The following is a 56,501-nucleotide window of genomic DNA, read 5'->3' on the forward strand; positions in this document are numbered from 1 at the left end:
ATTCTCGGCTCGAGCGAGGTGATCGCCGGCGAGCCGACGCCGCGCACCGCCCTGTTCGGCGACGCGCAGCTGCTCGTGCACCGCCGCGAACTGGCCACCCTGGAGGACCTGCACCCCATGCAATGGGCCTGGTACGTCGAGGACGGACTCGACGGCGTCCACCGGGACAGGTTCGCCGTGTTCGACGGCGACATCGAGCTCGGCCCCGGCATCGCCCTGCTGTGGACGCCCGGCCACACGGACGGCAACCACTCGCTGGTCATCAACACCCCGGACGGCGTGTGGGTGTCCTCCGAGAACGGCATCTGCCTGGACAACTGGCAGCCGGAGCTGTCGAAGATCCCCGGCGTGCGCCGCTACCACCGCGAGTACGGCCGCGAGATCTGCCCCAACGCCAACACCCTCGAGGACGCGCTGGACCAGTACGACTCCATGCTCAAGGAGAAGACGCTCGCCGACCCGTGTTCGACCGACCCGCGCTGGTTGCAGATCCTGCCCTCCACCGAACTGGCGCCGTGGAAGCGTTTCTGGCCGGTGGTGCCGACGTACTGCCACGGTGGGATCTCCTACGGCGAGATCCGCGCCGGACTGAGGGACAGGAAGTGACGACGACGGCGAGGATCCGCAGCGCGCTCGTGACCGGGGCCGGTCGCGGCCTGGGCCGAGATATCGCGGGCCTGCTGGCCGACCGCGGGTATCGCGTCATGATCACCGATCTGGACGAGCAGTCGTCCCGGACGGCGGCCGCGGAGATCGGGCGGGGTGCGCTCTGGGCCGCTGTCGACGTCCGCGATCGCGGGCAGGTCGACGAGGCCCGGGACCGGCTGGTCGCGGAGACCGGGGGCGTGGACGTGTGGGTCAACAACGCCGGTGTCCTGCTCACCGGCCCGGCGTGGGAGCAGACCGACGAGCAGCGGCGGCTCATGCTGGACGTCAACGCGCTGGGGACGATCAACGGCACGGTCGCCGCGATCGAGGCCATGCGCGCCCGCAGCGCTGGTATCCCGGGCACCGGCGCGACCGGCAGTGGCGGGCACATCGTCAACATCGTCTCGCTGGCGGGGATCTCCGCGGTCCCGGGCGAGGCCGTCTACGCGGCGTCCAAACACGCGGTGATGGGCTTCAGTTCCAGCACGGCCGCCGACCTGCGGCTGGCCGGGGTGGACGATATCGACATCTCGTGCATCTGCCCGGACGGCATCTGGACCCCGATGCTCTTCGACAAACTCGAGGACCCGCAGGCGGCGCTGTCGTTCTCGGGTGTCCTCCTGCAGTCGGAGGACGTGGTGCGCGCGGTGGGCAGGGTGCTGGAGTCGCGGCGCCCGGTTACGGCCGTCCCGGCTAGGCGCGGGGCGCTGGCCAGGCTGGGTGCCGCGTTCCCCCGCCTGGCGTCCGCCCTCCTGCCGCTGATGGCCGCCAAGGGTCGCCGGAAGCAGCGCACTCTCCTACGAACGCAAGGATCGTCCCGCTCTTGACCACTCGGACAGACCCCTCCGTGATCATCCATCGTGAGGTCGACCTGCAGTACCGGTTGCTCTACTGGGCCGGGCGGGCGACGCTCCGTCAGGTGTACCGCTTCTGGCCCATGACCGGCGCCGGGATCCGGGGGCTGGCCGCAGTCGAGCGCGGGTTCTCGCGACTGGCGGGCCCCGCCGGGGTGCGTGTGGACCGGACCGTGCTCGGCGGCACCGCGGCCGAGACGTCGACCCCCGATTCCGTCGGCCCGGACGCATTGGCCGACGTGACCCTGCTCTACCTCCACGGCGGCGCGTTCGTCTTCTGCGGCCCCGGCACCCACCGTGGGCTCTGCGGCCGGCTGGCGATGGACCTTGGCGTGACCGTGCACTCGCTGGACTACCGGATGCTGCCGGAGGTCGACCTGGCGACCGTGGTCGCGGATGCCTACGCCGGGTATCGCGCTCTGTCCGAGCAACTGCCCGCGGATCACCGGATCGTGGTGGCCGGGGACTCGGCGGGCGGGTACCTGGCCGCCGCGATCTGCGAGTTGGCCGCCCGCGATGGCGTCCGCCAGCCCGCCGCGATGGTGGGTTACTCGCCCCTGCTCGACGTCGATGGCGAGGTGCGTGAGGGGCCGTGGGCCACGCGCGACTCCTACCAACCGGCCGTCACGGTGCAGCGGTTCCAGAGGCTGTGGCAGCACCACGCCGACGGGCTGGAGAGCAGCCGTTCGATGCTCACCTGCGATCCGGAGGTGTTCCCGCCGACGCTGATCACCCTGGCTGCGGGCGAACTCGTGGAACCGGCCGCGCTCCAGCTGACCGAACGCCTCCACGCGGCCGGGCGGCCCGTCGAGACCCATCGGTGGTACTCGGCAGTCCACGCGTTCCCGGTGCTCGCCGGCCTGACCCCGCACAGCCGCCACGCCGGCAGGATCACGGCCGAGTTCTTGCGCCGGACGATGACGGCGCCGGTCTCACAGCGCCCTCTCTCAAGACATGCACGAGATGGGTCTTGACCGTGCCTTCGGACAGGTGCAGCGACTCGGCGGGCTGCCGGTTGCTCGAGCCCCCTCGGTCACGGCGCGCAGGACCTCGGACTCCCGGTCCGTGAGCACCGGCCGAGGACCACGCATCCGGCTCAGTAGCCGGGCGGCGACCGCTTCGCCGCGACGATGCTCGTCCTGCCGCACGGCCTCTTCTACGGCCGCGTCGATCAGGCGGAGGACCCGGCCGACATCGTCACGGCCTACACCGAGGAGCGGGTCGACGAGCGGTACCTGCGTGGACGCAGTAGCCACTCGGCGGCCGTGCAGAGCGCCCAGCACCATGCCCGCGCGGTGGTGGGAGCTGATCGAGGTCAGGGGCGCGTAGGAAGCGTCAGTGCGTCAGACGGTCTCCACCACGGGCTCGGACAGGGAGTCGGCCGCGGCCTCGGCGGCGGTCTCCTCGAGCGGGATGGTGCAGGCCAGGGGCTCGCTGCCGGACCAGTCGTGGCCCCAGTAGCTGTCGGCGGTGATGTTCTGCGGCAGGTAGTGGTCCTCGTCCACCATCAGGCCGTCGTAGCCGTACTCGATGTCCCAGCCGCCGGGCGCGCGCAGCTAGTAGGACACCATCTTGTCGTTGGTGTGGCGGCCGAGGGTGGAGGAGATGCCGAACCCGTGCTCGGTGGTGCGCTCCATGGCCTGGGCGACCATGTCCATCTCGGCCACCTCGAGCATGATGTGGACGATCCCCGGGCCCATGTGCGGGGCGGGCATCACGGCGAAACTGTGGTGGCGGGGGTTGACGCCCATGAACTGGATGCGCAGCGGCGGCATGCCGGGCGCCGAGGGGAACGGGAAGGCGCCGCGGGTGTGGAAGCCCAGCACGTCGCGGTAGAAGCCGATGGTGGCGTCGTAGTCGGTGGTGGGGACCACGAGGTGGCCCAGGCCCAGCTCGTCGGTGACGAACTCGGTGCGGTACTTGGTGGAGACCTTGGAGTGGTCCAGCTCGGCGCCGTGGAAGATCTCCAGGCGCTGGCCGCAGGGGTCCTGCAGGGTGATGGCGCCGTCGACCTTGATGGCCTGCGTCTCGTCGTGGGTGAGGTCGCGGTAGGCGATGCCGTGCTCGGTGAGGGTGGCACGGACGCGGTCCAGGGCGATCTCGTCGCGCACCTCCCAGCCCACGGCGGCGAGGTTGTCCTTCTCTGCGCGGCGCAGCGTGATGCGGCGGGCGCGCTCGTCGAGGCGCAGGTGGAGGGTGTCGTCGTCGCCGCCGGCGCCCACGCCCAGGTCCAGCACGTCGTGAGCGAGCGTGCGCCAGCGGTCGAGGTCGGTGGTGTCGATGGTGAGGTAGCCGAGGGCACGGATGTCGCCCATGGGGGTGTCCTTTCGAGAGGCGGTCCCGGCGCGCCGGGGAGTCACCGCGGGGGAGCTTCGCACGCGCGCCCGGGTGGGGATGAGGACACTGTGGCGCGGGTGTGGTGTGCGTCACCAAATGATTCCGCTGGGTGGGAAAAGGGGTGTTGGGGGGTGGGTGTTATGGCGACGACGACGAGGTGCGCAGTCTCCCGAGCTCAGGACAGTCACCCGTTACCGCATTGCACATCCTCAAACGTGTCTGCAGATAAGTGGCTCTTCGCATCTGAGCGTGGGGTCAGGTCCGTAGCCCGCCGGCGATGAGGAGCATCCGCAGGCGATAGTTGTCGCGGTTGCGGTAGCCGCGGGCCAGGCGCCGGTGGAGTTCGATGAGGCCATTGATCGCTTCGGTTCCTCCGTTGTTGGAGCGGCCGGTGGTCCAGTACGCGAGGAAGGCGGCCTTCCACTTGCGGAGCGTTCGTCCTAGTCGGGCGATTTCCGGGATCGGGCAGGATGGCAAGGTCGCGAGTACCTTCTCCGCAGCGCTGCGCCCGGCAGGCAGGTCTTTGTGGTGGTAGGCCTGTCGGAGTTCGTGGGCGACTTGCCAGGCGATGAACAGTTCCTCGTGTCGGGGGTCGGCGGCCAGGGCCTCGTCGAACCGCCGCCACTGGCGCTCGGTGAGCCTGTCGGGGTCGCAGCGGATGATGGTGCGGATCCCGTAAAGCGGGTCGCCTTTACGTCCGCGGTGACCGCAGATCTGCTGCTGCAACCTCCGGCGGACCTCGTCCACGGCGCCAAGGGCGAGCTTGACCACGTGGAAAGCGTCGAGAACAGCGGTGGCATCCTCGAGTTCGTCATCGATCGCTCGCTTGTAGCCGTGGAACGGATCCAACGCGGCGATCTCGACGCCGCTGGTGAAACCCTTGCCCCGCGCGGTGAGCCAGTCTGCGAACACCACCCCGGAGCGGCCTGGCACGAGGTCGAGCAGCCTGGCCTGTACTTTGCCGTCCCCGTCGCGGGTGAGGTCGACCATCCCGGTCAGTTCCTTGGGGCCGCGCTTACGCCGGGAGACATGGTGCCAGATGTGTTCATCGACGCCGAGGGTGCGGACGCCGTCGAAGCGGGCCGGATCATCGGCCAACGCCTCCAATGCAGCCTTGACCGGCGTCCACACCGTGTGCCACGCGGTACCGAGCTGACGAGCCAGTCCGCTGACGGTGGCGTGCTCCCGGCGCAGCTGTCCCACTGCCCACTCCACGACGCGGGCCGTGGTGGCATGCCGCGGCGAGGCAAGCCCAGGCAGGTTCTCCACGAACGTCACACGTTCGCACGCCCCGCCTGGGCAGACGAAGCGGCGTTTGCGCCAGATGATCGTGACGGGGCGGCCGAACGCGGGGATGTCGACCAGACGCACCACCTGCCGTCCATGCCCCACCCCGGCGGCGCCGCAGTCCGGGCATCCGACCGGTCCCGGCTCGGATTCGACGGTCACCTCCAGGTGCTCGCCACGCAGACGCGCATCAAGGACGTACACGTCGTCGAGCCCGACGAGAAGATCGCAGCGGACACAACGGGGCGCAGGTGCGGTTCCGGTGGCAGACCGGCAGCACCCGATAGGCTCAGACATGGGTCGAGGCCCTTTCAGGATCGGATGTAGTGGTACTTCCAATCCTTCAGGGCCTCGACCCTCTCGTCTCCCTACCGCCTCACCGGCGTGTCGTCCTCACCCACGCTCAGATGCGAAGAGCCAGATAAGTCGGCGCCACCGACCTGATCATCGACGTGGTCCTGCAGCGCGCGGACCGCACCCGAGGAGGACGACCATGACCGCTGCGCATCACCGGCGAGACCCTCGCTGGCACCCCGGACCTGCCGCTGCTCGTGTGCGGGCCGGGCCCCGGCGTGCCGGCGCGGGAGCTGTGGGCGGGTGTCGCGGCGCGGCTGGGGGACCGGTTCCACGTGCTGACGTGGGAGTGTGACGACGACGAGCTGCCCGACCGCCCGGCCGGCCTCGTCGCCTCGGTGGTGCAGTACATCGACGGGGTGTGCGCCGAGCGCGGCGAGCCGGCAGGGGCCTTTCGGCGCACACCCCCCAGGTCCAGCACGTCGTGAGCGGGGGTGTGCCACGAGTTGGTAGAAGTGTTTTCGGCGCAGCGTAGAAATCGGTAGTCAGAGACGCGTCGCTATCCTTCCTTTTTCGTCGCTTCAACCTCTGACATTGCACCTGCTGGTGAGACGTAGACCCGAGCTGGCGTCCCTTCCAGCTCTCCGCTGAATGCCAGAACCGCCGTACCCTTTGCGCCAGGCCTAAGGTAAAACATGTTTTCGTTGCTGAGGTTGACGCCGATATTGTAGTTATCGCGTCCTTCTTCGGTATCGGTAGAAAAGGCGTTTCGCCATTCGTCAATTAGGTCTCCGATGTTTTCCGCTTCAAATTGCGCGCCTGTGTCAGTCGTAATCGCGGCATGGTACAGGTTAAGGTTCTCCGAACCATTCATATTGTCGACTTCGACAACGAAGTAGGTGGCAGGCGCCCCGTCAGCGAGTTTGCGATAGGACTCGAATTCTGCTAGTCGCGGGTCGGTGGTCGGTGTTGGGACCAGGATATTTCCGGTCGCACCTTCGTACTCGAAAGTATAAATGCCAGGACCGGCAATGGCGGGCGTTAAAGCCGATTCAGACGGTGCCGAATTGCTGCCAATCGGCGCATCGACTTGCAGCGATTCGGGCTGTGCTGAATAGCTTCCAGTTGTTGCGCCGATTGGTTCGTCTGCGCCATCGGACCCGCCACACGCTGCCAGTAGGAGAAGGGCTGACGTTGAAGCGAGACTCAGTGCAAGTCGTCCTGCGATAGCCTTGCTGGGTTCGAAGTGGGCATTCTTGGTGGCGCAAATAGGCATGCGCAGAAGTATATGTCAGTCAAATCTAGTGAGCAGTCGATTTCGAAACTGCATCGTGGGTAGAAGTGAGGAAATCAATGCGTTAGGAGACGTGTCCGCATTTCTCGAAGTGGCGTGTTTTGATCCTCTAAGTCTCGACTTTAGGGGAGTGGCCGGGCCGAGAAGTCAAAGACCAGCTAACGCACGAGCAGCCGTCGGAAGCCGGCAAGTGAGTGATTGCGCATCCTCAAACTCCTAAGGCGGAGGCTTGGGCCAGGATGTCGGTCGGCATCGGGCGCCGAAGTTCCCAGCGGATCTGAATCGGCCGCTCGCCGGAGTGGGACACGTAGTCCGCGTTGCCTAGAAGCACGAAAGGCGCGGTCGCAACGTCGTCCTTTGGCGAGTTGCGGACCGCGAGCAACACGTTAGTCCCTGTTTCGCGTTGGGCGAGGTAGCGTCGTCCGGCCTTGGACTCCTGGGAGGTGTTCGACTGCGACTCCCAGTCGAACAGAGTGGGCGAGACCGGGACGTCGCGGTACATCGTAGACGGGCTGAAGACTCTCTCGTCCTTGTGGAGGTTGATAAAGAAGATGTCCGTCTGATGAATCTCTGACCAGGCGACACCTTCGCGAGAACCCTGCGGCCTCCCGTCCTTTCCGCGCCAATCCAGCGCTGACAGCAACTCTTCGCGGCTATAGCTCGCGTGGGAGCGCAAGGGCAGATCTGCGAGGATGCCATCCAGCGGGAGGGGAACGTGGTGAATGTTCCTCGTAGACGCCTCCATCAGCTGAACAATCTCCTCGAACAAGCGGGGATACGTAGCGAGTTCCGCGATCGTGTGCTCGAAGTCGGGCGTCGATTGCGAGGGCAGGAGGTAGTCGATGAGCATCGACGCCCATACGTCATCCCGGGAGAAGGGCTGGCCGCTCAAGATGCCTTCGCTCACGCGGGTGTACTCCCGAATCCGATCGAGATCGTCGACCGTCCTCAACCGCTGAAGTCTCTTGAGGAGCTTCTTCTCCTGCCCGTCGGGCTCGGGTATTCCGGCCGCAATTGACACGATCGTCGTCCAGGAACGATCAGTGCGATAGATGTCGTCCAGTTGTCGGTTGGTCTCGTTAAGGAACTCGGTGAGCCTGGGGACTGCACCGAGAGACCGCAGGTCCTTCGCCAGAGCGTTTTTCGAGTTAGCCTTCACCGCCGCTTTAATAGACCGGAGCACTTCCTCTTGTGACACCTCGTCGAGGACAATGCGAGAGGCGCCGGGAAGAGATGGGAAACCCACGTCTAAGTCGGACTCAAGCCGTCGTCGTGAGAGGCCGGTCATGGCGTGGAACCGCCCAGCAAGATCGAAGTCAGCGCGATGCTGGCCGACAAAGTCCAGGACAATTAGCACGGCCTTGCCCGGTGACCGACGCAAGCCTCTGCCGAGTTGCTGAATGAACACCGTGGAACTCGCGGTTGGCCGAAGCATGAGGACAACATCAACCGAGGGGATGTCGACGCCCTCGTTAAAAACGTCAACGGTAAAGATGCACCGGAGTTCGCCGGACCGTAGGCGCTCGACTAGAGCCCGGCGTTCGTCCGCGTCGGTGGTACCGACAATGACGGCGGATGGAAGTCCGCGCGCGGTGAACGCTTCGGCCATGTACTTTGCGTGGTCCACCGTGACGCAGAACCCAAGCGCCCGCATCCGAGTCGGATCTAGCACCTTCTCTCGGAGCGCCTTAATGACGAGCAGGGTGCGAGCATCGTTTCCCGTGTATAGATCCGAAAGTGCGCCGGGACTGTATTGGCCGGCAGTCCACTCCACGTCACGCAGGTCGGTGTTGTCGGAGATGCCGTAGTAGTGAAACGGGCACAGCAAGTCCTGCTCAAGGGCGTCCCACAGTCTCAGTTCATACGCCGTGCGCCCGTCAAAAAGTTCTCGCACGTCGACGCCGTCTGCGCGCTCAGGAGTGGCAGTCAACCCGAGCACTTCCCGCGCTGTAATGCTGGAAAGTAACCGTCTGTAGCTGGCCGCCTCGGCGTGGTGGAACTCGTCAATGACGAGGACTTCCCACTCCTCAGATGCCTGCTTGTCCCGGTTAAGTGATTGCACGCTGGCGAAGACATGCTTCCAGTGGCGCGGCCGTTCGCCACCTACGAATAGCTCGCCGAACGAGCCGTCCCCAAGCACTGCGCGATAGGTCCGCAATGCTTGAACAAGGATCTCTTTGCGGTGGGCGACAAAGAGCAGCGTGGGCAACCTGCCGTCGGCTTGCTCGGAAAGCGCTCGGTAGTCGAGCGCTGCCACGACAGTCTTTCCGGTTCCCGTGGCCGCGATCAGAAGGTTGCGGTGGTGGTCAAACACTTCCCGTTCAGTCGCAAGTGCATCGAGCATCAACTGTTGATGGCCGAACGGCCGTACCTCCAAGCCGGAAAGCGTGACTAAGACCGAACTCGATTTCCTTCCACCCGCCTCCTCGAGCGCTCTATCGAGTTTCTCGGCGTCTGTGTCCGGGTTGTAGAGTTCGAAATCCGCCAGGTTCCAGTACGAATCGAAGACCGTCCGGAACTTGGCAATCTGAGCCGCGTGCGCGACCGAGGACAATCGCACGTTCCACTCGAGTCCATCCACGAGCGCAGCGCGGGAGAGGTTCGAACTCCCGACGTAGGCGGTATCGAATCCAGACTGACGTCGGAAGAGCCAGGCCTTAGCGTGCAAGCGAGTTGACGCTTTCTCGAACCGCACCTTGACCCGCGCGCCGTAGTCCTTGACCAGGACGTCGAGCGCTCGTCGGTCAGTCGCGCCCATGTACGTCGTCGTGAGCACCCGAGGGGTTATTCCGCGATCGGCGAGCAGTTCGAACTGCGGAGCCAAGACCGTTACGCCAGTGAACTTCACAAATGCGCACAGCAAGTCGACCTCATCAGCTGATTCCATCTCGAGTGCGAGTTCGTTGCCGAGGCCGGGCTCGTCTCGAGCGTTAGTGAGAAGGGCGCCTTCCGAGAGTGGGGTCGACGGGCGACGCGGTGCTGCCTTCCCTGTGGGGTATACCGCCTGAAGTAGCGACCCACCTGCGAGGTCGTCGCCCTCAGAGTCGAGAACGTCAAGAAGCCGCTTAGCGACTTCTAATCGCTCGGTCGGGTCCACGGACTCAAGGTGTCTGCGTACCGCGTCTCCAACGTGCCGACCAAGTACCTCGGGAGCGAGAGTCGGGTCCAATTCGGCGATAGCTCGGGACCCGGTAGTCGCGTCGAGACGCCGCTGAAGGCGGGGAGTTATGACCGATTCATAGAGCCCGTCGGGCAAAGGCAAACTCACGGCCGCTCCGCCCCTGGCATGTAGGAGGGAGAGGAAAGAATGGCTACCGCGGGAAGGTCCGGAGCCGCCCAATCAAGTGATGTCAGCGACGTCGCGGGTAGCCAGCGTAGGTCGTCGTGGTCGGAGCTGCGGGTGGGTGCTTCTGACGACGAGACGAGATAGCAGGCCAGGTCAATCTCGAGGTTGCCGACCGGGGTAACGGTCCTGTCGACGAGAGCGTTAACCGAGATCGAGATACCGAGTTCCTCCCGGATCTCGCGAACTAGTGCGAGTTCGGGAGTCTCGTCGTCGTCGATCTTTCCACCAGGAAACTCCCACTGGCCCTCCGCGGACTTCCCAGGAGCCCGTCGGCAGGCGAGCACTTTGCCATCCCGAATGAAAACTGCCGCCACCACTTCGATTCGCGGCACTTGCTCTCCCTTGTCATCGCGCGTCACATCCGGGAGTAGACATTATCTGCAGAAAGACGCTTAGCCATACCGAACTCTGCGCTGAACCCCGCCGAATTGTGCCGGGCGCAAGCCGGTGGAACGCCTCCAGGGTGGTGTTCAATCGGCGGTCAGCCGGGCGAGCATGGCGTGGTGGAGGACGTACTCGTCCGGGCTCGCGGGTGCCTCCTGCTCCCCGAAGTGGATACGACGGCGGGTGATCCGCGACAGGATGATCGCCTGCCTCAGCCCCGCGTAGACGTAGTAGAACGGCAGGTCCCGGAGCGTGGAGCCGGTGAGGTGCTCGTACTGCTCGACGACCTCGCCGTGGTCGAACAGGTCCGGGATGCCGGGGAAGTCGAAGGCGACCGCGAGCTCCTGGAACAGGTCGTGGAAGTACAGAAACCACCCGAGGTCGACCTCAGCCGGAGCGATGGCCGCCATCTCCCAGTCCAGCACGGCCGTCGGGGCGGTGCCCTCGTAAAGGATGTTGCCGATGCGGGCGTCGCCCCAGCTCAGTACATCGGGCCCGGTCTCGCCGGGCCAGTGGGACTCGATCCAGTCGAAGGCCCGCTCGATCACCGGGATCGTGAGCCCGTCCTCGCGGGTCGTCCACTCGTAGTAGGCGCGCTGCTCGTCGACGTGCGCGCGCAGCGAACTCATGCCCGGCGCGGGCGCGAGCGACGACACCAGCTCGGCCGGCCGCGGGATCTGGTGGATCGCCGCCAGCACGGCGACAGACTCGCGCTGGAACTTCCGCCGCCGCTCGGGGTCCATCTCCAGCAACCAGCCGTCGAAGACGTACGGGGGATTGTCGACCGGTGCCTGCCCGGTGGCGCGGTCCATCACCAGGAAGGGCGTGCCGAGAATGGCCGGGTCCTGCTCCTGCCAGCGGACACCGGGGACCGGCAGGTCGGTGTTCTCGCCGACCACTCGCATCACGTCGAACTGCTTGGCCAGGTCGTAGACGGGAAATACCGGGAACGCGTCGTCCTGCGGGCACATCCGGGCCACCAGCTGCGCCGACTGCGGCTCGGCCGTGCCCCCTGGCGAGGCCTGGTTGGCGGGGGTCCAGGTGGCGTCGAAGAGGACCGAGATGTTGGACATCCCCGAACTCTCCGGCCTGCTCACGGCCGAGACCTCGACACCTGCGGAGGCGTCCACCCCGTCGCGGCCCGCGAACCAGGCGGTAAGGCGCTCGCGGAACTCGTCGAGGTCGGCCTCGCCCGAGGTCACCCGTTGGTGGAGTGGTTCGTCGGAGCGTGCGGTGGTCATGCGATAGTCATCATGTGGTTCGGACCCTTCCTGCGGACCTGATGCGCGGGCGGGACCCGCGATGAGCACAGTGTGACCCAACGCACAATCTGGGGGATCTGAAATGCGCATCCCCGCAGTCGCCCACGCGGTCTGGGGCGGGGACCCTCGTCGTCGTCGTACTTCGTCGTCGTACTTCGTCGCAGTGCTTCGCCGTAGTTCCCTGGACCGACAGGGGGTGGGGAGATCGGTGATCCGTCACCGACATGGGCGGATCGGTAACCTCTGGGCGTGGGCCACCACGGCCCTTAATGCAACGGTGAACGTAGAAAAAGGTGTGTTGTGTCGGTCCCCTTGAGCATCCTCGACCTGGTCTCCATCTCGGAAGGCTCCACCGCGCGTGAGGGCATCGCCGCCTCGATGGAGTCCGCCACACTCGCCGACCGGCTCGGCTACTCGCGCCTGTGGTTCGCCGAGCACCACAACACCCCCAACCTCGCCTCCAGCGCCACGGCGCTGCTCATCTCCCAGGCCGCGTCGGTGACCGAGCGGATCCGCGTCGGCTCCGGCGGCGTCATGCTGCCCAACCACGCCCCGCTCATGGTGGCCGAGCAGTACGGCACCCTCGCCAACATCCACGGCGACCGCATCGACCTGGGCCTCGGCCGCGCGCCCGGCACCGACGGCATGACCGCCCAGGCGCTGAGCCGCTCGTCTGCCGAGCCGCAGGCCTTCGCCCGGCACATCTACGACCTGCAGGGCTGGTTCGGCGAGGAGGGCACGGCGCGGAGCACCCCGATCCTGTCGTCGGTCTCGCAGAACACGGAGGTGCCGATCTGGGTGCTCGGCTCCACCGTCAACGGCGCCTCCATCGCCGGGCAGCTGGGACTGCCGTTCTCGCTGGCCTCCCACTTCGCGCCCGACCAGATCGACGACGCCATCCGCGTCTACCGCGACTCGTTCAGCACCGAGGCGCCCACCGCGCGCATCGACAAGCCCCAGGTGATGGCCGGCATCAACGTCGTCGTCGCCGACACGGACGAGGAGGCGCAGCGGCAGTTCACCACCCTGCAGCAGATGTTCCTCGACCTGCGGGCCGGGCGCAGCCGCAAGATCCAGCCGCCCGTCGACCCGTCGGAGTTCGCCGGCAGCACGCCCGCGATGCTCGAGATCAGCGCCGTCGGCTCGCCCGCGACGGTCAAGGCGCAGCTCGAGCAGTTCGTCGAGCGCACCGACGCCGACGAGCTCATCACCGTCACCTACGCCTACGACCCGGCCGTGCGGAACCGGTCGATCGAACTGCTCGCCGACCTCTGGTTCTCGTAGCGCGCCGAACCCATGGAATTCCTCACCATACTGTTCCTCATCGGTATCACAGCCGAGGCGATGACCGGCGCGCTGGCCGCCGGTCGCGAGCGCATGGACCTGTTCGGGGTGGTGATCGTCGCGTGCGTCACGGCCATCGGCGGTGGCTCGATCCGGGACGTCCTGCTGGGCCACTATCCGCTCATCTGGGTGGAGAATCCGTCCTACCTCGCGCTCGTCGCGCTGGCCGCGGTCGTGACCGTGTTCGTCGCCCCGCTCATGCGGCACTTCAGGGTGCTCTTCCTCGGACTCGACGCACTCGGACTGACCGTCTTCGCGATCTTCGGTGCCCGGATCGCCCTCGAGATGGGCCACGGCGTCGTCATCGCCGTCGCTGCCGCGGTCATCACGGGCGTGTTCGGGGGAGTCATGCGTGACCTGCTGTGCGACCGGGTGCCGCTCGTGTTCCGGCACGAGTTGTACGCCAGTGTCGCCATCCTGGCCGCGCTCGTCTACGTGGGTCTCGCGGCTGCGGGCGTCCCGGAGAACTGGGGCGCGGCGATCACTCTGGTCGTGGGGTTCGGTCTGCGAGTGGCCGCGATCCGCTTCAGACTCTCACTACCGGTGTTCGACTACCAGGAGATCGAGCACCGTCGACCCGGACGTCGTCGGCACCGCTGGAGCCGGGTCTCGTCTAGAGAGCTGGACTGACACATCGGGCTCGTCAACGACGGCGCGTCCCCGGCCGCGCGGACGCCCGGTCGACCGGAGGCGCCCGGGCCCCGCCGCTGGTAGAACGGGGCATGGCCATCGACGCACTGGAACCCCACCCGCTCGTCCGACTACTCGGCACACCGACGGCCGACTTCACCGCCGCCGACCTCGTGCGGGCCGCCGAACAGCTCGAGCTGAGCCAGGTCAACCTCCGCTACGTCGGCGGCGACGGCCGGCTCAAGACCCTCGCCTTCCCCATCAACTCGCGCGAGCACCTCCACGAGGTGCTCACCCGCGGCGAGCGGGTGGACGGCTCGAGCGTCTTCCCCGGCACCGACACCGAGGCCAGCGACGTCTACATCGTCCCGCGCCACCGCACCGCCTTCCTCAACCCCTTCGGCGAGCGGACCTCCCTCGACGTGCTCTGCTCGTTCTATGCTCCCGACGGCACGCCGCTGCCCTACGCGCGCGAGCAGGTCGTGCGCCGCGCCGCTGAGGTGTTGACACGGGAGACCGGCATGACGCTCGAGGCGTTCGGTGAGCTGGAGTATTACCTCGCCGCCGAGCCCGAGCCGATCTACCCCGTCGAGTCCGAACGCGGCTACCAGGAGTCGGCGCCCTTCTCCAAGCACGAGCGGGTCCGCGAGCAGGTGCTGGGGCACCTGCGCGAGATGGGGGTCGCGATGAAGTACGTCCACGGCGAGGTCGGCAACATCTTGGAGGACGACCGACAGCTGGTCCAGCACGAGATCGAACTCCAGCCCGTCCCCCTGGAGCAGGCCGCCGACGGCATCGTCCTGACCAAGTGGGTGGTGCGTCAGGTCGCCTACGCCCACGGCCTCGAGGCGACCTTCGCCCCGCTGGTGAGCGGCGACGGCGCGGGCAACGGACTGCACATCCACAGCCGCCTGGTGCGCGACGGCACCAACGTCATCGTCGACGACGCCGGCATCACCGACACCGCGCGCAGACTGATCGCCGGCTACCTCTCGGCCGCCCGGGCACTGTCCGCGTTCGGCAACACCGTCCCCACCTCCTACCTGCGGTTCGCCGAGGGCGACGAGTCGCCCGAGGACATCTGCTGGGGGATGCAGGACCGTACCGGCCTGGTCCGGGTCCCGCTGGCCTGGGGCGGCGACGTCCTGGCCGACATGGTCGCCCACGCCAACCCCGGCAGCTCCGAGCCGATCCCCGAGCCCGCCACGCACCCCCAGACCGTCGAGTTCCGGCTCGGCGACGGCTCAGCCGACGTGCACCTGCTCCTGGCGGGCATGGCAGTGGCGGCCAGGCGCGGGCTCGACGACCCGGGCAGCCTGGAGCAGGCCGAGCGCCTCAACGCCGACGTCGGCGAGGACTTCGAGACCCTGCCCACCTCGTGCGCGGAGTCGGCCGACGTGCTGGAGGCCGAGCGAGAGATGTTCGAGGCCGACGGTGTGTTCCCCGCCGCGCTCATCGACTCGGTGCTCGCGGGGCTACGCGGTGATGACGACGACGAGGTGGGCGACTCCGGAAACGGCGACGACGACGAGGTGGGCGACTCCGGAAACGGCGACGCCGACCGGGAGGAGCTCATCCGCCGTCACTGGCACGTCGGCTGAAACCGCCCGGTCGGCGAGGTGGCCCGGGGGAGCGGGCCTGCCCCCTGCCCGTCCGCTACGACTCGGTCTCGAGCAGTTCGGAGATCAGCGCGCTGACCCGCCGCTTGATCGCGTCACGGATCGGCCGGACGGCCTCGATTCCCTGGCCCGCCGGGTCCGCCAGCTCCCAGTCCTCGTACCGCTTGCCGGGGAAGACCGGGCACGCATCGCCGCAGCCCATGGTGATGACCACGTCGGACGCGCGGACGGCGTCGGTGGTGAGGACCTTCGGCGTGGCCGAGGTGATGTCGACGCCGTCCTCGGCCATCGCCTCGACGGCGACCGGGTTGATCTGATCCTTGGGTGCCGACCCGGCCGACAGGACGTCGACTCGTCCTCCGGCCAGGTGGGACAGGTAGCCGGCGGCCATCTGGGAGCGCCCGGCGTTGTGGACGCAGACGAACAGCACCCGGGGCCTGGTGTCGACGAGGTCGGCGAGCAGGGCGCGCACGCGACGATCGATGTCGTCGCGGACCAGACGCATCCGCTCCATGCCCTCGATGCCCCGGTGCGACGGCTCGTCGGTGCGCCAGATTTCGAGCGCGCTGACCTCGTCGTCGTCGATCTCCCCGGCGGCCTCGTCGCCCAGGACGATCACCCGGTCCACCTGTCGCACCAGGTCGGGGTCGACGGCCGTGGGGGTCTCGCCGGACATGTCGGCGCCGACCTCGGCGACCGCCTCCGCGGCGAGCGCGTTGACCGCCGAGCCGGGCGCGGTGCCCGCCGAATGGACTGCGACGGCGTCGCCAGCGTGCAGGCGCATGAGCGCCGCCGCCATCTGGGATTTGCCGCCGTTCTTCACGCACACGAACAGAACGCTGGGGACGTGATGCGCCTGCTGCTCCCCGGTCATGAGCGGGTCCCGGTCACCGAACGATCGGGCAGGGTCGGGTCGCCCGGGAAGAGTCTCGGTCCGGCCCACAGGGCGACGTAGACGAGCCCGATGAGGACCGGGACCTCGATGAGCGGCCCGACCACGCCCGCGAGGGCCTGGCCGGACGCAATGCCGAAGGTGCCGATCGACACCGCGATCGCCAGTTCGAAGTTGTTGCCCGACGCGGTGAAGGCCACGCTGGTCGACTTCGCGTAGTTCAACCCCACCGCCCGCGAGGCGAACAGGCTGACGAGGAACATGAGGACGAAGTACAGCAGGAGGGGCACGGCCATCCGCGCCACGTCGAGCGGCTGGGAGGTGATGGCATCGCCCTGCATGGCGAACAGCAACACGATCGTGAACAGCAGCCCGTACAGGGCCCACGGGCCGATCCGGGGGAGGAACGTCTCCTCGTACCACTCCCGGCCCTTGGCCCGCTCACCGAACACTCGGGTGAGGAAGCCGGCCAACAGCGGGATACCGAGGAACACCAGCACCGAGAGCACGATCGCCCACACCGAGAACTCGGCCGTCGTGGTCTCCAGCCCCAGCCAGGAGGGCAGAAGCTGGAGGTAGAACCAGCCCAGGGCGCCGAACGCCACGACCTGGAACACCGAGTTGATCGCCACCAGCACCGCCGCGGCCTCCCGGTCGCCGCAGGCCAGGTCGTTCCAGATGAACACCATGGCGATGCAGCGGGCCAGGCCCACGATGATCAGCCCGGTACGGAACTCCGGCAGGTCGGGTAGGAAGACCCACGCGAGGGTGAACATGAACGCCGGACCGGCGATCCAGTTGAGGAACAGCGACAGCGTGAGCAGTTTCCGGTCACCGGTGACCCGGTGGGTCTCGTCGTAACGGACCTTCGCGAGGACCGGGTACATCATCACCAACAGGCCGATGGCGATCGGGACGGAGATCCCGCCGATCTTCACCGAATCCAGCGCTCGGTCTAGGCCGGGGATGAACCGTCCGAGCAGTAGCCCGACGGCCATCGCCGTGAGGATCCAGAGGGCCAGCCAGCGGTCGAGGAACGACATCTTCTTGGCGACCGGTGCCACGCCGGGCCCGGTCATCATGGTGCTCATCCGGGGGAACGTCCTTAGATCGATGATTGTCTATGGGGAGGCTAGGCTGACATATCGGTGAGTGTCAATGTATCTTCGGGGTCAGGTGAGGTGGACGATGACAACAGTGGAACCCGGCCTGTCGGCGCCGGTGCAGGACGCGTGTTGCTCGATGTCGGCGGGGCCGGTGGACGCTCCCACCGCCGAGCGGATGTCGGCGCGACTCAAGGCGCTCGCGGACCCGATGCGGCTGCGCCTGTTGTCGCATATCGCGGCTCAGGGGTGTGACTCGGTGTGCGCGTGCGACCTCCTCGAAGTGGTCGACATCAGCCAGCCGACGATCAGCCACCATCTCAAGAAGCTCGTCGAGGCCGGGTTGCTGGTCCGCGAGCAGCGCGGCAAGTGGGCGCACTACTCGGTGGTGCGCGAGTCCTTCGACGACCTGCGCAGCTTCCTCGACCTGTCCTGACCGGGCGCGACGACGCGGTGGGGAGCCGGGTGGGGAGCCCTGGCGACAGTCAGTAGCCCAGGGCAGCCGTAGGGCGTGATGACCGCGGCCCTGTGGTGCTCGCGCATGGCGCGGAAGTGCGCGGAGGAGTCGAGCAGCGAGCGGTTGCCCAGGGTGGTGGCCAGGCGGCCCTCGGCGAGCTCGGTGGCCGGGTGGACGGCGTGTCTGAGCTGGTCGGCGAGGTAGTCCGGCCGCCCGTACACCGACATGTGACGGGCGGCGTGGGCCGCTGAGGCGTCGATGCCGGCCCAGTTGACGGCCCACCCGGCGTGGCGGAACATCTGGTCGAAGAAGACTCGCTGCGTGCGACTGTTCCCGTCGCGGAACGGGTGTACGAGGGTGAGCTCGGACCAGTGCCCGGCGATGGTGTCGGTGGCCGCGTCGGGGTCGGTGGTGCTGGGCGGTCGCGTGGAGATCTGCCGGAAGACCCGGTCGAGCTCGTCGGGCAGGAACTGCGGGCGGGCATGAGGGATGCCGAGGGCGCGGGTGTCGACGGTGCGGAGCTCGCCGGCCCAGTCGAAGATGTCCTGGAGGATGTAGCGGTGGATCGCGCGGAGGTGCTCGAAATCGAATCGACCCTCCAGCGGGCTGAGTTCCAGTTCCACGACCCGGAAGAAGGCCAGGTCGCGCTCGTATTCCGCCAGCTCGGCGGGGTCGGAGATGCCCAGCCGGTTACGCAGAACCCCCGAGGGTTCCTTGTACGGATCTCGGGGGTTCATGGGCGTGAGGGCAGCGTCAGGGAGCGGTGCGCTCACGCACCGCGGCGCGGATCTCGGCGAGAGCCCGGTCGCGGGTGAGGAGCCCGTCGGCGAACCGGCGGGTGATCTCGAGGGCCTCGGGTGACGGCTCCATGCCGGCCATGCGATGGCCGGCGGCGGCTCCTGCGAGTGCCTGGTCGGTGGTCGGGCGGATGCGGGTGGCCACACAGTCTCCTTGCGTCGACGTGCAGCCGATTCTACCTGCTCAGCGGCACTGAAGGGCATCTGTGACCCGAACTGTGCGGCGGGACCTCGACGGTGATGGGGGTGGCCGGCACTCAGCGCTCCCGACGGGGTGTTCGGGCGAGCAGATCGGTACCGCCGCCCCGCCGGTGGTGCCACGCCTCGATGCGATCCAGGACGATGCGATCCAGGACCATGACGACCACCGCGACCCACAGCACGGATACGCACCAGCCCGCGATCACGTCGCTCGGGTAGTGGACTCCCAGGTACATCCGCGAGACCCCGACGGCGAGCACGTACACCGCCCCCGCGACCACGGCCCTCCACCTCCACCGCGTCCCCCAGGCCAGGACCACCAGCGACGCCGCGAGCGCCATGCTGGCCATCGCATGGCCGCTCGGGAACGAGTAGGAGTTCTCCGTGACGAGGTGTTCCCAGAAATCGGGCCGGGACCGCTGGAAGACCGATTTGAGCGCGGTGTTGAGCAGTGTCGATCCGACGACCGCCGCCGCCAGCAGCGTGGCGTTCCGCCGGGAGTCGCGGCACCACAGTGCCACCGCCGCTCCGGTCGCAGCCACCGGGACCACGACGATCCCCCCGAGCAGCGTCACCGCCTCCATCACCGCCGTGAGCGAGGGGGTCGACACCGAATGAAGCCACAGCATCACCGGTCGGTCGAAGGGGAAGATCTCCTGCTCGGCCACGTCCTCCGCGAGCAGGACGAAGAACAGGAGTGGGACGACGAAGGCGAGCCCGGCCACCGCGAGAGCCGACACCGATCTGCGTACCAGGCTCCGGCCGACGAGGTTCCCGTCCCGGTCGGTTCCCCGGTCGGCCACCGGCTCGACTTCCGGGTCGGCTTCTGGGCCGGTGTTGTCAGACGTCACGCTGACCAGCCTAGGGAGGTTCACCGAGAGCACTCGGATCGGACGAGCCCGGATCGGCGCGAGCGAGTGCTCCCGCCACGGCCCGTTGATCGGTACTCTGCTCTCACCACCGCCCGAGCTCACCCGCACAGCGGTCCGCCGCTCTGTGTGCCCGGTGGCCGGCGAGCTGTGGTGCTCGACGGTGTGGAAGGGGTCCCTCGAATGGACGATCTCGATCGGGGTGCGTCAATGCACGCCCTTGAACCGCCGCCCTCGCCGGAGGCGGGATTCTCCACTCGCCGGCGGGTGCGGACGGGCGACGTCGATCCCCAGCGCAGGCTCCGGCTGGACAGCGTCGCCCGCTACCTCCAGGACATCGCCGCGGACAACCTCGACGCCACCGGTCATGCCCGGACCGACCCGTTCTGGATCGTGCGCCGAACCGTGATCGACGTGATCGAACCGATCTCGTGGCCGGCCACCGTCGGACTCCAGCGGTGGTGCTCCGGCCTGTCCAGCCGGTGGGCGAACATGCGCGTGCGGCTGACCGTCGAGGACTCCGAGGCCTCCGAGGACCCTGAGGGCCCCGACGGCATGCCAGCACCCGGCACCGCGGCACCCGGCCCCCCGACTGCCCGTGGCGGGCTGGTGGAGACCGAGGCGTTCTGGATCAACGTCACCGCGGCCGGGTTGCCCGCCCGGATCAGCGACTCCGGCATGGCCAGCCTGGCCGGCACCACCGACATCCACCGCCTCCGGTGGGCCGGCCTGACGCAGGACTGCCCACCTGAGCGGCCCGGCGAGCCGCAGGACAGGCCGCACCTCCTGCGCAGCACCGACTTCGACCCGCTGCAGCATGTCAACAACGCCGCGTACCTGGCGGTGGTCGAAGACGAACTCCTCCAGCACCCTGATCTGCTGCAGCGTCCTCACCGGGTCGTCATCGAGTACCTCCGCCCGGTGACACCGGGGGCGACGATGACCGTCCGGCGCCGGCGCGCGGGGGACCTGCTCGAGCTGTGGTTGATGGTCGACGGCGTCGTGGCTGCCGCCGTCCTTGTCACCCCGATTCCCGACGCCTCCGCCAGCCCCGCCTCCGCCAGCCCCACCGCCTCCGTCAGGTACCGACCGCAGGAGTGACCTGCGCGCTGGGGTCGTCCCGCCGGAGGGCGGTCACCGGCCCCGACTCGAACCACCCCGGTGCGCGCCGCCCGAACTCGGCCTGCGACAGCGCCCCTGCACCCGCGGGCACCCGGCCGAGCACCGGAACCCCGGTCAGGCGGGGCAGATCCTCGAGGTTGCAGCGCTCGGCGAGGTCCGGGTCGGCCGGCCAGGACCCGATGACGATCCCCGCGCACCGCAGACCCGCCGCCTCGATCGCGCGGACGGTGAGCTCGGTGTCCGACAGCGTGCCCAGTCCGGCCCTCGCGACCACGACCACCGGGGCGTCGAGCGACCGCGCGAGGTCGAGGACGGTGAGGTCGGTGCCGAGCCGAACGAGCACCCCGCCGGCGCCCTCGACCAGATCCAGGCGCCCGCGTGCAGGTCCGGAGGTCGCCGGGGCGTTGGGCACCGACCCGCCGGGCGCGCGGAGCCACGCGCGGATCGGATCGATCAACTCGGGCAGCGTGGACTGCGGCAGGCCGGCGACGCGGGCGGCGGTCTCGGGCGCCAGCGGATCGGGCAGCCGACGGACCTCCAGCACCCGCCGCACACCGGACAGGCGCGCGGCCTCGTGGGCGTCGCCCGGCTCGCCCGGGCCCAGCCCCGTCTGGATCGGCTTGCAGATCCCCACGTCCAGGCCCTCCGACAGGCCGTGGGCGGCCAGCGCGGCGGTGGCGACGGTCTTGCCCACGTCCGTGCCGGTGCCGGTGATGACGATCGGCGCCGGGGCGGCCGGGGATGCGGAGCCGGGCGAACCCGGCAGGGACGCGGAGGCGAACGAGGTGGTCATGCGCGGGCCCCCTCGAGCCGCGCGGCCGCGCCAACCGGGTGACCGTGCTCGCCCAACACCTGCGACAGCACGTCGCTCGCCCGCGCGAGGTCGGCGCCGGAGAGGTCCGCCCGGGCGGTGAGGCGCAGCCGCGCGGTGCCCTCGGGAACCGACGGCGGGCGGAAGCACCCCACCCGGACGCCCAGCTCGAGGCACCTGCCGGCGGCGGAGACCGCGCGGGCGGGGTCGCCGAGGATCACCGACACCACCGCCGAGCGTGGCTGCTCGGCGCCGGTGACCGCGGCCAGGTGCTCGGCCACCCCCACCACGCGCGAGGCGAGCCCGGGGTCGCGGCGCAGGACGCCGAGGGCTGCGCGGGCCGCGCCCACCGCGGCGGGGGCGAGGCCGGTGTCAAAGATGAAGGTGCGCGCGCTGCTGATGAGGTGCTCGCGCACCCGCTCGGACGCCAGGACCACCCCGCCCTGCGACCCGAGCGCCTTGGACAGCGTCGCCGTGACGACCACGTCCTCGTGCCTGCTCAACCCCAGTTCGTCCACGAGCCCCCGCCCGCGGTCGCCGCGCACGCCGAGGCCGTGGGCCTCGTCGACCAGCAGGACCGCGCCGTGCGCGCGGGAGGCGCCGTGCAATGCGAGCAGGGGAGCCAGCTCACCGTCGGCGCTGTACACCGAGTCGGTGACGACCAGCGCGCGCTCCTCGGTGCGCTCGGCCAGGGCCCGGGCCACCGCGCCGACGTCCCCCCGGTCGACGACGACGACGCGGGCCCTCGCGAGCCGGCACGCGTCCACGAGCGAGGCGTGCGAGCCACCGTCGGAGACGATGAGCGATCCCCGCCCGGACAGCGCCACCACGGCGCCGAGGTTGGCGGTGTACCCGGAGGAGAACACCAGCGCGGCGGGCTTGCCAGTGAACTCGGCGAGCTCGTCCTCGAGCGCCAGATGCTCCTCCGTCGTGCCGGTGACCAGCCTTGATCCCGTCGCGCCCGCACCCCAGCGGCGTGTCGCCGCCACGGCGGCGTCCACGACCTCGGGGTGCCGCCCCAGCCCGAGGTAGTCGTTGGAGGCGAGGTCGATCACGCCGTCCTCGGCCGCGCGGGGGGACAGCACCCGCCGCACATGCCGGGCGGCCCGGTCGGCGGTGGCGTCGTCGAGCCAGTCCAGCGCGGGGGAGCGGTCGGGCGCGCGGTTCAGGTCGGGCTCGGGGTTCAGGACGGGCGTTGCCCCGACCGGTGAGCTCTGCCCGATCATCGGCCCGCTCCCGCCGCTGCAGCCCCGGCCACCGCCGCCGCACAGATCCGATCGATCTCGTCATCCGTAGAGGTGTACGGCGGCATCGTGTAGATGAGATCGCGGAAAGGGCGTAGCCACACGCCGTGCGAGGTGATCGCTGTTGTCGTCGTCGTCATCTCCACCGACGCGGCCAGCTGGATCACCCCGATCGCCCCGAGCACCCGCACGTCCACCACACCGGGCACGTCGAGCGCGGGCGCCAGCCCGTGGCGCAGGCGCGCCTCGATGCGTGGCACGTCGCGCCGCCACCCGCCGGCCTCCACCAGGTCCAGCGACGCGCACGCCACCGCGCACGCCAGCGGATTGCCCATGAACGTCGGCCCGTGCGCCAGGCCCCCCGCCTCACCGGCGCTGATGACCTCGGCCACCCGGTCGGTGGTGAGCGTCGCGGCGAGGGTGAGATACCCGCCGGTCAGGGCCTTGCCCACGCACATCACGTCCGGTGCGACGCCCGCGTGGTCGGCAGCCCACAGCTCACCGGTGCGGCCGAAGCCGGTGGCGATCTCGTCGAAGATGAGCAGCGTGCCCGTCTCGTCGGCCAACCGGCGCAGGTCGCGCAGGTAACCGGGGTGGTGGAAGCGCATCCCGCCCGCGCCCTGGACCACCGGCTCGACGATGATCCCCGCCAGCTCGTCGGCGCTCCTCCGGATCACCCGCTCGAGCTCGGCGACGTAAGCGGGGTCGTAGTCGGCGGGCGGAGCGGGCGCGAAGACCTGCTCGGCCACCACGCCGCGCCACATCGAGTGCATGCCGCCGTCGGCGTCGCACACACTCATGGGCGACAGGGTGTCGCCGTGGTAGCCGCCGCGCCACGTCGCCAGCCGGGTGCGTTCGGGGCGGCCGAGCGAGCGCTGGTACTGGATCGCCATCTTCGCGGCCACCTCTACGGACACAGAACCCGAGTCCGCGAGGAACACCTTGTTCAGCTCGCCCGGCGCCATGCGGGCGAGTCGGGTCGCCAGTTCGACGGCCGGCGCGTGCGTGAGCCCGCCGAACATCACGTGACTCATCGTGTCGACCTGGCGGTGCGCGGCCGCATCGAGGTGCGGGTGCCGGTAGCCGTGGATGGCCGCCCACCACGAGCTCATCCCGTCGATGAGCTCGCGCCCGTCCGCCAGCCGCAGCCGGACCCCCGAGGCGGAGACGACCGGCAGCGGCTCTGTGCTCGCGGGAAACCCGCCGTAGGGGTGCCAGACGTGCTCGGCGTCGGCGGCGAGCAGCGCGGTGGTGGCGTCCTGCCCGGCGTCGGCGGCCAGCATCGCCGCGGCGTCGTCCGGGGTGGAGGGGGAGGAGGGAGTGTCGACGACGACGAGGTCCCGGGCACCGGGAGAGTGGACCGAGGCGGACATGTCAGGCGTTCGCGGGCTCGCTGGTGCCGGCCCCGCGGGTGCGGATGGCCACCTTTTTGTCCCGCCCGGTGGCGGCGACGGGCGTGGCCGGCCCGGCGGCATTCGCGGGCGCGTTCGCGGTGGCGGCCTCCACCGTCCCGTCCCCGGTGTCCCCGGCCAGGTGGTCCATCTGGAGGACCTCGAGGCCGGCGTCGGCGATCATCTGGAGGTCCTCGCCGCCGGGCTGGCCCTCGCTGGTGAGGTAGTCGCCGAGGAACAGCGAGTTGGCCACGTAGAGGCCCATGCCCTGGAGGTAGCCGAGGTGTCGTTCGCGGCCGGCGGCCATCCGGATCTCGGTGTCGGGGGCGACGAAGCGGACCATCGCGAGGATGCGCAGGCAGTCGCGCGGGTTGAGGGTGTCCACGCCCTCGAGCGGGGTGCCGTCGAAGGGCAGCAGGAAGTTGACCGGGATCGAGTCGACTCCCTTGGCGCGCAGGTCGAAGGCGAGCTCGACGAGCTGGTCGTGCGTCTCACCCATGCCCGCGATGAAGCCCGAGCACGCCGAGAGTCCGGCGCCGTGGGCCTGGGCGACCGTGTGCTCCCGGTCGGCGTAGGTGTGGGTGGTGCAGATGTCCTCGTAATGACTCTCGGCCGTGTTGAGGTTGTGGTTGTAGGCGTCGGCGCCGCTGGAGCACAGCTTCTCCGCCTGGCCATCCTTCAGTGCACCCAGGCAGGCGCACACCTCGACGCCCGGGGTGTCGGACTTGATGGCCTCGATGATGTCGGAGACCTTGCCGACCTCGCGATTGCTGGGTCCGGTGCCGCTGGCGACCAGGCACACGCGGGAGGCGCCGGCCGCGATGCCCGCCTTGGCCGCGGTGACGGCCTCCTCGGTGTTGAGCCAGGTGTAGCGCAGGATGCCGGCGGTGGAGTTGAGCCGCTGCGAGCAGTAGAAGCAGTCCTCCGGGCACAGGCCGCTCTTGAGGTTGACCAGGTAGTTGACCTTGACCTTGTTGCCGAAGTGCTGGAACCGCAGCCGGGACGCGGCCGCGACCACCTCCATGAGCTCGGAGTCCGGGGACCGGAGCACGGCGAGGGCGTCCGCCGCGGTGACGACTCCGCCGTCGAGTACGTGATCCGCGAGCTCGTGCCAGCGGGGGGTCGTGATGGCCATGGTTCCTCCTGAACGCCGTTCATTGAACGCCGTTCAAGCTAGCGCACGGTCGTCGACTTGTACAGCGTTCAGGAGAGGGTTGTGTCGGCCGGTAGGATCGGCGCCCGTGGCCCTGACAAAGACGGCGGTCGTCGACACCGCCCTGGAACTGCTCCGCGAGTCGGGGCTACCCGGCATGTCGATGCGCACGTTGGCGACCCGGCTGGGGGTCCAACCGAGCGCGCTGTACTGGCACGTTCCGTCCAAGCAGGCGCTGCTCACGGTCGTCGCGGAGCGCATCCTGGCGACGATGGGTCCCGTCGGGGAGGGGAACTCGGCCGCCGACGAACTACGGGCGGTGGGTCAGGCGCTGCGCGCGGCCGTCACGGGCGTTCCGGACGGCGCCGAGATCGTGGCGCTGGGTCTGGCGGCGGGTGCGGTGAATCCGGTCGCCGAGGTGGTCGAGGCGGCGTGCTCCCGCCACGGACTCGAGGGCCGCGCGCCGGGGTTGACCACGGCCCTGACGGGCTACGTGGTGGGCCTGAGCCTGGAGGAACAGACCCACCACAACCTCACGGTCGCCGACCCCGCGACGCCGACGGTCGAGTTCGATCGGCGCTTCCGGCAGGGTCTCGACGCGATGCTCGCCGGCGTCCAGGCCTGACGACTCCCATCGAGAAGAGCGTCCGGGGCGGGGGCTGGGCGCTTCAGTAGCGGGCGAAGACCTGGGTGGCATAGAGCTTGCCGTCCGCGGCCACCGCGGCGCCGACGCCCATCGAGGTGTGGCCCGGGTTGAGCAGGTTCACGCGGTGGCCGGGGGAGGCCATCCACTGGTCCACCAGCTGCTGCGGGGTGGCGTGCGCGTAGTTCTGCAGCACGTTCTCGCCGTAGTGGCCCCACCCGGCGGGGATCTGCGCGCCCACGTCCGGGTTGTGGAACATGCGGTTCTGCGCGGCCTGCGTGCCGCTCCAGTTGGTGGCCACCGCGGTGAGGCCGCCGTTGACGGCGAGAGGGGCGAGGCCGTGTGCGGTGCGGGCGGCGTTGGTGGCGCCCTCGAGCTGGGCCCGGTACTCGGCGGAGGCGGGGTCGATCGTCGGCGCGGTGCCGGCGGGGGCGGGGTTGGCGAAACCGATCGTCAGGCCCGGGAGGTGGATCTGGGGCAGCTGGATCTGCGGCGCCTGGGCCGAGGCCTGCGGGGCCGCGTTCAGGGCGAGGGTGGCGGAAGCCGCGGCGGCCAGGATCAGGCCACGACGCAGGTGCTGGAGGGCTCGGGTCACGAGTGTCGGTAACTTTCGGGTGCTGGGGACCCGACTGTCGGGTCGCCGAGCGCAACGGTAGGAACCGGCTCCAGCCCTAAGCCAGCCGTCATCACCCCGTAACCACCGTGAGCAGGGGAGGGGCGTTATCCACCCCACCCCCGCTGGACGATCGTCCGGCAGTCAGTCGCGGGCGAAGTCCTGCACCACGTGCACGGTGCCGTCCTCGGCGGTGGCCACGCCCACGCCCACTCGGACGAACCGGCCGTCCAGCATCCGCTCGCGCATGCCGGTGTCGGCGAGCAGGGCCGAGAGTGCCTTCTGCGGGGTCGCGCCGGCGGGCAGCGCGAGAACGGTGCGGTCGCCGGACTGGTCGACGTCCGCGGCCTCGCCGGGAGCGTCCGCGCCGGGAGTATCGGCGTCGACTCGCGCATCCGCGGGGACGGTCACCTCGCCGGTCGTGGGGTCGCCCGCGGCGAGCTGGGCGGCCCGCTCGCGGGCTGACGCCTCGAGTCGGGGGTCGGTGACGAGCCGGTCGGCGCCCACCACGAGGCGGGCCTCGTTGACGGCGGCCACCACGCTGCCCTCGAACGCCATCAGCCTGATCTCCTCGGGCAGCAGATCGTCCGCGGCCGCGGCAGCCGGGTCGGCCGCCGGGGCGGAGCGTGCCCCGGGGGCGTCCGGGGTGAGGGAGGCCAGGCCGGGGATGGTGGCGAAGACCGGCAGCGCGAGCTCCAGCGAGCCCTGCGCGGCCGCCGTGCCAGTGCCGGAGGCGAGCAGGAGGGCGGCCGCGCCGGTGGCGACGGCGGAACGAAGGGGATGACGCACGCGATGGTCCTTTCCTCGGGCCGCGGCTCGCGCCGTGGCCTGCGTGTGGAGCGTGTGCCGGATCGGACGGTGCCACCCGAGCCGGTTCACTCCTGCCTCTGTCGTCACTCTAGTCACATGCGTTACACCGATGCGATTCCCATTCGTATGGCGGCGCGCGAGACGGCGCCGACACGACGGCGCCCCCGCCGCCGGTGTGGACCGGGGGTGGGGGCGCCGTAGGAGGGGGCGACGACCGAGGGGGCCGCGGGGGTCAGGTCAGTCGGGCGAAGTTCTGGGTGGAGTACAGCTTCCGGCTGTCGGCGACCTGCACGCCCACACCGAGGTGGGTGTGCAACGGGTTGAGTAGGTTGAGGCGGTGCGGAAGCGAGTTCATCCACTGCTGGACGAGCGCCTCGCCCGAGGCGCCGCACCAGTTCTGCAGCACGTTCTCGCCGTAACTCTTCCAGTCCCCGTCACTCAGCGGAGATCCGTCGTAGGTGATCTCCATCAGCGTCTCGATCTGCGGGTTGTGGGTCATCTTGTCCACGCTGGCCATCTGCTCGCTCCAGTCCTGGGCGATCCGGTCCAGGCTGGCGAGGCGCGTGACGGGGTTGAGGCCGCGGGAGACGCGCTCGCGGTTGGTGTACTCGTGGATGTCCGCGATCACCTGCTCGGTCTCCGCCGGGGTCGCCTGCTCACAGGGGGCGGGCGCGCCCACGGTGAACTGGAGCGACTGGGCGGCGGTGACGGGGGCGGCCAGGGCGAGGAAGGTGGCGGCAGCGGCGGCGACGGCGCCGATGCGCCGCCTGACGATGGTTCGCATTGAGGGGATTCCTGAGGGGTTGGGGGAACGTCGGGGGAGGACATGTGACCGAGGGAAGCCACGAATCTGAGGATAAGGTCAGTTCTTCGAGATCGACGCATTATCGACCCCCGCGACACAAGTTTGTGCACCCTCAAAACTGCAGGTCAGGCGCCCAAGTTGCTGACTCGTCACACAGACGTTCGTCCAGTTAAGGCGTGCGACGCCTCCGGATCGATGTTCGGGCGTGCCCCTGATCGGCCCGCATCGCCACGGGCGGTCCGGACGCCCCGGTGAGCGAAAATTCCTCTACGGCGGTGTCGGGGGACCGGATACCGGGCAGAATCAGCCCCCATGGGCCACAGTCACTCTCACCTCCTCAGTCCCCTCGCCGTCGGGCATCTCACCCTGCGCAACCGCGTGGTCATGGGGTCCATGCACACCGGGTTGGAGGACCGCTCGAAGCACCTGCCCGAGCTCACCGCCTACTTCGCCGAGAGGGCGCGCGGCGGGGCCGCCCTCATGGTCACCGGCGGGTACTCGCCCAACGTGGAGGGGTGGCTGCTGCCGGCCGGGTCGATGATGGCCTCGCGCCGGATGGCCGACAAGCACCGCGGCCTCACCGACGCCGTCCATGCCGAGGGCGCCCACATCCTCCTGCAGGTCCTCCACGCCGGCCGCTACGGATACCAGCCGTTCGTCCGCTCGGCCGCGTCGACCAAGTCGCCGATCAGCATGTTCAGAGCGCGCGCCCTGGGCGCCCGGGGTGTCGAGCGGACGATCGACGACTGGGTCCGGGCCGCCCGCCTGGCCCGGCGCGCGGGGTATGACGGCATCGAGATCATGGGCTCGGAGGGCTACCTCATCAACCAGTTCCTCGCCGCCCGGACCAACGACCGCACCGACTCGTGGGGCGGCACCGCGAGCAGGCGGATGCGGCTGCCAGAGGAGATCGTGCGCCGCATCCGCGCCGAGGTGGGCCGCGACTTCCTGCTGCAGTACCGGATCAGCCTGCTCGACCTGGTCGACGGCGGCCAGTCGTGGGAGGAGACCGCCGAACTCGCGCAGCGCCTCGAGGCCGTTGGTGTCGACGTGTTCAACACCGGCATCGGCTGGCACGAGTCCCGCATCCCCACCATCGTCACCTCCGTGCCGCGGGCCGCGTTCGTCGACCTCACGGCCCGGCTCAAGCAGACCGTCGGTGTCCCGGTGATCGCGTCCAACCGCATCAACACTCCGGACATCGCGGAGCAGATCATCGCCCGCGGTCAGGCGGACCTGGTGTCCATGGCGCGGCCGCTGCTGGCGGACCCGGCGTTCGCCGCCAAGGTCGCCGAGGGGCGGGCCGACGAGATCAACATCTGCATCGCCTGCAACCAGGCCTGCCTCGACCACACCTTCGCCAACAAACGTGCCTCCTGCCTGGTCAATCCGCGCGCCGGCCGCGAAACCGAGCTCCTGCTCACCGTGGCCCCCACCCGGCGTCGGGTGGCGGTGGTCGGCGCGGGACCCGCGGGGCTGGCGTGCGCCGAGGCCGCCGCGTCCCGCGGGCTCGCGGTGGAGGTCTTCGAGGCGGAGGACGAGCTCGGCGGGCAGTTCCGCTACGCGATGCGCGTGCCGGGCAAGGAGGAGTTCGCGGCGTCGATCGCCTACTTCAGCCGGCGCCTGGACGTCCTCGGCGTGCCGGTGCACCTCGGCCGCCGCGCCCACCCGGACGATCTCGCGGGCTTCGACCACGTGGTGATCGCCACCGGGGTGCGGCCGCGCGAGATCACGATCCCCGGCGCCGATCACCCCATGGTCATGACCTATCCCGAGCTGCTCACCGGCGCGCGTACCCCCGGCCGCCGGGTCGCGGTGATCGGCGCCGGCGGCATCGGCGTGGACGTCTCGCAGTTCCTGCTGGCGGGCGGGCCCGGGATCGCCGTCGACGGCCGCGAACCGAGCGGCCACTCCACGGATGTGGAGGCGTGGCGGCGCCACTGGGGCGTGACCGATCCGGCGCTCGAGCGCGCGGGACTGGGCACTGCCGTGCACGCCGAGCCGGCCCACGAGGTGCACCTGCTCCAGCGCAAGACCTCCCGCATCGGCCGGGGCCTGGGCAAGACCACCGGCTGGGTGCACCGCGCCGAGCTCGAGGCCGGCGGCGTGCGGAAGCACACAGGGGTGACCTACGTGAAGGTCGACGACGACGGGCTGCACATCCGCGATGCGCAGGGACTCTCGAGGGTCGTGCAGGTCGACTCGGTCGTCGTGTGTGCAGGGCAGGAGTCGGTCCGCGATCTCGTCGCCGGGCTGGAGGCGCAGCGTGGCCCGCACGGGCGGAGCTCGCGTGTCCACGTGATCGGTGGGGCGGACGTGGCCGCCGAACTCGACGCGAAGCGCGCCATCAAGCAGGGCGTGGAGCTGGCAGCAACCTTGTGATCCGAGTGGGCCATTCCGTCAACGGACCCTGCGCCCTCTTGGCACAGTGGGTCGTAGGAGACAGGAGAACCCACATGAAGAAGAACTCCCTGACCGCGCTCGGGCGGAATCTGTTGGCAACCGCGCAACAGTCGACGAGTGGCCGCAGTGCGGACACGGTGTTCGGCGGCCATGAGCACGTCATGCGCCAGACGCTCATCGCGCTGACCGCCGGAACGGCCCTGACCGAGCACAACAACCCCGGGGAGGCCACCGTCTACGTCCTCCAGGGCAGGGTGTCGCTCACTGTCGAGAATGACGCGTGGAACGGCTCACCGGGGGACCTGCTCCGGATCCCCGACAGTCGGCACGGACTCGAGGCTGAAGAGGACTCGGTCGTCCTCCTGACAGTGGCAAAAATCGGGTAGCACCCATACCGGCCGGGCACACGGCGGTCAGCGGTGAGGGCCGAGGCCGGTCAGCCTCAGCGCACTTCGCGGCGGCGGTCGACGATGCTGAACGCCAACGCGCCCGCGGCCAACACCGCGATCACGCCGAGCGCCACCCGGAACGCGAGCAGCCAGTCGTCCCGTTCTTCGACGATCCAGAACAGCACGCCCGGCACCATCGCCGTGCCCACCGCGGTACCCATGCGCTGGCCCAGCGAGATGATGCTGCCGGCGACCCCACCGTATTCGGGATCCACCGCGCGCAGGGTGAGCGTCTGGTTGGGGGAGATGGTCATGCCCTGCGCGGTGCCCATCATCGCGGCGGGAACCATGAAAATCAGATAGCTCACCGCCCCGGAGTCCACCACGCCCGCGAGCAGGATGAACGTGAGCAGCGCGGTGATCGTCAGGCAGAAGCCGCCGATGACCATCCGCCGCCCGAGCTGGAGCACGAACCGCCCCGCCACCTGTGCCGAGATGGCCGCGAGCACAGAAGCGGGCAGGCTGACGAACGCGGAATCGATGGGCGCGTAACCCAGGTGGAACTGCAGGTACATCGGCATGACGATCCACAGGCTCGTGCCGCCCACGAAGTAGATCGACACGATGACCATGCCGTTGCGGAACGCGGGATCCCGGAAGATGTCCGGGTTGACCAGCGGAGGCCGCCCGATCCGCTCGTACCGCCGCTCCCACCAGACGAACGCGGCCATGAGGCCCAGCCCCACCGGCACCAGGGCCCAGTAGGCGAGGTTCCCGCCACGGGTCAGGAACGGCAGCATCAGCGACAGCACGGCCACGCCGAGCAGAACGATGCCGACCGGGTCGAGGTCCAGGCGATCCCGCCGGCCCCGGTGCCGAGGCCTCGGCAGGCCTGCGTTCACGGCGGCCGCGATCCTGGATGCGCGGCTGGCCTCGTCGTCGTATCCACTCTCACCCCCACGTGCCGCTTCACCCCTACGTGCGGCCTCATCACCCCGCGCTCCACCGTCACCCTGCGCGGCGAGCCGCGCCATGGCGCCGGCGCGCGCGGCGGACCCGCCCACGTCGGGCCCCGCCTCGCCGGGCGGGAGGCGGCGGTCGTCGGGCAACCAGCGCCACCCCAACACCAGCGCCAGCACGCCGAGCGGCACATTGACCAGGAACATCGCGCGCCAGCCGAGGTCGTCGCCGAGGACCTCGATGAGCACCCCGCCGACCAGCGGCCCGGAGGCGGTGGCGACGGAGACCGTCGTGGCCAGCGTGGCGAACGCGCGCGCCCGCGCCCCGCCGCTGAAGTACTTCTGGATGAGGCCGAACGTCTGCGGGTTGAGCATCCCCGAGCCCACACCCTGGATGAGGCGCGCCAGGTTGAGCATCTCGATCGACTGCGCGAACCCGGCGACCACCGCGCCGCCGACGAACACCGCCACGCCCGCCAGGAACAGGCGCTTGCGCCCGGTCGCGTCGCCCAGCCGCCCCGACGGCACGAGCAGTAGCCCGAACGCGAGCGCGTACCCGGACACCACCCATTGCAGGCCCTGCGAATCCGAGTCCAGCGCGGTGCCGATCACCGGCAGCGCCACGTTGATCACCGACAGCGCGAGCAGCGCCATGAACATCGGGACCATCAGGGTGGTGAGGACCCGGGCGGTGCTAACCGGCCGGGTCGTCGCGGGGGTCACGGGCGCATCGGTCACTTCCGCGATGGTATCCACGGCGGACGCCCCGGGCCCGAAGGTCACGGGCGCGCAACAACCCTGTCACGACCTACCCGTGCGCCGCTGCGGTCAGTAGCGTCGGGTCATGGCTGATGTCACCCGCACCGCAGAAGTCGATCCGATCCCCTTGACCGACCTCGCCGAGCTGGGCACCGCCAGCGGCCGGGCCGTGTCGATCTTCCTGCCCACGGCCCGGGCCGGGGCAGAGGTCCGCGAGAACCCCATCCGCGCCAAGTCGCTCATCAAGGACGCCGAGACCCGACTCAAGGCGCACGGCGTGGCCCAGGAGGAGTCCGACGAGATCCTCGGCCCGCTGGTCGCCCTGTTGGAGGACGACGCGTACTGGCAGCGCCTGTCCGACGGTCTCGCGCTGTTCGCGTCGAAGGGGTTCTGGCGCGCGTACCGCCTGTCCACGGACGTCGCCGAGGCGGTCCACGTGAGCGACCGGTTCGCCGTCCGGCCGATCGTGCCGGCCGCGGTCGGTGACGGCGAGTTCCTGGTCCTCGCCGGCAGTCAGAACAAGGTCCGCCTGCTCGAGGGCACCGCCTCGACTATCCGCGAGCTCGACCTGGGCTCGATCCCGTCCTCGATCGACGACATGGCCGGCGATATCCAGCCGCCCTCGCACCAGCAGCAGCGGTTCAGCGGGGCCGCCGGCGCCGGCCCCGGGGCGAACAGGGCCGGCGGGGGGATGGTGCACAGTCACGGCACGGGCGCCGAGGTCGGGGACGTGCAGCGGGAGAAGTTCCTGCGGCAGATCGCGAAGGGACTGCAGGAGGCGCTGCGCCCCAACGATCGGCGGCCCGTCGTCCTGGCGGCGGTGACCGAGCATCTCCCGCAGTTCCGCGGGTACCTGAACTACGAACACCTGGTGGACGAGGTGGCCGCCGGCAACCCGGACGCCCTGTCGCCCGCCGAATTGCACGAGCGCGCGTGGGCGGTGGTCCGGCCGGCGATGCAACGGCAGTCCGACGCGGTCGCGGAACGCTTCGGTGACGCGATCGGCGCCGGTCGCGCACTGGCAGGCGGCGGGTCGGACATCCTGCACGCCGCCCGCGAGGGACGCGTCGAGACGCTGCTGCTCACCCGTCGTCGCTGCACCGCCGAGCACGGCCCCGACGATCTGGACACCGCGGTCGGTCAGGTCCTGGCCACGTCCGGATCGGTGGTCGTGGTGGACTCCCTGCCGAAGGACGTGGCGGAGGGCGCGATCCTCCGATTCTGACCCCCGACGCCGGCCCCCGACGCCGACGTGGGTGCGGGCGGCGCGTGACGGCGCGCTGCCCGCACCCGCTGGCGTCTCGTGCACAGCTCCCGCTCAACTCGGATGTGTAGCGTCGCGGCTTCACGCACACGTCAACGTCAGGAGATCGAGTGCGCTCACGAACATGGAGGTCGGCGGTCGCCGCCGCAGGACTCGTACTGGTGGTCGCGGGGTGCGGCGCCGGGGGCGACGACGACGAGGGCGGCGCCGCCCAGACGCAGGCAGCAGCCGAGCAGTCCGAACAGGCAGCTGAGCCCGGGCAGGAGAGCGAGCAGTCCGCGGACGGGCCCGACACCTCCGACATCCCCGACCCGGTGGCCGAGGTGAACGGCACCGAGATCTCACGCGACGAGTTCCTGTCGGTGTTCGAGAACCAGTACCAGCAGATGAGCATGCAGGCCCAGATGTCCGGCCAGCCCGTCGACGAGGCCCAGCTCAAGGAGCTGACCACCGACGGGTTGATCGGCACCGAACTGCTCACGCAGGAGGCCGGCACTCGGGGGATCGAGGTTTCCGATGAGGAGATCCAGGCCGAGTTGGCCGTGTTCGCCGAGCGCAACCAGGTCAGCACCGACGAGTTCGTCGAGGCGATGGGCGGGCAGGGCCTGGACCGCGCGGCCGTGCTGGACCAGATCGACAAGCAGTTGAGCGTCCAGAAGCTGATCACCGACGAGTACGGGGTGTTCGAGGCGACCGACGCCGAGGTGCAGGCCGCCTACGAGCAGGTCGCGCAGCAGCAGGCGATGTCCGGCGGTGGTGCGGCCGGCGGTGGCGGGCTGCCGCCGCTGGAGCAGGTGCGCGGCCAGGTCGAGGAGCAGGTGCGGGCCGAGAAGGAGGCCGGCGCGATGGAGGAGCTGTCGCAGAAGCTGCGCGCGGATGCGGACGTGACCGTCCACATCTAGTGGTCCCGCCGCGGTGGCGTCGCCGCCACTGTCACGGCGCCTGCGCGGCGGTTCTGCCTACACGGTGACGTCGGTGTGCGGCAGCTGCTGCGCCACCCACGGGAACACGACCTCCATGAGCAGCAGGAACACGGCCGTCAGCAGGATGAGGACGAGCGCGACCTTGACCGGCCGCGGGCCGGGCAGGGATCGCCACAGGTAGGCGTACATCGGCTCATTCCTCCAGGGCGGCCGGGCGGCCGTCGGTCTTCGCGGTGGTCTCCACCAGGGCGGCGTGCACGATGAGCCGCTCGGCGTTGCTGTACATCGGGTGGCAGGTGGTCAGGGTGAGCAGGCGCTCGGGGGCCTCGGTCGCGTCGTCCGCGCCCGCCACCGCCTCGCCCGCCTCGCCCGCCGCGCCGGCCGCGCCGGCGCCCGCAGCACCGGGCACCGGGGCGATCGCCTCGACCGCGTCGGGGGTCGTGATGTGCCGGCCCGCGACGTGGGCGTAGTCGCCTACGGCGACGCGGTCGGCCTGCCGCGGGGTGAGGCAGTCGCGGGCGGCCGCGAGCCGCTCCGCGCCGCCGCGCTCCACCGGCAGGAGCCGGTAGGTCTGCCACTGGGTCTCGGTCTCGATGACGATCGCGTCGCACGAGTCCAGCCGGTCGAGGTGCTCGAAGACGGCGCCGGAGCCGTTGCGGTGGCCCGCGAGCGCGGCGTTGCCCGGTTCGCCGGGCAGCTGGGTCCCGGGGTAGTGGCCCGGCCCGGTGCGCAGGTCCTCGGCCCGCGTCCCCTCCACCACCGCGTAGACCGCGTCCGGGCCGAGCGTCGGCAGGTGGATCCGGGCGAAGGGGTCGCCGAGCGTCGGCCCGGGCGGCGGGACCGGATCGCCGGCGGGCCGACCGGCCGCGTCGGGGCCACTCGCGTCGGGGACGGGGCCGTCGCTCCACTTCTCCTCGAGCCCGGCGGCGGCCTCGGCCTGCAGTCGCCCGGAGGCGAGGTTCGTCCAGAACGCCTCGTAGAACACATACAGCAGCAGGACCACGCCCACGGTGAGCAGCAGTTCGCCGAGGATCTGGCCGACGCCCGGCGCGCGGCGGGGCTCGCTGGGCGCGCGGCGGGAGTCGCCGGCTGCGCTGCGGGCCGGTGTGCGCGACGGGGCGGGAGTGCGCGACGGCGTCGGGGGTCGGCTCATCTGCTCGACCACCCCGGTGCATGCCCGTGCCTCGGCGCCACGCTGGAATGGTCTCACGACCAGATCCGGGGACACCGCGGCCCCGGCGGTGATGGAATCAACCCCATGCGCTCGATGAGACGGAAGCACCCGGCGGCGGCGACGGTTCGGGTTGCCCGGAGGGTCTCGGCCGCCCGGGCGGTCACGGCTGCGGCGATGGTCGTCGGGCTCGGCACCGGCGCGGCCCTGCTGCCCGCCCCTGCCACCGCGCAAGCACCGTCGACGCTTGCCGTCGCCGCGCCGCAGGCGGCCTCCCCGCCCGGGCTCGGCCCCGCGGGCACGGCCACGGTCCACGGCGATGCGGCCTCGACCGACACCCTGCCCGGCCGCGGTCCCGGCACGACCCCGGCGGTGGCGTCAGCGCTCACCGGAGCCACCTGCTCGACCGTCTTCGTGGGCACGGACGGCCTCCCGGTCGCGCTGTGCACCTCGTACGTCGGACTCACCCCGCCCACCCCGCTCGCGCCGACGGTCAAGTTGTTCCACCCCGACACCGCGGCAGTGCTGGCGGAGGTGCAGTTGGCCAAGGGAGCGCTGCTCGGCGGGGTCTACGGGTACCTCGACGACCGCGACCGGGTGGTCGTCGCGGACGGCAACCGCAGGCTGTTGGCCGTCGGGCACGAACGCACCGACGCCGGCCCGTGGCGGATGACGGTCGACGTCCTGGCCGATCTCTCCCGGGCTGTCCCGGCCGGCGACGCGGTCACCGGCCTCATGCCCGCCTTCGACGGGCGGGTGTGGTTCGCCACCTCCGGCGGGGTGGTGGGGACCGTGCGGCCCGGGGGCGACGACGACGAGCTCCGCAGTCTCGCCCTGCCGGCAGGGGAGAAGATCACCAACGGGCTGACGGTCCGGCCCGGCGGCGCGTCGGTGATCACCACCCGCGCCCTCTACGAGATCGACAGCTCCGAGGACGGGACCCTCAGCGTGCGCTGGCGGCGCGGCTACGCGGTGGGGCAGGCGCGGAAACCGGGCCTGCTCGCGCACGGGTCGGGGACCACGCCCACCTACTTCGGGCCCGGTGACTCGCTCGTGGCGATGACCGACGACGCCGAGCACCCCGAGCTGATCGTCCTGCGTCGCGACGACGGGTCGCAGGTGTGCCGGATGCCCGCGTTCGCCACGACCCTGCGGCCCGACTCGGCCGCCGCCGACGGGGTCCTCATCGACGGGCCCGCGGGCACCGAGAACTCGATCATCGCGACCGGAAACGCGCTGGTGCTGGTCAACACGTACGGGTTCGAATACCCGCCGTTCGCCGTCGACGGTCCCGCGGTGCCCTCGTCGGCTCCGTACACGGGTGGGATGACCCGAATCGACGTGCGGGCTGACGGGGCCGGGGGACCGGACGGCGTCAGCGTCGGCGTCGGCGCCGGAGACGACGCGTGCTCGCGTGCGTGGACCTCCCTGTCCCGGACGGCGTCCCTGCCCAAGCTCACCACCGGCGACGGGCAGATCCACGCGCTGGCCTACGGCCCGCCCCGCGTGTTGTCCGCGCCCGGCTCGGCGACCGATCAGGGGCTCGCCTCGGCGCTCGATCAGGGGCTCGCGCAGAAGTTCGGGCCCGTCGACGTGACCTCGACCGACGTGGAGACCGGCCGCGAGGTGGCCCGCAGCTTCCTCGGCCACGCCCCGCTGGACGAACCGATGGAGCTCACCGGCACCATCGCCTCCCGCGGCGACGCGCCCGGCGTGATGTGGCAACCCACCCTCACGCGCATGCTCCGCATCGGCCCCGCCTGACGCCGACCGCGCGACCGCTGCAACGCACGCCCGCCCACCCGCGCCGAACTGTATTCCCGCCCACCCGCGCACCCGCGCACCCGCCGACAAGCCGACCCTGCCGCCGACAAGCCGACCCTGCCGCCGACAAGAGGAAAACGCGCGGCCGCTCTCGGGCGATACACGCGAAATCCTCTTGTCGGCGGATGGGGTCAGCCGGTGCGTGGGTCAGGCGCGCGAATCAGGCGGTGGGTGGGTCAGGCGGCGGGGGTCAGTCGGCGGGGCGGACGACCGCGACCGCGCACGGCGCTGTCTGGAGCAGGCGGCGGCTGACCGACCCGAGCAGCAATCCGGCGAATCCGCCGTGGCCACGCGAGCCGGTGACCAGCAGTGACGCCCCCGTGGCCTCGTCAGCGACCGTGACGGCGGGCTCGCCGACGACGAGGATGAGCTCGACGCTGACCTCCGGGTGGCGGGCCTCGTGCGGGGCGAGGGAGTCGAGGATGTCCTTCTCGTCCTCGGCGAGCACGCTCTCGGCCAGCTGATCGAGGTCGAACAGTGACGTGCCCGGCAATCTGGGCACCTCCACCGAGTGCACGGCGCGCAGGGTGACACCCCGGCGCTCGGCCTCGGCGAACGCGAACGCCACGGCGGGGTCACTCGCCGCCGAACCGTCGGCGGCCAGGACGACCGGGCCCCCGGTGGGGCTCTCGGGCGTCCGCGGGGTGATGACGAGGACCGGGCAGGTCGCGTGCTCGACGACGCCGGCGGAGGTCGACCCCATCGCGAAGTCCTCGCGCGCGGTGAGGCCGCGGCTGCCCACGACGATCGCCGAGGCGTCGCGGCCGACCCCGACCAGCGCGCTGACGGGACTGTCCGCGATCACCCGGTGGGTGGTCGGCACGTCGGCGGTGAGGTCGGCGAGCTGGTCGCGCATCGCGCCCTCGACGTTCGCGCGGGCGGTCTCGTCGAACGCCACGACGCGGCCCACCGCCCGGTCGGCGGAGATCACCTCGAGTGACGTGCCGTGGTCGCGGGCCCAGGCGGCCGCCCAGGCCACGGCTCTGCGGGCGTCACGCGAACCGTCGTACCCGCACACGACCGGTCCGGTGGTGGTCTCCGACATGGGTTCCTCCTGCAGGTTCGGGGGCACGCGGTCAGGGCCGCCGCGGTGCGGTGACGGCGATCCAGGGTCCGGGTCCAGCCTAGTCGCAGCCCGTCGACGGTCGCCCGTGCTCCGCGGACCCCCGGATGCGTGCCGGGTCGACCGGAGGGATTCCTAGAACAGAAGCCCTCGTTTTCTGGACCTGTTCCAGAAAGTGGGCTAGGGTGATGCCCATGACGACAGCAACCGAGGACCAGGGGGCAGCGCTCCGCGAAGCCGGGTTGAGGGTCACCTCGCCGCGGCTGGCGGTCCTCGCCGTCGTCGCCGCTCGTCCCCACATCGCGGCGGAGGACGTCGCGACTCTCGTCAGGGAACGGCTGGGCGCGGTGTCCACGCAGACCGTCTACGACGCGCTGCGCGTGTGCACCGACGTCGGCCTCATGCGCCGCATCGAACCCGCCGGCTCCCCGGCGCTGTACGAGCGTCGGACGGGGGACAACCACCACCACCTCGTGTGCCGGACGTGCGGGCGCATCGAGGACGTCGAATGCGCGGTCGGACACGCCCCCTGCCTCACCGCCGACCGGGACCACGGCTTCGAGATCGATGAAGCAGAGGTCAACTACTGGGGAACTTGCCCCGAATGCCAGGCAGGGCAGGCCTCGCGTGTCTGATACTGAGACCTGGACCACACCACTACTCCGCACCTTCTACTCCACACCCCATCTCGAGGAGCAACTGACGTGACCATTCATCCCGCAGACCGCGGCGTGCGCGACTTCCAGCCGAACTCCCACACCACCACCGACAGTGGCCAGCCCGTCCCGCACGACGAGTTCAGCGCCCAGGTCGGCCCGCAGGGTCCGCAGCCGATCCACGACTTCCACCTCATCGAGAAGCTCGCCCACTTCAACCGGGAGAACGTCCCGGAGCGCCTGCCCCACGCCAAGGGCTCGGGCGCGTTCGGCGAGTTCGAGACCACCGAGGACATCTCGGACATCACCTGCGCCGGCCTGTTCCAGAAGGGCGTCAAGACCCCGATGCTCGCCCGCTTCTCCACCGTCGCCGGTGAGAAGGGCAGCCCGGACACCTGGCGCGACCCGCGTGGCTTCGCCCTGAAGTTCTACACCGAAGAGGGCAACTACGACATGGTCGGCAACAACACGCCGATCTTCTTCATCCGCGATGCGATGAAGTTCCCGGACTTCATCCACTCGCAGCGCCGCAAGAACGCCTCCGGCCTGCGCAACCACGCCATGCAGTGGGACTTCTGGACCCTGAGCCCCGAGTCCACCCACCAGGTGACCTGGCTCATGGGCGACCGCGGCATCCCCAAGACCTGGCGCCACATGGACGGGTTCGGCTCGCACACCTACCAGTTCATCAACGCCGCCGGCGTCCGCCACTGGGTCAAGTTCCACTTCAAGACCAACCAGGGCATCGACTTCCTCACGCAGGCCGAGGCCGACAAGCTGGCCGGCGAGAACGCCGACTACCACCGTCAGGACCTGTTCGAGTCCATCAAGAACGGTGACTACCCGTCCTGGGACCTTCACGTCCAGGTCATGCCGGTCGACGAGGCGGACGGGTACAAGTACAACCCCTTCGACCTCACCAAGACGTGGTCGCAGAAGGACTACCCGCTGCGCAAGGTCGGCACCATGACGCTGAACCGCAACCCGCAGAACCACCACGCGCAGATCGAGCAGGCCGCGTTCGCGCCGACCAACATCGTCAAGGGCATCGGCTTCTCGCCCGACAAGATGCTGCTCGGCCGCGTCTTCGCCTACCCGGACATCCAGCGCTACCGCATCGGCGCCAACTACCAGCAGGTGCCGGTCAACCGTCCGCTGTCTCCGGTGAACTCCTACTCCAAGGAGGGCGCCATGCAGTACGAGTACCCGCACCCCGCGCAGGCCGAGTACCACCCCAACTCGCTGGGTGGTCCGACCGCCGACGCGTCCAAGGCGTTCGACATCGGCGCCTGGGACACCAAGGGCTCGGACATCCACCGCGGCGACGTGAGCCCGCACGCCGAGGACACCGACTCGGTCCAGGCCTCCATCCTGTACCGCGAGGTCCTCGACGACGCCGCCCGCGAGCGGCTGGCGGCCAACATCGCCGGTCACGTCTCGGCGATCGACCCGTCGGAGACCGAGCTGCTCGACCGCGTCTATGCCTACTGGGCCGCCGTCGACCAGGGCCTCTGCGAGGCCGTCAAGGCAGGCGTCGAGGCGAGCCCCCGCGGCAACCACACGCTGCAGGAGTGACACCCCGGTAGCCGGCCAGTAGCACGCCAACATCCGCTACTCCCCCTACGGATCCGCTACTCCGATTGGACTAGCGAATCCGGGGGCGGGGTAGCGGATTTCGTTGTGTCGTCGTCGGTCAACCGGCCCGGGCCACCGCCAGCGCGTCGTGATCCGCGATGGCGCGGCACGCCCGCCGCATCAGCAGGGCGAACATCTCGTCACCCCGATCCGTCCGGGTGCCGTACATCCAGCCGAAGATCCCCAGCACCGGCGTCTGCAGCAGGCCGTAGACGTAGTCGTCCCAACAGGCGTCGGCGGAATAGTCGGTGACACCGTGACCCAGCAGGGCCCGGTGGTAGTCCGCCACGATGTCGCGCTCGGCGGCCCGCCGGTCGTCCACGGTGAGGCTCGAACCGAGGAATCCGCCCAGGTCACGCCCGGGCAGGCCCACCGCGAGCGTCTGCCAGTCGCAGGCCAGCGAGGGACGGTTCCCGGTCGGGTCCACCAGCATGTTGTCGGTCCGGTAGTCGGCGTGCAGGAGCGCGAACCGCTCGGCCCGCCCGTTGGCCCACCGGGCGATCAGCGGGGCGATCTCCGCCATGATGCGGCGCTCGTCGTCGTCGAGTCTTCCCCCGAGTTCGGAGAGGAACGCCTCCAGCGCCGGCCCGCCGAGCTCCTGGAGAGTGACGTTGTCCTCGACCGTCGGCGCCGCGAGGCCCTCGATGCTCCGGAGCGTGGGGTCGCACCAGCGCGGTCCGTGGAGTCCCGCGAGGTTGACGGCGCAGTCGCGGGCCTGGTCGATCGTCAGCCCGGCGAGCTGGTCGCCCTGGACGAGCGGGGTGACGTCGTCGAGGATGAGCGTGAACTCGCCCTCCCGCTCGCCGAGTGCGGCGAACCGGACCCGCGGGACCCGCACGGCCACGGTCGGCGCGAGGTCACGATAGAACAGCACCTCGGTCCGGTACACGCCGTGTAACAGCGGCCGCATGCCCTCGTCGGGGTTCGGCAGTTTCACGAACAGCGTCGGCGGGAGCCCGTCGCCGTCGACGTGGGCGAGCAGGCCGCATCCGATCTGACCGGTGCCGACCAGCTCCGTCCGCACCGACCGGACCTCGGTGCCCAGGGCCTGCGACAGCCACGGCGCGGTGACCTCCTCCGGCGTACAGACCACCTGCGGGTTCGACGCGACACTAGTCATGACGGGAGATCCTTCCGGGATTGGGCTCGAGGTGGGCGAAGCGGTCGGGGTCCCGGCGCCCGCGCCACTCGGTGAGCACCGGGGCGAGCTCGTCGGGAGTGGCACCGTGCAGGACCACCGAGTCGGCGCCGAGCGCGAGCTGGCCCTCGATCCGGTCGGCGCACTGCGCGGCGCTGCCGACGGCGGCCGTGGCGAGCCACGCGTCGGGCAGGACCTCGCGGGCATGGCGCAGAAGGTCGAGATCGTCGGTGGCGTCGAGCGCGCCGGAATGGGAGGACAGTCGCTCGTCCGCGCGGAACGCCTCGAGCCCCGCCGGGTCCCACCCGTTCACCCGCACCAGGACATCGCCGTAGCCGGTGAGGTAGGTGGCCAATCGCCCGACGAGCTTGCGCAACCGGGCCGTCTCGTCGAGCGAGTCCTCGATGGTCGCCATCACCGACCAGATCCGCACGCCCGCGGGGTCGCGGCCGGCCTGCTCCGCGGACTCCCGGACCAGGCGGACGCAGCGCTGCACCGCCGCATCCGACATGAAGGTGTGGAGCACGACGCCGTCGGCGATCCGCCCGGCCAACCGCAGCTGGTTGTCGCCCATCGCCATCATCAGCACCGGGATGTCCTCGTCGAACGACGCGTCCTGCATCAGGTACGGGTAGCTGCCGGCCGGGCCGTCGTGACCGACCACCGCCCCGCCGCCCCACAGCGTGCGATAGATGCCGATCGCGTCCTCGAGCTGCGCCGACGTCACGTGTGGCAGGCCCATGATGTCGAAGAGCAGGGGGATGCCCCGGCCCAGTCCGAAGGCGTAGCGCCCGCCGGACATCCGGTGCAGGGTCGTCGCCATGGTCGCGGTCACCAGCGGGTGGCGGGTGTTGTGGTTGGTCGCGGCGGTGCCCACTCCGATCCGGGAGGTCGCCGCCACCGCCGCGCCCGCCATCACCGCGGCGTCCTTGAGCGCGAACCTCTCGGACAGCAGGATGGACCCCAGGCCCAGCTCCTCGGCCCGCGCGGCTTCGGCGATGAGATCCGCCGGGGAGGCGCTGTGTCCGGCCAGCCCGTAGCAGGCGAGCTCGGGCATGAGGGCGGGGGGAGCGGCAGGCGGTCGGGCGGCGTCGTCGGCCATGGGCACCTTCGGGGCGAGGGACTCCGGACGAACCGGATGTGACATGTGTCACCGTAACGCCACGTGGTGTCCGGCAGCGGCGGTTCCCGCGCTCCGTCGGCACGGTCGCCCTACGGTGTCGCGGGTCGGCGTCGCACCGCAGCGCACCGCAGCACACCGGGGAGTTCGGCCTACAGGCCCAGGACCGCCCGCGCGATGAGGAAGTAGACGATCAACCCGGTGGCGTCGACGAACGTCGTGATGAACGGGTTGGAGAAGACGGCCGGGTCGGCGCGGACGGCCTGCGCGAGGAGCGGCATCAGACCGCCCACGGTCGCCGCGACGGTGCACAACACCAGCAGCGTCAACCCGATCACGAGTCCCAGATCGGTGCCGTAGATCAGTCCCGCGGCCAGCGCCCCGACCCCGCCGAGGACCAGACCCAGCGTGAACCCCGTCCGCACCTCCTGGGCCAGTACGCGCAGCCCATCCCGGGGACGCACGTCCCCCAGCGCGAGCGCGCGGGTCACCGTGGTGGCCGCCTGGTTTCCGGTGTTGCCGCCGGTGCCGATGATGAGCGGCACGAACAGTGACAGTGCCACCACCTGCTCGATCGTCCCCTCGAACACCTCGAGCACCTGGACGGTGAGCGCGGCGCCGAGGGCGAGGACCAGCAGCCACACCACGCGCGACCGCACCAGCGATCGCACCGGGGTCGCGAGGTAGGGCGCGCGCAGCGGTTCCGCACCACCGGCGCGCGCGGTGTCCTCGGTCTCGGCGTCCTCGAGGACCCGCAGGGCGTCGTCGAACGTGAGGATCCCGACCAGCCGGCCCTCGTCGTCGACGACCGGCATCACGATGAGGCGCTCCTCCGCTGACCTTCGCGCGGCGGTCTCGGCGGATTCGCGTGCCCGCGCGGTGATCGCGTCGTTCATCAGGTCGCGGACCGGTGTCCCCGGCTCGGCGCGCATGATCGCGCGCAGGCCCACGATCCCCACCAGGCGACGCTGGTCGTCGGTCACCGGGATGCCGTAGATCGTCTCGGCCTCGTCGATCCGCTGGCGCACACGGTCGAGGGTCTCGCCGGCGGTGACGTCGGGGTGGGTGGAGATGAACTCCGGGCTCATCCGTCGACCGACCGAGCCGACCGGGTAGTCGAGCACCGCTGCGGTGAGGGCCTGCTCGTCGTGGTCGAGTTCCCGCATGAGCCGGGTGGCCACGCGCGCCGGGAGTTCGTCGATCAGCCCGGCCCGGTCGTCGGGGTCGAGGTCGGTGAAGATCTGGCTGACGCGGTCCGTGTGCAGCGCGCGGATCAGCTCGGACTGCAGCGGCGGGTCGAGGGCCTCGAAGACCACCAGCGCGGTGCCCTTGGACAGCAACCGGAACAGCACGGCCCGGTCCTTGGCGCCGCTGCGCTCGAGGACGTCGACGATCAGCCAGGGCGGCATCTCCTCGACCATGTCGGAGGCCGTGCGCAGGTCACCGCTGTCGATCAGGGAATCGATCCGTCGGGCGGCGTCGGCCGGATCACGCAGGGTCTGGTCCCGGCCGTCGCGCGCGTCACCCGGCCCGGTCATGTCCCGGTCTCCTCGGCGATGTCGTCATACGCGGTCAACGGGTCGAGTCTGCCGTCTGCCCGGTAGGCGGCGCGGGCGAGCGTCATGGAGGCGACCGTCGTCACCACCACCGTCGCTCCCAGGGCCACCAACGCCATGAGCAGCTGCGCCCAGGAGAACCCGGATCTCAGCTCGTGCCCGTAGGCCGAGAAGATGAACAGCATCATCCCCAGGCCGGTCGCCACGGACAGGATGTTGATCCGGGTCAGCGCGTCGCCGGCCCGGGACATGGTCACAGCGGCCACCAGGAAGCACAGCGACCCGAGCAGCGCCAGTACACCGATCACCAGGTCCGCGATCATCGAGCCCTCCATCCCCGTCACCGCTGTCCTCGGGAGAGCAACCGTGCGAGGGCGACGGTCGAGAGCACACCGATGAGCGATCCGAGCATCACCACGTCCAGTGCCACCGCAGATCCCTGACGGATCACGAACAGCACGAACAGTGCCACCGCGCAGAAGTAACTCAGATCAGCCATGACGGCACGGTTGGCATCGCCCGGTCCGCGTACCGCGCGGACCGCCGCCACCACCATGCTCGCGACGACGATCACGGTCGACACGGCCAGCAGCACCGTCAGCAGCGGGCTCATTCGTCTTCACCTCGCAGAACGGACAGCACCCGGTCCTCGGTCCGACCGAGCAACTCGATCATCTCCTGACGGGGCCCGCCGAGCACGACGTGGACCCACATCTCGTCATCACCGATGACCGTCACCAGTGTCCCCGGCGTGACGGTGATCGCCCAGGCCAGGGCCGTGATCTCCACGTCGGTGCGGCAGCGCATGGGATAGCGCACCAGCACCGGGGTGCCGATCGGACCGGGGGTGACGGCCTCCTTGGCCAGGGCCACCGACGACAGCACGACGTTCCACAGCAACCATCCCAGGACGACCGGGGCGCGGAGTACCCGGCGGATCACGAGCGTCCCCCGATCGTCGAGTCGGTCATCGCATCGGGGCCGTCGAGCACGGCCGAGACGTACGCGTCGGTGTCGACGAGGCCGGCCACCGCCCGGTCCACCTCCGGGGCGATCGCCCCGTACCCCAGGAAGATGGCCACCGACAGGGCCGCGAGTACGCCCCCGGGCACGAGCAGGCGCGCCGGCACGCGCGGAGACGGGCGAACGTCGTTGTCGTCGTCGTCATCGTCGTCGCCGTGCTCGTCAACCCACTGCTGGCGCTCGTCGCTGTCACCGTCGTCATCGCCGGGACGGGGCGCGGGTCCGCCCCACATGATGCCGCGCCACAACCGGAGCATGGCCACGAGCCCGATGAGGGAGGAGACCAGGACGACGACGACGGTGGCGACTCCCCATGCGCCACCCGTCCCCAGGGCGGCGGTCACGACCTCGAGTTTGCCGGTCAGCCCCGAGGTGGGCGGCAGTCCGACGAGGGCCGCGATGGCGAGCACCAGCAGCACCCCTAGCGGACGTACGCGGTACCAGAGGCCCGACAGCCCAGCCAGCTGTCCGCTGCGGTAGACGTGCTCGGCGGCACCGATCAGCATCACGAGCGCCCCGATGGTGACCATGTGGTGGATCATGTAGACGATCGCACCGCCGGGGGCCTGCGCGACCGCCAGCGCGGCGAGGATGACGCCGACCCCGGAGACCATCTGCCAGGCGAGGATCTCGCGGGCGCCGACGGGGGACGCCGAGGCGACGGCACCCCACAGCGCGGTCACCAGCGCCACGACCAACAGGACGCGGCCCCATGCCGGATCGAGGTCGAAGGCGGTGGCCCAGATCCGGATGACCGCGTAGAGAGCCACCTTGGTGTGCAGCGCGGAGAACAGCGCCATGACCCCGGCGGAGGTGCCGGGGTAGGCGCGGGGCAGCCACCCGTGGACGGGTACGGCGCCGGCCTTGATGCACAGGGCCATGAGCACCACACCCAGGGCGGCGGCGACCCGGCCGTCCTCCTGTGCCGCTCCCGCGAGCACGGCGAGGTTGACGCTTCCGGCGGTGCCGTACACGAAGCCGACGCCCGCGAGCAGCAGCGTGGAGGTGAGGAGGTTGATCACGACGAACAACCGGCCCACGCCGAGGCGGCGCCACGTGCCCGTCATGGCGATGAGCGCGTACGAGGGCAGCAGCATGACCTCGACAAAGACGAAGAGGTTGAACAGGTCGCCGGTGAGCAGGGCGCCGTTGGCGCCGGCGAGCAGCAGCAGGGCCAGCGGGGCGAAGTAGCGGCTCCGGCCGAACTCCCCGGTCTGGTCACAGAACACCAGGGACATCAACGCCACCACACCGGTGGTGACCAGCATGAGCGCGGCGAACGAGTCGGAGACGAAGGGGATCGCGACGCCCGGCACGAAGCCGCCCACCGAGGCGGCGATCACCGGTTCGGACCGGTGCAGTACGAGGAGCACGAGCCCGGCGACCGCCGTGGCCGCCGGGACCGCCAGCGCCACGAGACGGCCGGCCTGCCGGGACGGCAGGATCGCCGTGACGGCGGCGGCCATCACGGGAATGGCTGCCAGCAGGGGCAGGAGCAGGGCGGTCACGACGCGTACTCCTCACCGGTGGGCGGGACGTTGTGGGTGTCGTCGTCGCGGCTCACCACGGCGAGCGAGAGCATGAACACGGTCACCGCGAGCGTGATGACGATCGCGGTGAGGACGAACGCCTGGGGGAGCGGGTCGGCGGACACGTCGACTGCGTTGACGTCGGCGAGTGGCTCGGCCCGCCAGGCCGCCACGCCAGCGCTGAGCAACGTGAGGTTGACCGCGTGGCTGATGAGCGCGAGACCGAACACGACACGGACCATGCCGCGCTGCATCATCAGGTAGACGCCGCCCGCGGTGAGGACGCCGATCATGATCGCGATGGTCACCGGGCGACCTCCTCGTCGGTTCCGCGACGAGTCCCCGGGGTGCCCCCGGTTACGCCGGTACCGGCCCCACCACTGGTTTTCCGCGGGCCTGACTTCCGGCGGCCGGTGTCCGGCGCGTCGGGGCCGGAGACGACCTCTGCGGGGGCGCGGCCCGCGCCGAGCGTGTTGAACGCGGTCATGACCAGTCCGAGGACGCCGGCGTAGACCCCGAGGTCGAAGATGAGGGCACTGGAGAGGCGCTGGCCCAGGAAGTACCCGTGGGCGGGCTGGAGGAACTGCCCGAGCGCGTAGCCGCCGATCCCGGTGAGTCCGGCGACCACCAGCCCCCCGCCGATGAGCGCGACCGGGGTGGAGGGTCGGCTCACGGGGCGATCCGACTCGCGGGCCAGGTAGACCAGCGCGAATGCGCACGCCGCGACCAGGGCGGCGATGAAACCGCCGCCGGGCTCGTTGTGGCCACGCCACAGCAGCATCACGGAGACCACGGCGAGGACCGGCGTCACGCCCCGTGCGAGCAGCTTCAACGGCACGGTGTTGCGGGCGGCGTCCTCCAACGCCTCCGCGGCCGTGCCGGTGCTCTTCGCGGAACCGGGCAGGGTCTCGCGGACGGACTCGGGATCCATGGTCTGGGCGGTGGCCCGGACCGAGCCGAGGACGCCGAGGATCGCGATGCCGGCCACGCCGAGCACGGCCACCTCGCCGAAGGTGTCGAGAGCGCGGAACTCCACGAGGATCGTGTTGACGATGTTGCTCCCGCCGGTGATCTCGGGGCTGTTCTCCAGCAGGTACACGCCGATCGGGGAGCGTTCCCGGCGCCCGGTGAAGACCAGCACACCGATGGTGGTTGTGATGCCGGTGAGGACGGCCAGCACGATGGCGGCGGTGTTCCTCGGGCGGGAGGCGGTGATGAAGTCGCGGGGCAACCGCCTCAGGACGAGCACGAACATGATGATCGTGAGCGCCTCGACCAGCAGCTGGGTCAGTCCGACGTCGGGCGCGCCGAGGCCGAAGATCTGGATGGTCACGGCGATCCCGACGGCCGACAGCAGCACCGCGGCCGACAGGCGCGAGCGCGTGACGCACAGCCCCAGCACGCCCACCGCGACCACGAGGAGCAACACGACGTCGATCGCGTTCTCGAGCCCGCCGACGCGCGGGGGGATCTCACTGCCCGTCGCCAGTGCCCAGCCGCCGATCCCGACCGCGTAGACGCTCAGGACCGCCAGCAGGGCGCCGGCGTGCCGAGCGGGGGAGTCCGACGCGGTGGGACGGACCAGCGCGCGGCCGGCGCGCGTGGCCGCCGACGTCAGGCCCTCGAGGACGGAGGCGCCCGTGAAGGGCAGCAGCGCCCGGTCGAGTGCGCGGTCGATCGGCGTGCGCTTCCAGGCCAGCAGGGCACCGACGACGAGGATCAGGGCGGTGAGCCCGACCTCGAGGGTCAGCCCGTGCCACAGGACGAAGTGGGCCTCGTAGGTCAGGTCGTCGATCGTCCCGGCGGGAGCGGTGCCGTAGACGACGGCGGTGCCCGGTTCGTTCGGGGGCCAGCCGAACGAACCGGCCGCGGCCTCGGCGACCGCGGACATCGGCACGTCGAAGACCCAGACCACGAGCGCCAGCGGCAACCCGATCGCGGCGGGCAGGGCCGCGGGCAGCCAGAGCCGGACCGGTGCCTCGTGGACCTCGTCCGGGTCGGCCGCCGTCCGGGCCGGGTCGCGGTAGACGCCGAGGAAGCCGCCCAGCACGATCCGGGCGCAGTAGAGGAAGGTGAGGATCGCCCCGATCACGGCGGCGGTCAGCAGGGCGGTCACCGCCACCGTGTTCCCGCCGGCGACGTCGCCGAACGCGATGAGCATGGACTCCTTGGACACGAAGCCCAGGGTGGGCGGCACGGCGGCCATGGCGCCCGCGCCGAGCACGGTGGCGCCGAACGTCCACGGCATGCGGCGCCACAGCGGGCCGAGGTCGCGGATGTCGCGGGCCCCCGCCTCGTGGTCGACCACGCCGACCAGCATGAACAGCCCGGACTTGAACAGGGCGTGGGCGACGGTGTGCAGTGCGGCGGCGGCGAGCGCCTCCTGCGTCCCCACGCCGATCGCCGCGGTGATCCACCCCAGCTGGCTCACGGTGGAATAGGCCATGAGCTGCTTGAGGTCGGTCTTCTGCAGGGCGAACACGGCCGCCATCACGGCGGTTCCCATGCCCACGGACACGAGCAGTGCGTTCCACACCGGCACGTCGTGGAAGGCCGGGGAGAACCGCATGAACAGGAAGATCCCGGCCTTGACCACGGCCGCGGCGTGCAGGTACGCGCTCACCGGGGTCGCCGCCGCCATCGCGTCCGGCAGCCAGAAGTGGAACGGGAACTGGGCGGACTTGGTGAACGCGGCCACCGCCACGGCGACCGCGATCGCTGCGGTGAAGCCGGGGTCGGTGGACCACACGTCGTGCGCGAGGGCCTCCGAGATGGAGGTGGTGTCGGTGCGCAACCACATGGCCACGAGCGCGCCCAGCAGCACGAGGCCACCGACGACGGTCACCGTGAGGGTGCGCAGCGCGGCGGCGTAGGCGGGGCGGCCCGAGTTGGCGATCAACGCGAACGACGCCAGGGACGTGAGCTCCCAGCACACGTAGAGCAGCACCATCGAGTCCGTGAGGACGAGCCCCAGCATGGAGACCGTGAACAGGGTCATGAGCTGGTAGAAGCCGTAGTGCTGTGGGCGCCGCCCGCGGGCGTGCCGACGCCCGTGCCCGTGGTCACCGCCGCCGGAGAGATACGACGACGAATAGATCAACACGATCGCGCCGATCACCAACGCGAGCATCGCGAAGAGCAGGCCCGTGGGGTCCGCGAACAGGTCCAGGGTCCAGTCGCGGGCGGGCACCCAGGGGATGCGTACGACCTCGGTGGGCCTCCCCGACAGGGCCAGCGAGAGCGGCCACAGGAGCGCGGACGCCCCCAGTAGGTAGAGCGCCGCGAGCGGCCATCCCGCGCCCCGGCCCAACCACCGTGTGAGCGGCCATGCGAGCAGGGTGGCCAGACCTGCAGCAGCGATCGCGAGGACGGGGCTCATGGCTCCTTCCTGCGCGGCAGCGGGTGGCGAGGGGTGCGAAGGTTTCCACGGAAGTTTATCAACAGCCACGGACACCGATGCGGGGGCATGCCGAGTGACCTGCGGGAACACCGGTTCCAGGGGGCTACGATCCGGCCATGACCTCCTCGGACGCCCCCTCTGAGACCTCGCCGCACACCGACATCCTGCCCGTCACCGACCCCGGCACCTCCCCTCGATCAGACCCCCCGGACGCGCCGGACGCCCCGGGCCACGAGGTCGGCGCCGCCCGCGGGGGACCCGCGCGGCGGCTGCTGGGCCTGGCGCTGATCGTCCTGCCCCTCGTCCTGGCCGCACTGTGGGCGGTGGTCGGGCCGACCCCCCAGCAGGAGGACGCCGCCCCCGGCGCCGGCGGGCCGCTGCGTTCGGCGCTGTCGGAGGCGTCGGCCAACTCGTCGTTCACGGTCGCCGGAGCAGAGCAGTTGCGCTCCGGGACGGCCGAACTCGCCGACGGTGCCGGGCAGCTGCGCGACGGCTCCGCGGAGCTGGCCACGGGCATGGAGCAGTTGCAGGCGGGGATGGGGCAGGCCGGATCCGGGGCCGAGGAGGTCGCGGGCGGCGTCCGTCAGGTCGTGGGTGCGGTCCGCGGGGTCGCCGTGATCCAGGGGCAGGTCTCCACCGCGATCGAGGACGCCCTGTCGCGGCTGCAGGGCGACGCCCCCGAGGTCGTCCAGGCGCGCAACGCCCTGACCGGGCTCCGTGACCAGCTGGCCACCCAGGGCCTCGACCAGAACACGCTGAGCAACCTCGACCAGCTCGACTCCGGCGCGGCGGAACTCGCCCGCCAACTCTCCGCCCCGGGCGCCGAGCTGCGCGACGGCGTCTACTCCGCCACCCGTGGCGCCCGCGAACTCGCCGGCGGCGCGGGCGAGCTCGCCACGGGAGCCGACACGCTCCGCGACGGTGCGGCCAGCGTCGCCGACTCCGCCGGCCGCACCCAGGAGTCCATCGGCAAGACCGGGCGGGCCCTGGCCGTCGAGCAGGGCGACGCCGGGCTGGAGGCCGCCGCGGCCGCCGACGACTCCGAGCGCCGCACCTCCGCCGGAATCCTCGGCGTGGCCGCCGCAGCGATGCTCGGAGCACTGCTCGTCCAGCTCGTCCGCCGGCCCGGCTCGTCGATCGCCGAGTCGGTTCTCGCGCTGACCCTGCTCACCGCGGGCCTGTCCGCGTGGGCGCTGGCCACCGCCGACGGCCCCACCGCGGGCGGGGCTACTGCCGCCGTGGCTCTCGTCGCCCTCGTCGTCGTCGCCTCCTCCGCCCTGTGGCGCGCCCTCGTCGCGGTGCTCGGCCCGTGGCCCGGTCGGATCACGGCGGTGATCCTCGCCGCCGCGTCGGCCGGCGCGGCGTGGTGGGTGTGGGTCGCCGGCGGCGCGCCCGCGGCGATCGTCACCGTCACCTCGGCGACCACGACCGGGCAGGCCACCGCGGCGCTCGACGCCGTGCTCCTGTCCGGGCCCGCCTCCGTCGCGTGGACCGGTGCGGCGGTCCTTCTGGCGGTCGCGGTGTTCTCGCTCCTGGCGGTGATCGTCGCCGGTCGGCCCCGCGCCCGCCGGTAGACGTCGCGCCGAGGCGGACCCGCTCCCGCCGCAACGAGAAGAGCGTTCCGCACGCCTCCCTCTCGGGAAACGTGTGCGGAACGCTCTTCGGGATGAAGGGGTCGCGCGAGGTCAGTCGGCCAGGCCGACGACCTCGTGTTCGTCGGAGGGCTCGTCGGTGATCGCGTCCACGCCGCCGTCGGTGAGCATGGGGACGCTGAAGACGAACTCGGGGATCGCGAAGGCGTCGACCAGCGTGCGCGCCCGGCCGGCCAACTTGGTGCAGAGACGGTTGCGGGCCGCGGTGGCCGCCTTCGTCCGCTCGGTCGTCAGACGGTTGTGCTCGAGGAACCAGCCCTTGTCGCCGTCCACGATGTCGAGCACGTACAGGTCGCACAACATCCCGAGGACCTCCCTGGCCTCCGGGTCCTCGCAGGCCTCCACGGCCTCGGCGAAGCGGGCGAACACCCAGCTGTCCATGTGGGCGCGACCGGCCTGCAGGAGATGATCCTGCGCCGAGTTGAAGACCTTGAACGCCGCCGAACCGTCCTGGCCCTGCGCCTTGCGCAGCCGTCGCGCGACCGTCTCCAGCAGGTGCTCCTCGCGGTCGACGAGGAGCTGGAGCTGGTTGCCGCGATCGAGCAGGTCGGTGTGTTCGCGGTCCGTCACGGCGTCGACGAGCTTCTGCCACAGGGTGGAGGCGCGGGCCTTCTCCTGCACCACGTCGACGGCCGTGCTCAGCGCGAACGCGACGGTCTCGCGCTGGTCCATGTCGCCGAAGTCCGCGGCGTAGGAGCTCAGGAGCTCCTTGCCCACCAACTGGGTGAGCACCACGTTGTCGCCCTCGAAGGTCGAGAAGACGTCGCAGTCCTTGCGCATCTCCGTGAGCAGGTTCTCCGCCATGTAGCCGGCGCCGCCGCAGGCCAGGCGGGCCTCGATGATCGTGTCGTTGGCGAACGCCGTGACCGAGGCCTTGATGCCCGCGGCGTGGGTCTCCATCTCGCGGCGACGGACCTCGTCGAAGGCCTCCGGGTTCTTCTCGAACTCGTCCAGTTCGAGGATGATCGCGTTCTGCGCGCACGCGAACGCGTACGCGCGGGCGACCCGCGGCATGAGCCGGCGCTGGTGCTCCCGGTACTCCAACAGCGGGATGCCCTTGCCGGTCTCCGGGTGGTCGAACTGCCGGCGGACCAGTGAGTACCGCACTGCCAGCGCCAGCGCCGTGCGCGCGGACGCCCCGGCCGCCGCGCCCACCGACACCCGGCCGCGGATGAGCGTGCCGAGCATGGTGAAGAATCGGGCGCCCACCGAATCGATGGGGGAGGAGTACTCACCATCGGCGTCGACAGCCCCGAAGCGGTTGAGCAGCGCCTCGCGCGGGACCCGCACGTCGTCGAACCAGATCTTGCCGTTGTCCACGCCCGCGAGGCCGCCCTTGGGGCCGTGGTCGGTGGTGCGGACGCCCGGCAGGTCGTTTCCGGCCTCGTCGCGGATCGGCACGAGCAGGCAGTGGACGCCGTGGCGGAGTTCCCCGCCGTCGTCCGCGGTCGTGATCAGCTGGGCGAACACGGCGGCCATCCGGCCGTCGCGGGCGGCGTTGCCGATGTAGGCCTTCTCCGCGCTGGGCGTGGGGGTGTTGACGACGAACTCGCCGGTCCCACGATCGAACGTCGCGGTCGTCTCCAGGTTCTGCACGTCCGAGCCGCCGCCGACCTCGGTCATGGCGAAGCAGCCGAGCAGGTCCAGGGAGATGACGTCCGGCAGGTACTTCTTACGGGTCTCGGAGTCGCCGAGGTTGGCGATCGCGCCGCCGAACAGGCCCCACTGGACGCCGGCCTTGACCATGAGGGACAGGTCGAGGTGGCCGAGCATCTCGAAGGACGTCAGCGCCCCGCCGGTGTCACCGGTCCCACCGTCCTCCTCGCGGAACCCCAGCTTGGGCATCCCGGAGTCGGCCAGGCGCTGGAGCTGCGCCAGTACATGGTCGCGATGCTCCTCCATGCCCAGCCCGATCGGGTTGAGCATGTCCGGGGTCATGGCCTCGCGCGTGAACTCGCGGGCATCGGCCCAGGTCCCGTCGAGGACCTTCTGCAGCGAGGCCGCGAGGACCGCGTCCCCCGCCCCGGTGGTGGTGATGCGGCCGTAGTTCGGGTGCACGGCCGGGCCGGTCCCGGGTGCACTGTCCCCTGCGGCGGCGGCGTTCTGGACGTCGGTCTCGGAGGTCATGACACGACTCTACGGAGAGTCCGCGCCGCTGTGCACCGGAAGAGCGGCCCCACGTCGGCGGCACCACGGCAGGGGGAACCCGAGGGCACGGCACGAAATGGCCGAGGGCACGAAAAGACCGAGGGCCCGGATCACTGACGTGATCCGGGCCCTCGCATTGTCGGGGTGGCGGGATTTGAACCCACGGCCTCTTCGTCCCGAACGAAGCGCGCTACCAAGCTGCGCCACACCCCGGTCGACAACGAGGGATACTCTAGCGCCCCGTCGCCGGAATCGCGAAACCGGGTCAGACCGGCAGGGGCACCTTCACCCGTTGCGGGGTCACCGGGACCTCGGATCCCTCGCCGCCACCACCGGGGGCGGCGACCAGTTCCAGCAGGGTCGCCTCCGGGCGGCAGAACGTCCGCACCGGTACGAACGGGGAGGTGCCCAGGCCGGCGGAGACGTGCAACACCAGGTTCCGCCCCCACGCGGACAGGCCCTGGGCCCGCGAGCGGTCGATGCCGCAGTTGGTGACGATCGCACCGGTGGGGAGGCAGAGCTGACCACCGTGGGTGTGCCCCGCGAGGGCGAGGTCGTACCCGTCGGCGTCGAACCGGTCCAGCACGCGTGGCTCCGGGGAGTGCAGCAACCCGATCCGCAGGTCGAAGGCGGGCCCGGCGGGTCCGGCGATCTCGTTGTAGTGGTCCCGTCCGATGTGGGGGTCGTCGACACCGGCGACGAGCACGCTACGGCCGTCGACCGCGATCTCGGCGCGCTGGTGGGTGGCGTCGACCCAGCCCCGCTCGGTGAAGGCGGCCCTGAGATCCCGCCACGGCAACGGGACGGCCGAGTGTTTCTGGCGGCCTATCCCGATGTACGGCAGCGGGCTCTTGGGGACCGGGGCGTAGTAGTCGTTGGAGCCGAACACGAACGCCCCGGGCCGGTCGAGCAGTGGCCCGAGGGCCTGGACCACGGAGGGCACCGCCCGGGCGTCGGAGAGGTTGTCACCGGTGTTGACGACCAGGTCGGGCTCCAACTCCGCCAGCGAGTTGACGAACTGCTGCTTGCGCTTCTGGCCGGGCATCATGTGCAGGTCCGAGACGTGGAGGATCGTCAGGGGCCGCGAGCCGGGCGCGAGCAGCGGCAGGGAGTGGCGGCGCAACGTGAAGGCGTTGCGCTCCCAGCCCGTGGCGTACACGGTTCCCGCCACGACCGCCCCGGCGAGGACGGCCGCCGCGCGGGCGGGGGAGGTCGTCGAAACCCGGGTCTTGCGTGAAGGGCGTGACATCAGTCCAGACTACCGACGCCGGGCGGGGTCACCGCGGCGGCGAGATGGTGATGGGGGCCAGGCCCGGCACGTTGAGCACGATGGGTTCGTCCCCGACCGGCGCCCCCGGGCCGGAGGCGCCCTGACCCTGCGCGCCGGTGCCCCCGCCCCCGCCGCCGCCCGATCCGTCGGAGACGCGGAGGGTGAGCTGGGACCCGGGGATGCCGGTGCTGCCGTCGACGCCGATGACGGTGCCGTACGGACGGCCGGTGCCGGAGACGAACTGCGTGTTGACGACGAACCCGGCGTTGGTGAGCAGCGACGTCGCGGCGGACTGGCTCATGCCGGCGACGTCCGGGGCGGCGGCCCCGCTGGTCCCGGCCTGGTAGGCGGGATCGGGTGCGGGCAGTCGGAGCGGGCCGTAGATGTCGGCGATCGGGGAGAAGGCCGA

General features: G+C 70.5%; 51 protein-coding genes, 1 tRNA gene and 3 pseudogenes (2 of these 55 only partly in view). 19 read left to right on the forward strand and 36 right to left on the reverse strand.

What is annotated here, in order from left to right; translation table 11 throughout:
- From AB5G72_RS02160 to AB5G72_RS02175, 4 genes and pseudogenes are all read left to right on the forward strand, one after another.
- On the forward strand, window positions 1–606 hold the 3' portion of the coding sequence (locus AB5G72_RS02160; protein ID WP_440220845.1) for a hypothetical protein. It extends 555 nt beyond the left edge of the window; the window shows 606 of its 1,161 coding nt (coding positions 556–1,161); the start codon falls outside the window, past its left edge; its stop codon occupies window positions 604–606.
- Complete coding sequence (locus AB5G72_RS02165; RefSeq protein ID WP_440220846.1) at window positions 603–1,475, forward strand: SDR family oxidoreductase; 873 nt, start codon at window positions 603–605, stop codon at window positions 1,473–1,475. The genes AB5G72_RS02160 and AB5G72_RS02165 overlap by 4 nt, the downstream gene beginning before the upstream one ends.
- A complete protein-coding gene (locus tag AB5G72_RS02170) occupies window positions 1,472–2,476 on the forward strand; it encodes an alpha/beta hydrolase (protein WP_440220847.1) in 1,005 nt (334 codons plus the stop codon). Before AB5G72_RS02165 ends, AB5G72_RS02170 begins: the two co-directional genes overlap by 4 nt.
- 132 nt (window positions 2,477–2,608) lie before the next feature.
- Window positions 2,609–2,815, forward strand: a pseudogene (locus tag AB5G72_RS02175) (sucrase ferredoxin); the annotation flags it as partial.
- A gap of 30 nt (window positions 2,816–2,845) precedes the next feature.
- On the opposite strand, the pseudogene AB5G72_RS02180 reads toward AB5G72_RS02175, so the two are convergent.
- Window positions 2,846–3,817: pseudogene (locus tag AB5G72_RS02180) on the reverse strand (VOC family protein).
- 277 nt (window positions 3,818–4,094) lie between these two features.
- Window positions 4,095–5,330, reverse strand: a complete 1,236-nt coding sequence (locus tag AB5G72_RS02185) for an ISL3 family transposase (RefSeq protein ID WP_182611187.1) — start codon at window positions 5,328–5,330, stop codon at window positions 4,095–4,097.
- A 368-nt stretch (window positions 5,331–5,698) separates the two neighbouring features.
- Between AB5G72_RS02185 and AB5G72_RS02190 the strand changes: the two genes are divergently transcribed.
- Window positions 5,699–5,908, forward strand: a complete 210-nt coding sequence (locus tag AB5G72_RS02190; RefSeq protein ID WP_440220848.1) for a hypothetical protein — start codon at window positions 5,699–5,701, stop codon at window positions 5,906–5,908.
- A 71-nt stretch (window positions 5,909–5,979) separates the two neighbouring features.
- On the opposite strand, the gene AB5G72_RS02195 is transcribed toward AB5G72_RS02190, so the two are convergent.
- From AB5G72_RS02195 to AB5G72_RS02210, 4 genes are all read right to left on the reverse strand, one after another.
- Window positions 5,980–6,696, reverse strand: a complete 717-nt coding sequence (locus AB5G72_RS02195; protein WP_440220849.1) for a hypothetical protein — start codon at window positions 6,694–6,696, stop codon at window positions 5,980–5,982.
- A gap of 226 nt (window positions 6,697–6,922) precedes the next feature.
- The gene (locus AB5G72_RS02200; RefSeq protein ID WP_440221453.1) at window positions 6,923–9,970 is read right to left on the reverse strand and encodes a DUF3427 domain-containing protein; all 3,048 of its coding nucleotides are present in this window, start codon (window positions 9,968–9,970) and stop codon (window positions 6,923–6,925) included.
- An 8-nt stretch (window positions 9,971–9,978) separates the two neighbouring features.
- Window positions 9,979–10,419, reverse strand: a complete 441-nt coding sequence (locus AB5G72_RS02205; protein WP_440220850.1) for a (deoxy)nucleoside triphosphate pyrophosphohydrolase — start codon at window positions 10,417–10,419, stop codon at window positions 9,979–9,981.
- A gap of 111 nt (window positions 10,420–10,530) precedes the next feature.
- Entirely contained in the window at window positions 10,531–11,685 is a 1,155-nt protein-coding gene (locus AB5G72_RS02210; RefSeq protein ID WP_440220851.1) for a phosphotransferase family protein, read from the reverse strand.
- A 321-nt stretch (window positions 11,686–12,006) separates the two neighbouring features.
- Between AB5G72_RS02210 and AB5G72_RS02215 the strand changes: the two genes are divergently transcribed.
- The 3 genes from AB5G72_RS02215 to AB5G72_RS02225 all read left to right on the forward strand — a co-directional run bounded on the left by AB5G72_RS02215 (window position 12,007) and on the right by AB5G72_RS02225 (window position 15,281).
- A complete protein-coding gene (locus AB5G72_RS02215) occupies window positions 12,007–12,990 on the forward strand; it encodes an LLM class flavin-dependent oxidoreductase (protein ID WP_440220852.1) in 984 nt (327 codons plus the stop codon).
- A gap of 12 nt (window positions 12,991–13,002) precedes the next feature.
- Entirely contained in the window at window positions 13,003–13,680 is a 678-nt protein-coding gene (locus AB5G72_RS02220) for a trimeric intracellular cation channel family protein (RefSeq protein ID WP_440220853.1), read from the forward strand.
- Window positions 13,681–13,772: 92 nt separating this feature from the next.
- Window positions 13,773–15,281, forward strand: a complete 1,509-nt coding sequence (locus AB5G72_RS02225) for a glutamine synthetase beta-grasp domain-containing protein (RefSeq protein WP_440220854.1) — start codon at window positions 13,773–13,775, stop codon at window positions 15,279–15,281.
- 55 nt (window positions 15,282–15,336) lie between these two features.
- Here AB5G72_RS02225 and AB5G72_RS02230 read toward each other — a convergent pair whose 3' ends face one another.
- The 3 genes and pseudogenes from AB5G72_RS02230 to arsB form a co-directional block, all read right to left on the reverse strand.
- On the reverse strand, window positions 15,337–15,771 hold the full coding sequence (locus AB5G72_RS02230) for an arsenate reductase ArsC (protein ID WP_440221454.1): 435 nt from the start codon (window positions 15,769–15,771) through the stop codon (window positions 15,337–15,339).
- Window positions 15,769–16,173 (reverse strand): annotated as a pseudogene (locus AB5G72_RS02235) (arsenate-mycothiol transferase ArsC); the annotation flags it as partial. The pseudogene AB5G72_RS02235 and the gene AB5G72_RS02230, both read right to left, overlap by 3 nt.
- Window positions 16,170–17,282 carry an ACR3 family arsenite efflux transporter gene (gene arsB / locus AB5G72_RS02240; protein WP_067716174.1) on the reverse strand — a complete coding sequence of 371 codons (1,113 nt, stop codon included), beginning with the start codon at window positions 17,280–17,282 and terminating at the stop codon, window positions 16,170–16,172. The gene arsB and the pseudogene AB5G72_RS02235, both read right to left, overlap by 4 nt.
- A gap of 97 nt (window positions 17,283–17,379) precedes the next feature.
- Here arsB and AB5G72_RS02245 point away from each other — a divergent pair, with 97 nt between their 5' ends.
- Window positions 17,380–17,730 (forward strand): ArsR/SmtB family transcription factor, encoded by a 351-nt coding sequence (locus tag AB5G72_RS02245; protein WP_067716176.1) that lies wholly within the window; start codon window positions 17,380–17,382, stop codon window positions 17,728–17,730.
- Here AB5G72_RS02245 and AB5G72_RS02250 read toward each other — a convergent pair.
- From AB5G72_RS02250 to AB5G72_RS02260, 3 genes are all read right to left on the reverse strand, one after another.
- Window positions 17,673–18,488 carry a Fic/DOC family protein gene (locus tag AB5G72_RS02250; protein ID WP_440220855.1) on the reverse strand — a complete coding sequence of 272 codons (816 nt, stop codon included), beginning with the start codon at window positions 18,486–18,488 and terminating at the stop codon, window positions 17,673–17,675. The two genes, AB5G72_RS02245 and AB5G72_RS02250, sit on opposite strands and share 58 nt — an antisense overlap.
- Before the next feature lie 16 nt (window positions 18,489–18,504).
- Entirely contained in the window at window positions 18,505–18,693 is a 189-nt protein-coding gene (locus AB5G72_RS02255; protein ID WP_067716182.1) for an antitoxin VbhA family protein, read from the reverse strand.
- A 112-nt stretch (window positions 18,694–18,805) separates the two neighbouring features.
- A complete protein-coding gene (locus tag AB5G72_RS02260) occupies window positions 18,806–19,600 on the reverse strand; it encodes a phosphatase PAP2 family protein (protein WP_335672454.1) in 795 nt (264 codons plus the stop codon).
- Window positions 19,601–19,801: 201 nt separating this feature from the next.
- Here AB5G72_RS02260 and AB5G72_RS02265 point away from each other — a divergent pair, with 201 nt between their 5' ends.
- Window positions 19,802–20,719, forward strand: a complete 918-nt coding sequence (locus AB5G72_RS02265) for an acyl-[acyl-carrier-protein] thioesterase (RefSeq protein WP_440220856.1) — start codon at window positions 19,802–19,804, stop codon at window positions 20,717–20,719.
- Here AB5G72_RS02265 and bioD read toward each other — a convergent pair.
- Genes bioD through bioB form a run of 4 tightly spaced genes read right to left on the reverse strand, consistent with a single transcriptional unit; the run spans window position 20,697 to window position 25,321 of the window.
- Window positions 20,697–21,533, reverse strand: coding sequence for an ATP-dependent dethiobiotin synthetase BioD (gene bioD, locus AB5G72_RS02270; RefSeq protein ID WP_440220857.1), 837 nt, complete (start codon window positions 21,531–21,533; stop codon window positions 20,697–20,699). The genes AB5G72_RS02265 and bioD overlap by 23 nt on opposite strands.
- On the reverse strand, window positions 21,530–22,777 hold the full coding sequence (locus tag AB5G72_RS02275; RefSeq protein ID WP_440220858.1) for an 8-amino-7-oxononanoate synthase: 1,248 nt from the start codon (window positions 22,775–22,777) through the stop codon (window positions 21,530–21,532). Before AB5G72_RS02275 ends, bioD begins: the two co-directional genes overlap by 4 nt.
- Window positions 22,774–24,168, reverse strand: coding sequence for an adenosylmethionine--8-amino-7-oxononanoate transaminase (locus AB5G72_RS02280; RefSeq protein WP_440220859.1), 1,395 nt, complete (start codon window positions 24,166–24,168; stop codon window positions 22,774–22,776). Before AB5G72_RS02280 ends, AB5G72_RS02275 begins: the two co-directional genes overlap by 4 nt.
- A 1-nt stretch (window position 24,169) precedes the next feature.
- Window positions 24,170–25,321: a biotin synthase BioB gene (bioB, locus tag AB5G72_RS02285; RefSeq protein WP_440220860.1), complete on the reverse strand. Its 1,152-nt coding sequence runs from the start codon at window positions 25,319–25,321 to the stop codon at window positions 24,170–24,172.
- 106 nt (window positions 25,322–25,427) lie between these two features.
- Here bioB and AB5G72_RS02290 point away from each other — a divergent pair, with 106 nt between their 5' ends.
- Complete coding sequence (locus AB5G72_RS02290) at window positions 25,428–25,964, forward strand: TetR family transcriptional regulator (RefSeq protein ID WP_119193052.1); 537 nt, start codon at window positions 25,428–25,430, stop codon at window positions 25,962–25,964.
- Window positions 25,965–26,007: 43 nt separating this feature from the next.
- Here the strand turns inward: AB5G72_RS02290 and AB5G72_RS02295 are convergent, their stop codons facing one another.
- The 3 genes from AB5G72_RS02295 to AB5G72_RS02305 form a co-directional block, all read right to left on the reverse strand.
- Window positions 26,008–26,577 (reverse strand): CAP domain-containing protein, encoded by a 570-nt coding sequence (locus AB5G72_RS02295; protein ID WP_007628333.1) that lies wholly within the window; start codon window positions 26,575–26,577, stop codon window positions 26,008–26,010.
- A gap of 162 nt (window positions 26,578–26,739) precedes the next feature.
- The gene (locus AB5G72_RS02300) at window positions 26,740–27,384 is read right to left on the reverse strand and encodes a CAP domain-containing protein (protein ID WP_440220861.1); all 645 of its coding nucleotides are present in this window, start codon (window positions 27,382–27,384) and stop codon (window positions 26,740–26,742) included.
- Window positions 27,385–27,637: 253 nt separating this feature from the next.
- On the reverse strand, window positions 27,638–28,189 hold the full coding sequence (locus tag AB5G72_RS02305) for a CAP domain-containing protein (protein WP_256821095.1): 552 nt from the start codon (window positions 28,187–28,189) through the stop codon (window positions 27,638–27,640).
- A gap of 333 nt (window positions 28,190–28,522) precedes the next feature.
- On the opposite strand from AB5G72_RS02305, the gene AB5G72_RS02310 reads away from it, so the two are divergent.
- Window positions 28,523–30,592 (forward strand): NADPH-dependent 2,4-dienoyl-CoA reductase, encoded by a 2,070-nt coding sequence (locus tag AB5G72_RS02310; RefSeq protein ID WP_268091560.1) that lies wholly within the window; start codon window positions 28,523–28,525, stop codon window positions 30,590–30,592.
- Window positions 30,593–30,666: 74 nt separating this feature from the next.
- Window positions 30,667–30,999, forward strand: a complete 333-nt coding sequence (locus tag AB5G72_RS02315) for a cupin domain-containing protein (protein WP_067716210.1) — start codon at window positions 30,667–30,669, stop codon at window positions 30,997–30,999.
- A 56-nt stretch (window positions 31,000–31,055) separates the two neighbouring features.
- Here the strand turns inward: AB5G72_RS02315 and AB5G72_RS02320 are convergent, their stop codons facing one another.
- Window positions 31,056–32,699, reverse strand: coding sequence for an MFS transporter (locus AB5G72_RS02320; RefSeq protein WP_271799210.1), 1,644 nt, complete (start codon window positions 32,697–32,699; stop codon window positions 31,056–31,058).
- A 106-nt stretch (window positions 32,700–32,805) separates the two neighbouring features.
- On the opposite strand from AB5G72_RS02320, the gene AB5G72_RS02325 reads away from it, so the two are divergent.
- Both AB5G72_RS02325 and AB5G72_RS02330 read left to right on the forward strand, forming a co-directional pair.
- Complete coding sequence (locus tag AB5G72_RS02325) at window positions 32,806–33,945, forward strand: baeRF3 domain-containing protein (protein ID WP_067716212.1); 1,140 nt, start codon at window positions 32,806–32,808, stop codon at window positions 33,943–33,945.
- A 149-nt stretch (window positions 33,946–34,094) separates the two neighbouring features.
- Window positions 34,095–34,886 (forward strand): SurA N-terminal domain-containing protein, encoded by a 792-nt coding sequence (locus AB5G72_RS02330; RefSeq protein ID WP_440220862.1) that lies wholly within the window; start codon window positions 34,095–34,097, stop codon window positions 34,884–34,886.
- A gap of 57 nt (window positions 34,887–34,943) precedes the next feature.
- Here AB5G72_RS02330 and AB5G72_RS02335 read toward each other — a convergent pair whose 3' ends face one another.
- Window positions 34,944–35,096 carry a hypothetical protein gene (locus AB5G72_RS02335; protein WP_172812140.1) on the reverse strand — a complete coding sequence of 51 codons (153 nt, stop codon included), beginning with the start codon at window positions 35,094–35,096 and terminating at the stop codon, window positions 34,944–34,946.
- Window positions 35,097–35,100: 4 nt separating this feature from the next.
- On the reverse strand, window positions 35,101–36,060 hold the full coding sequence (locus tag AB5G72_RS02340; RefSeq protein ID WP_440220863.1) for a class E sortase: 960 nt from the start codon (window positions 36,058–36,060) through the stop codon (window positions 35,101–35,103).
- 105 nt (window positions 36,061–36,165) lie between these two features.
- On the opposite strand from AB5G72_RS02340, the gene AB5G72_RS02345 reads away from it, so the two are divergent.
- Window positions 36,166–37,842, forward strand: coding sequence for a hypothetical protein (locus AB5G72_RS02345; protein WP_440220864.1), 1,677 nt, complete (start codon window positions 36,166–36,168; stop codon window positions 37,840–37,842).
- A gap of 250 nt (window positions 37,843–38,092) precedes the next feature.
- Here the strand turns inward: AB5G72_RS02345 and AB5G72_RS02350 are convergent, their stop codons facing one another.
- Window positions 38,093–38,947: a universal stress protein gene (locus AB5G72_RS02350; protein ID WP_067716215.1), complete on the reverse strand. Its 855-nt coding sequence runs from the start codon at window positions 38,945–38,947 to the stop codon at window positions 38,093–38,095.
- A 212-nt stretch (window positions 38,948–39,159) separates the two neighbouring features.
- Between AB5G72_RS02350 and AB5G72_RS02355 the strand changes: the two genes are divergently transcribed.
- Entirely contained in the window at window positions 39,160–39,600 is a 441-nt protein-coding gene (locus tag AB5G72_RS02355) for a Fur family transcriptional regulator (protein ID WP_440220865.1), read from the forward strand.
- 69 nt (window positions 39,601–39,669) lie between these two features.
- Window positions 39,670–41,196 carry a catalase gene (locus AB5G72_RS02360; protein WP_256821087.1) on the forward strand — a complete coding sequence of 509 codons (1,527 nt, stop codon included), beginning with the start codon at window positions 39,670–39,672 and terminating at the stop codon, window positions 41,194–41,196.
- Window positions 41,197–41,314: 118 nt separating this feature from the next.
- Here the strand turns inward: AB5G72_RS02360 and AB5G72_RS02365 are convergent, their stop codons facing one another.
- From AB5G72_RS02365 to mbhE, 9 genes are all read right to left on the reverse strand, one after another.
- Window positions 41,315–42,376 (reverse strand): phosphotransferase family protein, encoded by a 1,062-nt coding sequence (locus AB5G72_RS02365; RefSeq protein ID WP_440220866.1) that lies wholly within the window; start codon window positions 42,374–42,376, stop codon window positions 41,315–41,317.
- A complete protein-coding gene (locus AB5G72_RS02370) occupies window positions 42,369–43,496 on the reverse strand; it encodes a TIGR03857 family LLM class F420-dependent oxidoreductase (RefSeq protein WP_271799242.1) in 1,128 nt (375 codons plus the stop codon). The genes AB5G72_RS02365 and AB5G72_RS02370 overlap by 8 nt, the downstream gene beginning before the upstream one ends.
- Window positions 43,497–43,666: 170 nt before the next feature.
- Complete coding sequence (gene mgtE / locus AB5G72_RS02375) at window positions 43,667–45,052, reverse strand: magnesium transporter (RefSeq protein WP_119193381.1); 1,386 nt, start codon at window positions 45,050–45,052, stop codon at window positions 43,667–43,669.
- Window positions 45,049–45,405: a cation:proton antiporter gene (locus AB5G72_RS02380; protein WP_067716225.1), complete on the reverse strand. Its 357-nt coding sequence runs from the start codon at window positions 45,403–45,405 to the stop codon at window positions 45,049–45,051. The genes mgtE and AB5G72_RS02380 overlap by 4 nt, the downstream gene beginning before the upstream one ends.
- A 5-nt stretch (window positions 45,406–45,410) precedes the next feature.
- Window positions 45,411–45,683, reverse strand: a complete 273-nt coding sequence (locus tag AB5G72_RS02385) for a monovalent cation/H+ antiporter complex subunit F (protein WP_067716228.1) — start codon at window positions 45,681–45,683, stop codon at window positions 45,411–45,413.
- Entirely contained in the window at window positions 45,680–46,012 is a 333-nt protein-coding gene (locus AB5G72_RS02390) for a Na+/H+ antiporter subunit E (protein ID WP_069390351.1), read from the reverse strand. Before AB5G72_RS02390 ends, AB5G72_RS02385 begins: the two co-directional genes overlap by 4 nt.
- Entirely contained in the window at window positions 46,009–47,601 is a 1,593-nt protein-coding gene (locus AB5G72_RS02395; protein ID WP_440220867.1) for a proton-conducting transporter transmembrane domain-containing protein, read from the reverse strand. Before AB5G72_RS02395 ends, AB5G72_RS02390 begins: the two co-directional genes overlap by 4 nt.
- Window positions 47,598–47,930, reverse strand: a complete 333-nt coding sequence (locus tag AB5G72_RS02400; RefSeq protein WP_067716236.1) for a sodium:proton antiporter — start codon at window positions 47,928–47,930, stop codon at window positions 47,598–47,600. The genes AB5G72_RS02395 and AB5G72_RS02400 overlap by 4 nt, the downstream gene beginning before the upstream one ends.
- Window positions 47,927–51,001: a hydrogen gas-evolving membrane-bound hydrogenase subunit E gene (gene mbhE / locus AB5G72_RS02405; protein ID WP_440220868.1), complete on the reverse strand. Its 3,075-nt coding sequence runs from the start codon at window positions 50,999–51,001 to the stop codon at window positions 47,927–47,929. Before mbhE ends, AB5G72_RS02400 begins: the two co-directional genes overlap by 4 nt.
- A 137-nt stretch (window positions 51,002–51,138) precedes the next feature.
- Here mbhE and AB5G72_RS02410 point away from each other — a divergent pair, with 137 nt between their 5' ends.
- Entirely contained in the window at window positions 51,139–52,596 is a 1,458-nt protein-coding gene (locus AB5G72_RS02410; RefSeq protein WP_440220869.1) for a hypothetical protein, read from the forward strand.
- A gap of 111 nt (window positions 52,597–52,707) precedes the next feature.
- Here the strand turns inward: AB5G72_RS02410 and AB5G72_RS02415 are convergent, their stop codons facing one another.
- From AB5G72_RS02415 to AB5G72_RS02430, 4 genes are all read right to left on the reverse strand, one after another.
- Window positions 52,708–54,801 (reverse strand): acyl-CoA dehydrogenase family protein, encoded by a 2,094-nt coding sequence (locus AB5G72_RS02415; RefSeq protein WP_440220870.1) that lies wholly within the window; start codon window positions 54,799–54,801, stop codon window positions 52,708–52,710.
- Window positions 54,802–54,961: 160 nt separating this feature from the next.
- Window positions 54,962–55,035 (reverse strand) — tRNA-Pro (locus AB5G72_RS02420).
- 52 nt (window positions 55,036–55,087) lie between these two features.
- The gene (locus tag AB5G72_RS02425; protein WP_440220871.1) at window positions 55,088–56,071 is read right to left on the reverse strand and encodes a metallophosphoesterase; all 984 of its coding nucleotides are present in this window, start codon (window positions 56,069–56,071) and stop codon (window positions 55,088–55,090) included.
- 28 nt (window positions 56,072–56,099) lie between these two features.
- Window positions 56,100–56,501, reverse strand: partial view of a transglycosylase domain-containing protein gene (locus tag AB5G72_RS02430; protein WP_440221455.1) — the 3' portion only. The gene runs 1,980 nt beyond the window's last position; 402 of the gene's 2,382 nt are visible here — the last part of the coding sequence; its start codon lies beyond the right edge, outside the window; it ends in the stop codon at window positions 56,100–56,102.

The sequence above is a fragment of the Dietzia sp. MNB45 genome, assembly GCF_051994785.1.
GTDB lineage: Bacteria > Actinomycetota > Actinomycetes > Mycobacteriales > Mycobacteriaceae > Dietzia > Dietzia kunjamensis.

Coding starts and splice junctions, on each gene's coding strand:
- AB5G72_RS02415 (WP_440220870.1), bottom strand. CDS start 54,801: ATGACCTCCGAGACCGACGTCCAGAACGCCGCCGCCGCAGGGGACAGT.
- AB5G72_RS02355 (WP_440220865.1), top strand. CDS start 39,160: ATGACGACAGCAACCGAGGACCAGGGGGCAGCGCTCCGCGAAGCCGGG.
- AB5G72_RS02195 (WP_440220849.1), bottom strand. CDS start 6,696: ATGCCTATTTGCGCCACCAAGAATGCCCACTTCGAACCCAGCAAGGCT.
- mgtE (WP_119193381.1), bottom strand. CDS start 45,052: ATGACCGGGCCGGGTGACGCGCGCGACGGCCGGGACCAGACCCTGCGT.
- AB5G72_RS02280 (WP_440220859.1), bottom strand. CDS start 24,168: ATGTCCGCCTCGGTCCACTCTCCCGGTGCCCGGGACCTCGTCGTCGTC.
- AB5G72_RS02365 (WP_440220866.1), bottom strand. CDS start 42,376: ATGACTAGTGTCGCGTCGAACCCGCAGGTGGTCTGTACGCCGGAGGAG.
- bioB (WP_440220860.1), bottom strand. CDS start 25,321: ATGGCCATCACGACCCCCCGCTGGCACGAGCTCGCGGATCACGTACTC.
- AB5G72_RS02410 (WP_440220869.1), top strand. CDS start 51,139: ATGACCTCCTCGGACGCCCCCTCTGAGACCTCGCCGCACACCGACATC.
- AB5G72_RS02305 (WP_256821095.1), bottom strand. CDS start 28,189: ATGCGAACCATCGTCAGGCGGCGCATCGGCGCCGTCGCCGCCGCTGCC.
- arsB (WP_067716174.1), bottom strand. CDS start 17,282: ATGAGCACCATGATGACCGGGCCCGGCGTGGCACCGGTCGCCAAGAAG.
- AB5G72_RS02340 (WP_440220863.1), bottom strand. CDS start 36,060: ATGAGCCGACCCCCGACGCCGTCGCGCACTCCCGCCCCGTCGCGCACA.
- AB5G72_RS02315 (WP_067716210.1), top strand. CDS start 30,667: ATGAAGAAGAACTCCCTGACCGCGCTCGGGCGGAATCTGTTGGCAACC.
- AB5G72_RS02250 (WP_440220855.1), bottom strand. CDS start 18,488: ATGAACCCCCGAGATCCGTACAAGGAACCCTCGGGGGTTCTGCGTAAC.
- bioD (WP_440220857.1), bottom strand. CDS start 21,533: ATGACCACCTCGTTCGCCTCCGCGTCCCTGCCGGGTTCGCCCGGCTCC.
- AB5G72_RS02245 (WP_067716176.1), top strand. CDS start 17,380: ATGACAACAGTGGAACCCGGCCTGTCGGCGCCGGTGCAGGACGCGTGT.
- AB5G72_RS02265 (WP_440220856.1), top strand. CDS start 19,802: ATGGACGATCTCGATCGGGGTGCGTCAATGCACGCCCTTGAACCGCCG.
- AB5G72_RS02275 (WP_440220858.1), bottom strand. CDS start 22,777: ATGATCGGGCAGAGCTCACCGGTCGGGGCAACGCCCGTCCTGAACCCC.
- AB5G72_RS02210 (WP_440220851.1), bottom strand. CDS start 11,685: ATGACCACCGCACGCTCCGACGAACCACTCCACCAACGGGTGACCTCG.
- AB5G72_RS02425 (WP_440220871.1), bottom strand. CDS start 56,071: ATGTCACGCCCTTCACGCAAGACCCGGGTTTCGACGACCTCCCCCGCC.
- AB5G72_RS02335 (WP_172812140.1), bottom strand. CDS start 35,096: ATGTACGCCTACCTGTGGCGATCCCTGCCCGGCCCGCGGCCGGTCAAG.
- AB5G72_RS02350 (WP_067716215.1), bottom strand. CDS start 38,947: ATGTCGGAGACCACCACCGGACCGGTCGTGTGCGGGTACGACGGTTCG.
- mbhE (WP_440220868.1), bottom strand. CDS start 51,001: ATGAGCCCCGTCCTCGCGATCGCTGCTGCAGGTCTGGCCACCCTGCTC.
- AB5G72_RS02345 (WP_440220864.1), top strand. CDS start 36,166: ATGCGCTCGATGAGACGGAAGCACCCGGCGGCGGCGACGGTTCGGGTT.
- AB5G72_RS02310 (WP_268091560.1), top strand. CDS start 28,523: ATGGGCCACAGTCACTCTCACCTCCTCAGTCCCCTCGCCGTCGGGCAT.
- AB5G72_RS02370 (WP_271799242.1), bottom strand. CDS start 43,496: ATGGCCGACGACGCCGCCCGACCGCCTGCCGCTCCCCCCGCCCTCATG.
- AB5G72_RS02220 (WP_440220853.1), top strand. CDS start 13,003: ATGGAATTCCTCACCATACTGTTCCTCATCGGTATCACAGCCGAGGCG.
- AB5G72_RS02385 (WP_067716228.1), bottom strand. CDS start 45,683: ATGAGCCCGCTGCTGACGGTGCTGCTGGCCGTGTCGACCGTGATCGTC.
- AB5G72_RS02225 (WP_440220854.1), top strand. CDS start 13,773: ATGGCCATCGACGCACTGGAACCCCACCCGCTCGTCCGACTACTCGGC.
- AB5G72_RS02325 (WP_067716212.1), top strand. CDS start 32,806: ATGGCTGATGTCACCCGCACCGCAGAAGTCGATCCGATCCCCTTGACC.
- AB5G72_RS02380 (WP_067716225.1), bottom strand. CDS start 45,405: ATGGAGGGCTCGATGATCGCGGACCTGGTGATCGGTGTACTGGCGCTG.